The following is a 57,671-nucleotide window of genomic DNA, read 5'->3' as shown; positions in this document are numbered from 1 at the left end:
TATTAACGTTAGCTTTTGTTTCATCATTGATCTCTTCATGGAAAATTGAATCTTCTAAGACATTCAACCCTCCTTCCAATGCAATTGTATTTCCTATTAAGACTAGGTCAACATCTTGCATCACTCGTGGACCAGTGGTATCGTCAATTTCAACAAATGTTAGATTTTTAGGATTATCAATAATATCACTTGTTGTTCCCAATGCATCAAAATCATCCGGCAATGTAATCAACCCTGCTGCTTCGAGCAATAATAAGCCTCTTGAAGCATTAGATGGATTATCAGCAATCGCTACAACCGAACCCTCAGTCACATCTTCAATAGAATCAACTTTATCCGAATAAATTCCCATTGGTTCTAAATAAGTTGTTGCAAAAGCCGTTAAATCTGATCCACTCTCTTCATTAAAAGATTCTAAGTACGCCCATGATTGAAAGGCATTAACATCCACTTCACCTTCGACTGTTGCGGTGTTCAATTGAGGACCGCCAATTACTTCCTCAACTTCTAATGTGATTCCTGCTTCTTTTGCAGCATCAGATTGAGCAATGAATTCCCAAATCTGAAAGTCTGCCGCTTGGGATCCAACAACTACTGGTTGTGATTCTTTTGAACCATCCTTTTTTGAAGAAGCGTTTTCCGAAGCACCTTCAGTTGAACTACAAGCACCCAATACGAGAGTTGTTGTGATTAAAATGAATGAAAGAATACTTTGTCTTTTTTTCATACCTAACCGCCCCTTTTTTTATTTTAATGCATGGTCATGCCGCCAGTAACATTGATCGCTTGTCCTGTCATGTATGTAGCTAAAGGACTCGCTAGAAATAAAACTACATTCGCAACTTCTGCTGCTTTTGCTGTTCTGCCAAGCGGAATCTGCAAGCAATCTTCAGCATAGATTTCTTCAGGTGTCATGCTTCTGATGAGCCCGCCTTCTACTCTTTCACGATGTTTCATTTCTGTTTCGACGATTCCAGGGCAAACAGCATTGACTAAGATATTGTCCTTTGCCAGTTCTTTTGCCATCGTTTTAGTAAGTCCCAAAACTGCATGTTTAGACGCTGTGTAGGTTCCTAGTGCAGTATAGCCATTTTTCCCAGCTTGTGAAGCAATCTGAATGATACGACCGCCATTTCCAACTTTTTGCATAAGCTTTCCTACATTTTTTGAAGTCAAAAAAGTTCCTTTTGCATTTACATCCATGACTTTGTCCCAGTCTGGGACTTGACTGTCTACCACTAGATCCATCGTTGAAATACCTGCACTGTTAACTAAAATATCAATTTCTCCAAATGTCTCTAGCGTACTTTTCAACCAAACATTAACCGATTCTTCTGAAGCAACATTCAATTTTGAAACGGCAAACCGGTCTGTTTCCAATTTAAAGCCTTTTTCATAATTTAAATCTCCAGAAACTACAATTGCACCTGCTTCCAAAAAAAGGTCTACAATTGCTTTTCCTATCCCACTTTTTCCGCCTGTAACCAGAGCTACTTTGCCAGTTAAATCAATTCCAATCATTAGTACTTACCTCCTAAGAATAGACGTTAGGCAAATGTACGTTCAAACGGGTCTCTACTGAGGCCTTTTTCCAGTACATTTTTTGCATATTCTTTCGCCGAAAATAAAGAATGGTCTTTATAATTCCCACAAGAAATTTGAGATACAGCTGGAACTTCTTCTGTGTCTAAAATACGCTGTAACGTTTTTTCTAAAGCTTCTACTACAACCTCAGGTGAATCTTCCTCCCATTTAATGAGATAAAAACCGGTACGGCAACCCATAGGAGAAATATCAATAATCCCATCCAGTTCATCCCGTAAATAAGTTGCCAGCAGATGTTCTAATGTGTGCAAAGCTCCTGTAGGTAACGCATCTTGATTTGGCTGTAAAAAACGCAAGTCGTATTTTTGTACAGTACTTCCTTTATCGTTCTTTTCTACTCCTGCCACACGTACATACGGCGCTTTCACCAAGTTATGATCTAATTCAAAACTTTCTACTTTTGCCATGCTGCATTCCTCCTAAAATAGTCTTTTATTATTTTTAACTCTGTCCTTGATTTAGTTTCCCCAAACTTCTTGAGAAACTTCTAATACCAATTTCAATTTATTCCATTGTTCTTCTTCAGTTAAATGATTTCCTTCTTCCGTTGAAGCAAACCCGCATTGTGTACTTAAACAAAGTTGCTCTAAAGGAACATATTTGGAAGCTTCTTGGATCCGTGCTTTGATGTCTTCTTTCGCTTCCAAATCACCTGTTTTAGAAGTAATAAGTCCTAGCACAATTTGCCCTTTACCTTTATAAAAGCGCAAAGGTTCAAAGCCGCCAGATCGTTCAGTATCGTATTCTAAAAAGTAACCATCATAATCTGTTTGCCCAAACAATTCCTTAGCTACCGGCTCATAGGCTCCGCTCCCAGCAAAAGTAGAGGCATAATTACCCCGACAAATATGGGTTGTAATAACCAGATCAGCTGGTTTATCTTTTAAAATAGCTTGTACATTTTTTGCGGATAACTCTTTTAAATAAGTTAGTTCTTGCTCAGAAATGTCTTCTACTACTTTGTCGTAACACAACACGCCCCAAAAACAATCATCGATTTGTAAATAGCGACAACCCAAGCGATAAAATTCTTGAATCGTTTCGCGGTACGCTTGTTGGATATCTTCGCAAAAAGCTTCTACCGTTGGGTAAAGAACTTCATCGCGAATACCTTGGTGCAGTAATTGATTTGGACTAGGAATAGTAAATTTAGGCAGCGCTCTGTCTCCTATACTTTCTTTTAAATAAACGAAGTGTTCAAAAAAAGGATGGTTTGGATTGAAAGTAATTTTGCCTGTATTTCGAACATCGTATTTTTCTGTTTCTACTCCTTCAAAGAAATAACCATGCTCTGGTACATAACCTTCAACTCCAATTAATCCTTCTAGAAAATCTAAATGCCACCAGCTTCTGCGGAACTCACCATCAGTTATTGCTTTGAGTCCCGCTTCCACTTGTTTATTCACTAGCTTGTCAATTTCATTGTCTTCCACCTTACGTAATTCTTCTAAAGCAATATTTCCTTCAGCAAAAGCTTTTCGGGCTTCTTTCAACGCTTTTGGCCGTAAAAAGCTCCCTACTTGATCTCCTCTAAATGGTGCACCTGTTCTAGTTAATTTCTCTGTAATTACTGACATTTTCTTTCCCTCTTTCTATTTAGTATTTAAAAGCAAATAAAAAATCCGTCCTTACACAAAAGAAAAATCTTTTGTGCAAGGACGGAATCATTGATTTCGTGTTACCACCTTGTTTTATGAAAACCTCACAGTTTTCACCTTTTCCAGTACTAAAGCAAAATACCACTTCCCATACTGTAGCACTATAACGGGTGCACCCGTAACAATCTAAAGTTCTATAAAAATTTCAAGAACGTTCAATTGTTCCACTCAAAGACCATTTTCCATTCAGCTTTCTCTTCCCTTTTTCAGCTACCAGGGCTCTCTGTAAAGATTCCACTTAAATGTACTTTTCTTATCGCTGCGTTTCATCTAATTCAAACTGTTTTATAATCTGAATTTAACGTAACAACAATTTAACATTCTACTATTCTATTGTCAATCTTTTTTATTTTGTTTTTTTGCAATCCTTTAAAGCAACTAATACAATTGATTCTATTTTCGAGCAATAGATTCTGCCTCTTTAACTTTTACTCTTCTTTTGGAACACTAAGATACTTTTCTGGAACCTTTTCTCCCTTTTTAAACAAAGTGATTGCACCAGCTATCATTGCTGCTCCGATGAATCCAATAATACTTCCTACTACCAAACCAATAAAGCGATTTCCTACTAAATCATTAACAAAAGCGCCACTTGATAAATTTGCCAACAATAAAGCTAGAGGATTTGTAAAGAAATTAGCCAGCCCATAATTGCGTACCATAGCATACTCCACAAAAAAGTTCAAAATCGTAATAACAATAATCGTTTGAATCACGTTAAGATCTAACGAGAATAGAAACATTCCTACTAACAATCCGAAAACACCGCCAACTATCCGTTGAACGTTTCGATACATAATGACATTTAGCTTTCTTCCTTGAAGCACAGCCGCACAAGAAATCGTTATCCAATATGGATTACCCAATTCTAGTGCTAAACCCAGATAAGTAGCAAAAAAGATTATTCCTGCATGATGAATAGAAGACAATAGTAATTCTTGATCGTGCTTTATAGCATAGAGAAATTTCGTCTTAAATGATTCAGATTTATACTCTTCTTTTTCTTCAATAAGCTTTCTGTGCAACACACCAACTAAACTAGCCATTAAAATCGCAACCAAAACTCCACAAGCTACATAAATCGTAGCCCAAATAATCCCCGCAAGAGGCAATGTTAAGCCTGTTCCCATAGAACCTACCATAATTACAAAGAAGGATCCTGGATTTGGCAAATGAAGGATTCTGAAAATTAAAAGACTAATTAAACTGATTATACTAATCGTAATAGGGATCATCCAAGGTACAAAGGTTGATAAGGCTCCTGCCATAAAACTCAGCACTAAACAGATCCCAACTTTAAAGATCCGTTGCATCAATGCTTTGGTCGGAATTGGCTGGTAATACAAAAATGCGAAAGCTCCCAGTGCTCCGAACGTTCCAATTTGCATATTATTTAGCAAGTAGCCTGCCATAAGCATAATTCCAGTAGTAAATCCCGCACCAAAAACACGCAACAAAGAATCTTTTGTTTCTTTTATAGTGATGATTTCTTTAAAAAAGCTCCTTTTCTTTTCCATTATAAAAACTCCTGATTCCATAATTGATTTTTTGTTCCTTTTATTCTTTGAATAAGCAATAATACTTTTAAATTATTAGAGTTAACATCGTTCTAATAATACTAATCAACTTGAACAACATTAAAACCACTACAATGGCTCAGTTTTTAGTGATTACCCGAAGTTTATTTTTGCTCCTTAACCTTTTTATATCCTATTCTTGTGGCTCTTATTCATTACCTTTCAAGTATATCGCCTTTACAAATTAAAAAAAGGGCAATTATTATGACAAATCCCCATAATTTTTCCTTTATTGATAAATAAAATAATATGAAAAGCAAATAACAAGGAATTTTTTTGTTTAAGCAGACCTTAATGGAAAGAGCTAGAAGCAAAACAAAGCTACAGAAGCCAATCATACTAGCTGATTAGCTTCTATAGTTTTGTTTTTTTAGACTATTAAAGTTTTTCTTCATAAAGTTTAGTCCCTTTACTTATTGATATAAAAACTAACTAACATAAAAAAGACCTAGAATAATTCTAGGTCCAATACTTTATTACTGCTCCATCTTTTCCTTCAACAGGATCATTTTCTGGTTGATTAACACATGCAACCGCTTGTTTGATTGCCTCGTAATCCTCTGCTTTTCCTTTTTGCATATCTGGTTCTAATCCATCAGGATAAGCACCCACTATTTTAAAATCAGGACTAGCATCAATTCTTTTATGGGCTACACCTGCAGGAAGAAATAAAACATCCCCTTTAGAAAAAGAATAGCACTGAGCATCAGGACCTCCAAGTTGCACAGTTGCTTCACCAGCAATACAAGCCAATACTTCATAGGTATTGGAATGAAAATGATTATAAGAAAAAATACCGTTTACCCATCCATTGGTATACCCGTTTTTTTCAAATAGATCCTGCACATTCTGTGCTGGATCAAATTCGTTCAATAAACGAGCTACTGCTTTTGGATAGTAGAGAACAGGCAGTGGATTGTTAGGAAAAGGTTTATTTTCTTTGGTATAAATAGTCTCTACCATAAGATTTTTCTTCCTTTCATTTCTTTAATCAAAAAATGGTTTAATCAAACTCTTCGTATTCATTTGGATGTTGCCCTTCTACTCTGCCCTCTTCACCTTTATCTAATGCATCGATTTCTTGAATATCTTCTTTTGACAATTCAAAATCAAACACATCTAAATTAGCTTTTTGGTGACTAAAAGAAGAAGCTTTTACAATCGGCATCACACCATTTTGTAAGTTCCAACGAATGATGATTTGTGCAGGTTCTTTTCCATATTTTTCGGCTAACTTAACAATCGTTTCATTTTCTAATACATCATTGATCTCACGACCGAATGGACTCCAAGCTTCCGTTAAGATGCCTAATTTTTTGTTGGCTTCTACTAATGCGTTATTATTAAAGTACGGGTGGCGCTCAATTTGATTGGTTGCAGGAGTAACGCCCGTCTTTTCAATGATACGTTCAAGGTGTTCTGGCAAGAAATTCGATACACCAATCGTTTTTATCAATCCAAATTTTTGTGCATCAACTAATGCTTGCCATGCTTCTTCATATTTATCTTGTTTAGGCAGTGGCCAGTGAATCAAGTATTTATCAAAGTAATCAATATCAATACGATATAAAGATTCCTGAATCATCTTGATGGCCTTATCGTATTCATGCGCTTTTCCTGGTAATTTTGAGTTGATCATCAGTTCTTCACGTGGAACAGACGAACGTCGGATAGCTTCCCCTACCATTCCTTCATTCATATAGTTAGTTGAAGTATCAATAAGTCGGTAACCCGCATCAATAGCCGTGAGTACACTGTTCAAACCTTGAGCTCCTTGAACATTCACCGTTCCAAATCCAATAGCCGGCAAACTTGTTCCATCATTTAGTTCGAATTTCTCAATTTTTGTCATTTTACTTTCATCCTTTCTATGAATACTTTACAGTATCCAGTATAAAGGAATAAACAAGGAGTATCATGTAATATGCCTACAGTTATTAAAGTGAAAAAAATATTAAGTCAATGAGTATCAGTTATTTATTCCCCTATGTTATAAGTCCAAATGTAAAAAAGATCTCGCCAATGCATCATCTTCTTTTATAGCAGTACTTGATCAATTTCAAATGAAAAAAGGCTGAGATTTAGAAAACCTCGGCCTTTTCCTGCGATTTTTTTAGTTATTCTCCAATAAAATCTTTACATCAAAGGGTTTTAGCTCTATATTTCTAGTTACTTGATCGCCAGTTAATAGGTCTTTATACCCTTCAAAATCGGTCTCAACCGTCTTATTTTCTTCAGTATGGTTCATTAAAAAGTAAAATTCATTCTCTCCTTTTTTACGACTGGCAATTTCAACACCAGCTGGTAAATGTTCAAATCCTTGAATTCCTTTAGATTTAAGCAGTTTTCCAATCAGTTCATCCAACAGTTTTTGTTCAGGGACTGTTCCAACATACCAAGCTTCTCCTGCTCCAAAATTATTTTTTGTAATGACTGGCATCCCTTTATAAAAATCTGTACCATATTCAGCAATTACTTCCGCGCCTTCAGTATGCAGCAAGTCACACACCATTCGACAATCGTATTTTTCTTGATTTAAATCGACCTTTTTCACTACCACTTGGTTTCGTTGTTCAGGAGCTAAAGCGTCGATTTCCTCTACCCAAATTCCCAATACATCTCTTAATGGACCTGGATAGCCTCCCAAATGAACATTATCGCTTTGATCAACAATCCCACTCATAAATGTTGTCACAAACGTACCGCCATTTTCTACATACTGTTCAATTTTTTCTGATACACCTTCTTTAACCATATAAAGTACTGGCGCTAAAATCACATCGATTTATCATTGGCATCATTTTTTTCCTTTCTATTCTGGTATTTTCTACTGAATAATAAAAACTGACAAAGATTTTGTACTTTGCCAGTTTTTATTTATACCCTTTATTTCTGAAAGAAATCTTTAGTAGCTAGGTAAATTTCCGGATATTTTCTATAGCAGACTTCATATTTTTAAATCACAAAAAAAGCAATACTTTCTAGTAAAGTACGTGTAAAATAATCTCGTGTATAATTGGAATCTTTGTTGATAAAAGTACTACTTATCTTTTGTTTTAATTTTAATGATTGTACTTAATTCTCGATTATTTTCAACCATTCTTCTGCAATTTTACCATGTCCAGCAACAGTAGGATGCACTCCATCTTCTCCGGTCAAATATTGGTAACTACTCTTAATTCCGGTAGAGTGGAAAACTCCATCTAGAGAAACAAATTCATCTGCATACTCATTTGCAAGTTCACGAATAATTTGAATGCGTTGATCTAAATCATAACGCCATTCTCTTCTATCTGCTGGATAAGGAAGTAAAAATGGTTCAACTATTACAATTTTAGCTTTTGTTTTTTCTTTAACCTGTGTCAAAATATCTTGGTACTTTGATTTAAATTGTATCATTGATTCACTAGAGCCAGATACATCTGTCCCCATATTATGCCATGTATCATTTATTCCGATTAAAATAGAAACAACATCCGGTTGAGTACGTAAACAATCGTTCAGCCAACGTTCCTGTAAATGTGAAACACGATCTCCACTGATTCCTCGATTCACTACCTTTAAATTTAGTTCAGGGTAAATAGCTAATAGGCGTCCTGCAATCATTAGGGGATAACCATAACCTAAGTGGTGAGAATCATTTCTATCTCTCCCAGCATCTGTAATACTGTCCCCGATAAATAATATCGTATCATTTGCTTCAAGCTTCATAAAAAACCTCCTAAATATTCTCTATCTTATGTAGATTAAGTTACTCATAAAACAGGTGAAATACACTGACGATTATCCATTTTATCCGTGTATGCGCTATCAATAATTATATTCTATTAAATAACAATGTAAAGAATTATCATAAATTTAATTGTAGTTATTTTGAAAAAAAATTAAAATAGTATAAAAAATAAGTAGAGACTAGCATGTAATGCATCTTCGATTTTTCATAGAAATTACTCAACATAAAATGAAAAAGTCGTCTGTTTTTTATAAATTTCACTGGGATTTAGAATGATCATCGGTAACCCCTCGTGATGTAAAGAAGCTGGAGATGATTGTGTTTCAAAACAGACTCCTGAATATTTTTTTGAACTTCCACCATCTAATTCAAGTCCTTTTACTATATTTTGTCCTGTATATAACACCATACCTGGCTGGTCCGTTTCAATTGTAAGAACTCTGCCGCTGTTCTTATCTCTAACAATGACATTTTTTTCTTTAGTATGGTCAAATAAAAAATAATGATCATAGCCATTACCCACTATTTTATTCTGTTCTGAACCAGCAACCATGCCGTTCTTTAATTCTCTTCCTTCTCGAAAATCAAATAATGAATCCGTTGCATCTATTATTTTCCCGGTAGGAATGAGTCCACTGTTCAGCTCAAGAAATTGATGGCTGTCTACCATCAATTGATGAGTATGGACAGTATTATTTGTATCACCCGTTAAATTAAAGTAGGAATGATTAGTCAACGTTATGGGTGTGGTTTCATCGGTAGTTGCCTCATAATCTATCATTAACTGGTTCTTATTAGTCAACGTATACGTAACAGCTACTGTTGCATTTCCCGGATAGCCATTTTCCCCATCTTTTCTTACATAACTTAGCGTAACACCTGCTTTATCATCTGTTTTAATTGTTTCAGTTTCCCAAATCACACGATGAAATGCATTTGATCCGCCATGAAGATGATGATTCCCATCATTCTGTTCCAACCCGAAATTTTTATTTTTTAGAGTAAATTCTGCTTCTTTGATTCTGCCTGCAACGGGACCAATTACAGCACCTAAAAAATTTGGATCTGATTCATAATCTTTGTAATCGGCATAACCTAAAACAATATTTTTTTTATTCTGGTTTTTATCTGGAACTAAAATTTTTGTAATGATTCCTCCATAATTTAAAAATTGGACTTCCATCCCATTATCATTAGTTAGAGTAAAAAGTTTCCAACGATCATTTACCGTACGTATCGTAATATCCATAGTGTCAACTCCATTTAGTAGTTTTATACAGTAATCATTTAAAAAGAGTGGTTCCATCCTCAAATGAAATACCACTCTTACTATGAAAACTTGATAGAATAAAACATTATAATGTTGCTTTCCCTTCAATTAAATGGTCATTTGAACTGCTGATACCAATTAATATTAATGGAAGAAATCTTTGGTAGCCGGATAAATTTCTCTATACTTTTTATAGCTATTTTTATACTTTTCTACATTTTCTGGTATAGAATGAATTTCGTCTTTGTAGGAAACAACCACAGATGCACATTCTTTTAAATCAGCAAACCAACCTGCCCCAACAGCTGCTATCATGGCAGCTCCCATAGCCGGTCCTTGCTCAGTTGACATTGTGACAATCGTTGCATCGAAAATATCTGCTTGTATCTGCAGCCAATCTTTATTTTTTGCTCCCCCACCGACAGAAATAATTCTTTTGAAGGATTTCCCTGACTTTTCTTCCATTAAAACCTGTGAATCTTTTAGTGAAAAGGTAATACCTTCCAACACAGCACGTGTAAAATGATCTCGTGTATGATTGGTATTAATGCCGATAAAAGAGCCTCGAACTTTACTATCCACATGCGGTGTGCGTTCGCCTACGATATAAGGCGTAAAATACAATTCCATTGAACCTGCTGGGATTTCCGCTACACCCTGTAACAATTCATCATATATTTCGTTTTTTGCAAATGTATTTTTGTACCAAGTTAAACTATGTCCTGCTGCTAATGTAACGCCCATTGAGTAGTAAGCATCTTTTACAGCATGGTTAAAGTAATGCAAGTCGCCTTCATATTGTTTGTCACCTGTTTCTTCATAAGATAAAAACACGCCTGACGTTCCAATACTTGCTAAAGCTACGCCATCTTTCACAATACCTGCTCCTACAGCAGCACATGCGTTGTCGGCTCCTCCTGCAAAGACTTCAATTCGACCTTGAAGACCCAATCTTTCAAGTAGTTCCTCCCGCACTGTCCCAATACTGTCTGTAGAATAAACTAGTGGAGGGCAAATACGTTCTTCTATTTCAAAAGTATCTATTATCTTTTTACTCCAACACTTCTGTTCAACATCCAATAACAACGTACCAGCAGCATCTGAATATTCCATCTGTTGATTGCCTGTCAACCAATACCCTAAGTAATCTTTAGGCAATAAAAAATGCGCAACTTGTTGCCAAATCTCAGGTTCTTTCTCTTTTACCCATAATAATTTTGGTAATGTAAATCCTTCTAATGCGCGATTTTTTGTAATACTGATCAGGTCATCTTTTAGTGTTTCGGTAATTTCTCGACATTGTTCAGTTGTTCGCACGTCATTCCATAAGATAGCATTTCTCAATACGTGATTTTTATTGTCTAGAAGAACTAAACTATGCATTTGGCCTGAGAAACTGATACCATCAATTTTTGACGCTGCATCTGGAATTTCTTTAACAATACTTTGAATCACTTGTTCAGCAGCTTTTAGCCACTCTTCCGGGTCTTGTTCACTATACCCAGATTGTGGAGTTATCAACGGGTATTCAGCGGACTTGGTAGTAATAATTGTTCCGTTTTTTGTCATCAGTAATCCTTTTAGCGAACCTGTTCCTAAATCTAAACCTAATACATATGGCATCTTTTTTCTCCTCACTTTGCTTTAACAGTTTTTTTATTTTAGTAAAAGTACCAAATATTAGAATAAACAAAAGTCTTTTACAGCAGGAGTAAGATACTTAATCTTAAGCTACTATAAAAGACCAGTCGTATAACCTAACTTAATTCTAATGATTAGTTTTAAACTTTTATTACTCTTAACTTAATTGATTACTTTTCTTTGTAAGAAAAATAATCAAAGTCAGCTTCTAATTCATATCCTGAGTAATCAATATTCGCCATTCCTACAAACGCTCCTGTGAAAAAGCCTCCATAAGTTTGATTCACATAGTCATCGGATAAAATCTTAGCATCTAATTCCACTGGAATATCCATCCACTCTATTCCATCGAAGGAATAAGCATACGTATAATGATCCGTGCGCACCTTTACTTTAAAGTATACATATTCTACATTTTCCGGAACTTTGATGGCTTCTTCTTTAAGAAAACTTGTAAAGTTTCCACGATCATTTTGTGTGACCTCAATCACTCGTCCATTGATTTCATTCCATGTAACTTGGATCATTGACCAATGTTGAGTATTGTAGTAATTTACTAATCCAGCCATTTGTTGATGATTCTCCGGTTGGTAGCTGACAGCTGTTTCTGCATCAAACTCAAAAGCTTGCCAACGACGAGCCACTAGGGCTTGTTCGTGTTCATTTGTGAGAGAACCACGGCCTATCAAACGGAGGTGTCCAGGATTAGCTGTTAAAGATCCTAAATAGTCGTTAAAAGGAACTCTTAAAGTATTAAAATGGATGTTTAATTCTTTTTCATCAAAATTATCTTTTTCAAGATAGTTTAATTCAAAAGGCATTTCAATGGCGTCTTTTGGTGCTTCAACTTCTTTTGCACCTTGTTTTCCACCGACGATCATTGGCCACTTTTCTTCGTCCCATCCTACTTTTTGAATAGCTGTTTCTCTGCCTAAAGTACACCATCCTCTAGGTTCAGTTGCTGATTCTGTTGCATGATGCCAAGGGCGGCCGGTTAGATGGGCAAAATACCATTCTCCACTAGGTGTTTCAACTAAAGCCCCATGTCCGCACTTTTGAAGATAATTTTTCGGAGAGTCATAAGCCGTTAAGAAGGCTTCACCAGGTTGAGTTTCGTACATTCCATAAAGTTCTTTTGAACGAGCTACGACTTCTTGATGAGTATAAACTGTTCCGCCTTCTGCAGCAAATAGATAATAATATCCAAACATTTTATAGATATGCGGCCCCTCAACTAATTTAACATCGGTGCCTTTATAAATAATTTTTGCAGTTTTAGGAAGAAGTTTTTGTTGTTCAACTGAATACTCTGTCAGTTTGATTCCATTAAAAGCATGACGATACTCACGGTGATCCCATTCCATTTGGACAAGATACTTTTTCCCATCATCGTCATGAAATAAAGAAGCATCAAATCCCACACCATTTAATTTGATTGGATCACTCCATGGTCCATAAATATTTTCAGCAGTTGTTAAGTAATTCGTTCCATCTTTAAATGGTCCTTCTGTGATTTTTACATCCGTGTACACTAACCAAAACTTGCCATCCGCATACGAAAGGTCAGGGGCCCAGATTCCACCAGAATCTTTGTTGCCTTTCATATCTAGTAAGGTTGTTGTTGACAAGGGGTGTGTAATTAATTGCCAATTAACTAAATCCTTTGATTCATGAATCTGAACTCCAGGAAACCATTCAAATGTAGAGTTTGCAATGTAATACGTATCGTCTACTCTAACGATTGAGGGATCTGCATTAAAACCTTTTAATACAGGGTTTTTGATAATCATTTCTTACCTCCTTATTGGTAGTGTTTCTTAAATTAAGTAATCATTTAATTTTGATTTGATGTGTTCGATATGAGATGATTCATTTTTGACATCGTCATGTGCCAAAGCATAAGTTGTTAATGTTTCTAAATCTGTTTTCCCAGATAGAATATCTGAACCGATGCCAGTTTCATAACTTGCATAACGTTTTTCTTTTAATTCATCTAAGAAACGTGTTTCTTTTATTTTAGCAGCTGCTTTTAATCCTCTAGCAAAGGTATCCATTCCTGCTATATGTGCTAAGAATAAATCTTCCATTTCAAATGATGTACGGCGTACTTTTGCATCAAAGTTGATTCCGCCAGGTTCGATACCGCCGTTTTCCAAGAATTCAACCATAGCTAATGTTACAGAGTAAACATCTGTTGGAAATTCATCTGTATCCCATCCTAAAAGTATATCACCTTGATTCGCATCCAGTGATCCCAACGCATCATAGTTACGTGCTACATTCATTTCGTGTTCAAATGTATGTCCAGCTAAGGTCGCATGGTTTGCTTCTAAATTCAACTTGAAACGATCAGTTAAATCGTATTTTTGTAAGAATGACATACTCGTAGCTGCATCAAAATCATATTGATGTTTCATAGGTTCTTTTGGTTTAGGTTCTAATAAGAACATAAGCTCTTCGTGACCAATTTTGTTCGAATAGTCAATTGACATATGATAAAGACGAGCAATATTTTCTTCTTCTAATTTCATATTTGTATTGATTAGATTTTCGTAACCTTCACGTCCACCCCAGAATACAAAGTTTTTACCGCCTAGTTTTTTACTGATGTCTATCCCTTTTTTCACTTGTGCAGCAGATACAGCATAAACATCTGCATTAGAACTTGAAGCAGCACCATGAACATAGATTGGATTAGAATGTCTGTCAGCTGTATTCCAAAGTAATTTGATTCCTGTTTGATCCATTTTTTCTTTAATAAGATCTGTGATCATATCTAAATTTGTGAAAAATTCTTCTAGTGATCCCCCATAAGGAGCTACATCCATATCATGAAAACAGAAGTATTCAACTCCTAATTTTTCAAAAAATTCAAATGATGCTTCTACTCTGTTTTTTGCTGTTTCCATTGGATCATCCGTTAACCAGTCTCTTTGATTAACGCCTTTACCAAATGGATCTGATCCATCATTTGTAAATGTGTGCCAATAAGCTACTGAAAAGCGTAAATGTTCTTTCATTGTTTTTCCTAATACTACTTCTTCCGGATTGTAATGACGGAAAGCGAATGGGTTTGTTGATTCGGCACCTTCGTATTTGATTTTATTGATTGATGGAAAATATGTCATAATTGATAGTCCTCCTAATTTTTGTTCATATTATAAATCTTAAACCATAGTTTGTTTGTACGAAATACAAACTATGGTTATCATAATATCTTATTTTTATTTTGTCAACGTTCTCATTAAATTCACTCTCTTTATTACCGAAATAAATTTCTAAAACAAATAACGTTCAATATATTATTTTTCTAAAAGACTTATTATTTATTATATATAGATCCAAACAATCTTATTATTCAGTCTGAGTTGTTGATTGTTCGCTTTTTTCTAGTCCATAAGCTTCTATATCTTCTGCTTTAACATAGTTAACATCAATAGGAATTGTTGGAGCAATTTCTTCTCCTTCTATTGACTTAACTAAGTTTTCAATAACTTCAACGCCAATTGTGTAGGCATCTTGATCTACAATTCCAGTAATACGTCCGTCATCAATACCTTGGTTCCATGTCTCTGTGTAATCAAAACCATAGTGAAGGATTTTCCCAGCTTTATTTTGAGAAGCGAGCGCTTCCATAACTCCGACGTCTGGTCCTTCTGAACCTAGTGAGAATACAGTTACTAAGTCATCATTTGAAATAATTTGCCCCTCCAATTGTTCTTTAGATACCGCTGATTGGTCTTTATCTTGGATAGTTTCTAACCACGTAAAGTTATCTGTATCTTCTCCCATAACTTCTGCAAATCCTTCTTTTAATCCTTTTTCTCTGGCGATCATTGTTGGTTGAGCTCTATCAACACAAACTATTGTCACTGATCCTTTTGTAATCCCCTTTTCTTTCATTTCTTCTGCTGCTTGACGACCTAATTCTTTTCCAGCTAGTACATTATCGGTACCAACATAAGCAACACGATCTTCTTCATTTTCTACATCAGCATCAAATGTTATTACTGGGATTTCAGCATCTTTTGCTTCTATAATTGGATTCTTAAACATATTTTGTTCAATAGGAGCAATCGCGATACCAGCAGCATCACTTGCAACTGCTTCTCTTATAAAACCGATATGCTTCTCATTTTTTTGTGATTCTGCCGGTGGACTTGTTTTTACAATTAATTCATAACCTAATTTCTCAGCCGTTTCTTCTGCTCCAGCTCTCATTGGATTCCAATATGCTCCTGTATCAACAATTGGTATAAAATATAGTGTTTTATTTTCTGTATCATTACTAGCTGCTTCTTCAGAATCAGCGTTACCACAACCGCCTATTACCAATATACTTACTACTAATGATGACAATAAAATTTTACTTTTTTTTAACATAACTATTCTCCCCTTTAATTTTATGATTTTTTATAAGTTTGTATGTCAATTATTTTTTTCTGCTTTACGTCTAAAGTAATCTACTACCAATGCAAAGATGATTATGCCTCCTGTAACAGCTTGTTGCATAAAGGCATTTACTCCCATAATAGACAATCCGTTATTAAATATTTGTAAAGTAAAGATACCTACAACTGCACCTCCTATTGTACCTACACCACCACTAAATTGGATACCACCCATAATCGCAGCAGCCATAGCTAGTAAATCTAAACCTTGACCTTCATTTGGTCCTCCAACATTTAAGTTAGACATTAATAATACTCCAGCTACTGCTGCTAAAATACCTTCTATCATAAATATCTTCACTACATGTTTATCAGTATCTATACCAGAAAGTCTAGCAGCTTCTGGATTTGAACCAACTATATATGAATGTATACCTAAACGCGTATTTTTCATAATATAAGCAAAAACTATAACTAATATGATGAATATAAGAGTACTGCTATATATAACATTTCCAAATATATTTGTAGATGCAAGTTTTCCAAACCAATCCGTCACACCTGTAACATATATACCATCCGTAATAAACATAATTATCCCACGAATAATATAACTAGTTCCTAATGTTAAAATGAATGCCGGTAGATTTAATTTTTTAATTAGTAAGCCATTTATAGTTCCAAAAAATGCTCCCGTCATCATTGCGACTACTATTACTATTATTGGATTCCATCCCAGTGTAGATAAGTATGCTGCTGCAGTTCCGGAAAAAGCAGCAATGGATGCTATAGACAAATCTACATATCCATTAATTAATACCATTGCATATGCAACGGTTAAAATACCTACAGAAGGAATTTGGCGAAAGAAATTAGCCATATTTGCTTGAGTTAAAAAAACCGGGCTAGAAAACGAAAAGAATATTAATAACAAAATTAAAACGATATAAACAGAATATTTTAAAAGAATCGATTGAATTTTGTCTTTGAGTTGAACTTTGTCTTTAGGTTGAACTTTGTCTTTTGATATTACATTTTTCATAACTATATTCACTCCTAACTTTAGATACTAACATTGTATTGATTAGTTGACTCCCACCGTTGCATATTTCATGATTTTTTCTTGCGTTGCTTCTTTAGCTTTTAATTCTCCAGTAATCTTACCTTCGCTGAATACATATATTCGATCACAAATACCAAGTAATTCTGTCATATCTGATGAAACAACTAAAATTGTTTTTTTATCTTTTGCAAGATTAGTAATTATTTTATATATTTCAGATTTTGCTCCAACATCTATCCCTTTTGTAGGTTCATCGAATATATATATATCACTATTCGTATTTAACCATTTAGCTAAAACCACTTTTTGTTGATTGCCTCCAGATAAATTAAAAACTGGATTGTTTTTATCACTTATTTTAATATTCAAATTTTGGATTAAGTTATTCGCATTCTCTTCTATTTTATTACGATTAATAATAAAGTCATTGAATGCAGCCAAATTAATATTATCTTTTATAGATAAATTTAATGCTAGGCCTTGATTCTTTCTATCTTCTGTTAATAAAGACAAACCATTATTTATTGCATCCTTTGGAGAGTTTATTTCAACTGGATTTCCATTAACTTTCACTGTACCTTCTTGCAACTTATCAGCACCGAAAAGTAACCTCATTGTCTCTGTTCTTCCACTACCAATCAAACCTGAAAAGCCGACGATTTCTCCTTTCCTGGCATTAAATGTAACCGACTTAACTTTACCGTATTTGTCTTTCAAATCAATTGCCTCAATATTTATGTCTCCAACATCAGTTTCTTCTTTTCTATATAAATCATCTAAATCACGACCAACTAACTGTTTAATAATATCCTCAGTAGTTAAGTTTTCAACATAATCCGTAGAAATATATTGGCCATCTCGTAATACCGTAAGACGGTCACACAATTCATGTATTTCGTCCATTCTATGTGTAATATATATACTTGAAATTCCTTTGTCTTTCAACGCATTAATTACAATAAATAATATTTCAACGTCATGATCTGAAAGTGATGTCGTTGGCTCGTCAAAAATGATAGCTTTTGCATTTAAACTGATGGCTTTTGCGATTTCTACTAATTGTTTATTAGCCGTTGATAATTTTTCTACTATATCTGTAGGCTTGAAACTTGCACCTAATAAGTTAATTAATTCTTGAGTATCCTCGTACAATTTGTCATAGTCAATAATACCTAATTTCTTATTTTTACAAGGCAAACGTCCTATATATACATTCTCGGCTACACTAACAGATTCTGCTAGATTTAGTTCTTGTTGAACAAATCCTATACCTAATTCTTTCGCCAAATCAGGAGACATATTATCTATTTCTCTTCCTTCAAAAATAATTTCCCCACTATCTTTAGGTATTGCACCTCCAAGAATGTTCATTAAGGTAGATTTTCCAGCTCCGTTTTCTCCTACTAACGCATGTATCTCTCCTTTTTTCACTTCTAATTGAACATCTTTAAGGACTTTAACTTTTCCAAAGCTTTTATTAATGTTTTGCATTGAAAATAGACTCTCCATAATTAAAACTCCTCAACTTCAGAGAACGTATTTAATCATTCTCCATATTTAAAATAATTAAAAGCAACCTCTAATTAATAGTCAGAATAATCAATATTTGCTATTCCTACAAAAGCTCCAGTAAAGAATCCTTCGTATGTTTGATTGATGTAATCATCACTAAGAACTGTTGCATCAAGTATAATATCTAATTCATGTCATTTTCCTTTATCAAATAAACAAGTACAAGTGTAAGTGTCTGTGTCAGTTCTAACAATTGTTTTGTAGTATATATATTCGCCATTATCTGGATCTAATATTGATTTTTCTTTTAACCTACTTCTGAGAAAATAACTTATAAAGCTTCCTCCTTCGCATTGATAAAAAGTATTTTAGTTAAGTTAGTAAGGTTAACTAACTTACAAAAAAAGTATATATTAGAGCATACTTTTTGTCAAGCGCTTTCATAATAGTTTTTCTCGAAAAAAATAAGAATGTTATTACTATACAACAACTATTTAATTCATAATTTTTCTAAAGAAGATAATATATGAGATGGAGAAAAAACTGCTACCTTATATATTGAATGTTATAGTTAAAAATGAAGCTATGCTACAAAATAATATAATAGATAATAGAATGTCTCTAAGACTATCTTTCTAAGGAATTTATAAGAAAAAGGAACAACTTCACCTAATTTTTTGACAAAAATATTCCTATATAAAATTTTATAAATAATTTAAGTCATAGATATATCATAAGTTCTAAAATTATGGTATGTTTAGTTTGTTAGTCAAATAAACTACTCTTCGTTACCTATAAAAAAATTTCATTAAATTTTTTTTATAGGTAACAGCGTCTGGTAAAATATACCGACTTAAAAAATCTAAATATAAAGGATTGATTTCATGATTGCAGATAAATATACAATCAGGGAACAAAATGAAGCAATGGTATTATCTAACATTATTAATCATTCAGAAATTTCTCGTTCTGCAGTTTCTCAAAATACCGGCTTAAATAAAGCCTCTATTTCAGAAATCGTAAAAAAATTTATCAATGATAAATTAATCAATGAAATTGGAATTGGAAGTAGTTCTGTGTCTGGAGGAAGAAAACCTATCTTGTTACAACTAAACAAGAAGGCAGGAGTTTCTTTGGGTATTGATATCGGCTATGATTACGTTGCTTCTATGTTGACCTATCTAAATGGAGAAATTGTCAAAGAAAAAAGTTCAACAGGTGTTTTAGTGACCAAGGAAAATGTAATATCAATTATAAAAGATATTATCGATTCGTATACCGATTTGGCGTCTAACTTTCCTTATCAGATTATTGGTATCACGTTAGCAGTACATGGAATCGTTTTCGAAAAAAAAATTGTGTTCACTCCTTATTATGATTTAGATAAGCTCGACTTACTTGAAGAGCTATCTAAAATTACAACTATTCCAATTTATATGGAAAATGAAGCCAATTTAACTTCGCTTGCTGAAAATACTTTTTCAACAAAAAAAAGCAATCTCATTAGCGTAAGTATTCATAGCGGTATCGGAGCTGGTATTATTATGAATGGCTCATTGTATTGTGGCAGACATGGAAGAAGTGGAGAAATTGGACATATGATACTTCACCCACATGGCTTGTCATGCCCTTGTGGGAACCAAGGTTGTTTCGAACAATATTGCTCAGAAAAAGCAATACTTAACCATTTTCGTCTTATAAAAAATGATTTTTCATTGAACCTTGATGATTTAGTAAATGAATATAGAAACAATGATACTCAAACTGTTTCTCTTATTAAAGATCTTATTGATCATTTAAGTATCGGCATCAATAACCTTATTGCTACCTATGGTCCTGAAATAATCTATATCAACAGTTCCTTAACGAGAAAAATCCCAGAAATATTACTTGCAGTAAAAAATAATATGGTAAGTTCCTTTAATAAAAATACACCTTTATTCGAATCACAACTTGGAGCTAAAGCTACCCTTTTAGGAGCTTCTTCCCTAGCTATTAAAAATTTCCTGCGAGTAGAAAACTTAGATTTCCAATTGAATAGTGGAGCTATTTATAAGTTGCAATCTTCTAAATAAAAAATAATGTACCTCAAAGTTTTAATTATTCTAACTTGAGGTATATTTTTTAGAGAAAACTATTTTTAACAATTTTATAAAACTTACTGTACAAAGAGCACTTCTGATAATTTAATTTTGTTTTATATAATACATTATAAGTTTATATCTAACGCTTAATATCAGTATAACTCCTCTTTTGCTTATGATATGATTACCATAACTACATCACTAAAAGATGAAGCAGGAGGAAAATATGACAAAATTTATAATCACCACCGAAAGCGGTTCTGATATATCTCCAGAGCTTATCGAGCGTTACAATATTCATGTTATTCCAATGCATGTTACCATGGGTTCAGAGACGTTTGATGATGGAAGCTTTGACGTTGAAGACGTTTATCATTTTTATGATCAAACAGGCACCTTGCCAAAAACTGCTGGAACGACTCCACAAGATAACAGCGTTGTTTTCGAGCGCATTTTGGCGCAGCACCCTGAAGCTCACATTATTCATATTGCATATTCAGCAGTTACTACAGTATCTTATACTTCATGCACTATAGCAGCTGAAGATTTTAATAATATTCATATCGTTGACAGCAAAAATGTTTCAGGCGGCCTAACTGCTGTGATTGTCGCAACCGCAAAATTTATTGAAAATAATCCCAGCACCACTGCGGAAGATATTGTTGCTTTTGTGGAAGATGTCCGCGAGCGGACTCGTTTTATTTTCTTACCACAATCATTACTTTACCTGAAAGCTGGAGGACGAGTTTCAAATGTAGCCTATCTTGGTGCATCTCTTTTGAACCTTCATCCTACTATTATTCTTAAGGACGGTTATTTAGTGGCTTCTAAAAAATATCGCGGGTCATTCGATCGCTGTTTGAAAAATACCGTTAAAGATTTCGTTAAGAACTATGATATTGATCCAGAAACAGTGATTATTGGTGGGACAAAAAGATTGAGTGAGAACCATAAACAACTCGCTAAAACTTTGTTACAAGAAGCAGGTTACAATGACCCATCTTGGTTCTCAGCTGGTGCTGTTATTTCAAGCCATGGCGGACCTGGAGCTTTTGGTATTATTGGGATCGAAAAGAAATAAATCATTAAAATTTCTATTTAAAATTAAATTGTTTAATCAAAAAACTAATATACCAAATCTGTTCACTTAAAGATTTGGTATGTTAGTTTTTTTTATAGATTTTTTTAATGTTTCTAAATAATTCCTTTCATTTTAAACAATGATTACAACTAGTTTCTTTCCCCACCTATCAGTATTTATCATTACTAAACCCACTATTGTTTTCTTATACTAAAATAAAACTTAAATAATTTTATTGACAATAAGTGTAGAAAGATGTTAAGTTTTAAAACGTAATCATTACGATTTGAAACTTGGAGGGTGAAATAAATGACAAAAAGATTAATTCAGTACATAGGACTGTTCACAGTTAGTATATTATTAGTAGCATGTGGAGAAAATGTTGCTTCAGACCAAGAGTCACAAAGTAGTATGAGTAATCAAGCTACTGAAAGTTATGAGAATCAAACCATTGAAATTGATGGTTTAGCAGATCACTACCATACAGGTGATCCTGTTGAACTAAGTGCTCTGCCAGAAAAAGAAACTGAAACAAGTCAGTGGCATTGGTATGCAAGAGAAAGCAAAGTAAGCGAATGGAAAGTTGTTTCTGGTCAAAGAACTAAAGACTTTATTGGAGAAGCTACTGCTGATGGATTAGAAATCAAAGCTACTTTAGTAGATCATAATGACGAACCTTATGCTGAATCGGAGCCTGTTAAAATTGTTATTGATGATCATCATGGCCATGATGAAGCGAGTAAACAAATCTATGCAGGTTATTTTGAAGATGACCAAGTAGAAAATCGTGAATTATCCGATTTTGAAGGAGAATGGCAATCTGTCTTTCCTTACCTTCAGTTTGGTGATTTAGATGAAGTTTTTGAACATAAAGCAGCAGAAAGTGACGCTATGACTGCTGAAGAATATAAAGCCTATTATACTATTGGGTATGAAACTACTGTTGATCAAGTTGTTATCAAGGGAGACCAAGTTACATTTTACGAAGATGGAAAAGAATATTCAGGAACTTATGAGAACGATGGCTATGAAATTCTTAATTACGAAAAGGGAAACAGAGGCGTACGTTTTGTCTTTAAGTTGGTTGACGGTTCAGACGAAATGCCTGAATACATTCAATTCAGTGACCACAATATTTTCCCGGAAGAATCTCACCATTATCATTTATTCTGGGGAGATGACAGAGACACTGTGTTAGAAGAGATGGATAACTGGCCAACTTATTATCCTGCTGACCTAGATGCAAGTGGACTTGTTCGGGATATGTTAGCGCACTAACCTATTTTAAATCCAGTCTTTTTAAACGTACTATTCATAAACAAACTTTTAATTAAATGATATCGATCCATTTGTTGAATGCGTTTAATAGATAAATTCAGGAGGAAAATATGAAAAGAAAATGGTTTGTTTCAAGTATGCTCAGTTTAGCTGCAGGTATGGTTCTTTTTGGATGTGGATCAGAGCAATCTGACAGCGAAACAAAGAATAAATCAGAATTATCAGTTGTAACAACTTTTTATCCAGTTTATGAATTTACAAAAGAAGTAGCTGGTGATCGCGCTGATGTTTCTATGATCATAAAACCTGGAACAGATGCTCACGATTTTGAACCAAGTGCTCGAGATGTTGCTTCTATAAATGATGCAGATGTGTTTGTTTATAGTAGTGGCGAAATGGAACCTTGGGTTGGAAGCCTTATGAGCTCTCTTGACAGCAAAGACCTTATTGCAGTTCGTACAGCTGATGCTGATAACTTTATTAGTACTGAAACGCATGAACATGAACAACAAGATAGCAGTGATCACAGTGAAGAGTTACTTGAAGTGGATGGAGATCTACCTACTACCGTTGAAATTAATGGACTAGCTGGTCACTACCATACTGGAGATATTGTTCAACTTGTTTCCGATTCAACTGAGATGAGAGATTCAACTGGCCTGCAGTGGTATATTCGTGAAGCTAACGCAGACTGGAAGGCCGTCTCAGATCAAACAAAGGAAACATTTGAATATGAAACAACTGGTGAAAGTTTTGACGTCAAAGTTGTCTTTTCTGACGAAGCTGGTACTCCATACGCTGAATCAGCTCCTGTTGAAATCGTTATCGATGATCACGAAGGTTCAGATCCTCACATATGGCTAGATCCAGTATTAGCTCAAGACCAAGTAACAGTCATCAAAGAGGCCTTGATTCAAGCTGACCCTGAGGGGAAAACTTATTATGAAGAGAATGCTGAAAAATTTATTTTAGAACTTCAAAATTTAGATGAAGACTATAAGGCAGCTTTGTCTTCCGCAACTAATCGTGTGTTTGTTGTTCAACATCAAGCATTTGGATATATTGCTCAGCGTTACGACTTAGAACAAATTGCTGTAGGAGGTATTTCTACTGAAGTAGAACCTAGCCCATCACGTATTGCGGAAATCAGTGAATTAGTTAAGGAATATGATGTTCCTGTTATTTATTACCAACAAGGAGCAGACTCTTCTATTGCTCAAACAGTAGGTCAAGAAACAAATACTGATATAGAAGTATTATTTGACCTTGAAAGTGTTTCTCAAAAAATGCAAGATGACGGTATGGATTATTTAAGTTTAATGCGTAAAAATTTAGAAGCTTTACAATTAAGTATTCACTAATTGGTGATTGAATGATTTTAATAAATTATTATCTAAAAGAGAGAATCCCCTTTTTCACAAGGGAGTTCTCTCTTTTTAATACTTAAATTCTAAGAAATAACAAACATATGGTACACTAAAGCTCTAAAATACTTTCTAGCTTTACTTTCAAAGAAATGGAGAATTGATAAAACTATGCAACATTCTGATTATAAACAGTTTTCTACAATTTGGATCGTCTTTATTGCCTTGTTTTCGTTTTTATACATACATCCACAATTAGTAGCTGCATCTGAATTACCAGAAGCTCCGTCCAATTTTTATTATTATGATGAACCTGGGATTTTGACTCCAGAAACAAAAGAACTTATTTTAACGATAAATGAACACTATGAACAAACTGCTGAGAAACCTCAAATAGTCGTAGCGGTCATCGATTCATTAAATGGAGAAACCGTTGAAGACTACAGTGTTGCCTTATTCGAAAAATGGGAAATTGGCAATGTTGACTATGATAATGGTGTCCTTATTTTATTAGCATTAGAGGAACGAGAAATTCGAATTGAAGTTGGTTATGGTTTAGAAGGTACTTTAACAGATGGGAAAACCGGGAAAATATTAGATGATAATCTAACTTATTTAAGCAACAATTTATTCGATGGTGGACTCCAGGAAATATTTAGAGATACTGTAACCGAAGTAAACGCTGAATACCACTATGAAATTGAAGAGTCTAGTACTTCAGTAGTCACGGAAACACCCATCACTCCTCCACGCGATAATGGTTTTATTCCCTCCACTCTCCGTTTTTTTAAGAGTTTAAAACCATTTAACGTGCTTATTATTATTGTATGTATCGGTTTTGCTATTTTCACACCGGGTAGTCGCGGGAGTTCAAAAGGTGGAAGAAATAGAAAACGTTCTGGAAGCAGAAAGAAGTCAAATAGGCGTTCTGGTGGCGGTGGTCGTTCCGGTGGTGGCGGTTCTAGCCGTAAATTTTAAAACAACTCAAAATCTATTAGTTCTATTGACAGTTCATCTAATTTTTTGTTACTATAGCTATTAAATTGATAACGTTTGGTTTGCTGCCGAGTAAACCTAAGATATACGTATTTTCTACTCCGATAGGCCCTGCAGGAGTAGAAACTGCGTGTATCTTTTTTTATGTTTAGGAGGAGATTATTATTTTTTCACTGATTAGTTTGACCGTTGTTACTAGTTTTATAGATTCTTTCAATCCCTTTGCTATCGCTCAACAATTTACTTTACAAGGTTTATTAAAAAAGACACACCACATTTGGTATTACATTGTAACGTTGTTTTTAACAAACTATTTAGCTAGCTTCGTTTTCTATACCGGTGTATCCATTTTAAATGAACAGTTTTTAACAACCTATTGGACGATGCTTAAATTTCCAACTGCAATCTTAGCCTTTATTGCTGGTAGTATTCTTATTTGGTACAGTATTCGTTCTTTTTTAATCAATTGGAAAACTAGACAGTTTCTTATGGATAAGAGTGATAATGAGTCAAAAGAACTAGAATTGAAGTTTTCTGAAAAAAAAATCACTCCAGCTTCTTTGATAGGTATTGGTTTTACAACTACGGTCGTTGAATTTTCAACCGCTGCTCCTTTTATTGCCTATTTGACAGTTGTTCAGCAATTCCAACCGACACTTGGCCAATTATTATTGCTACTACTGATCTATAACCTTATTTTTTCTTGGCCGTTATTTGCCTTGTATTTCTTATTTGTAGGCTTTCAAACAACTTTTGAAAAGATATACACACGTATGAACTTTGTGCTACAAATGGTTTCAGCCTTTTTATTGCCTATTTTATTTTTCATTATTGCGCTTTTATTAATAGCCTATGCAGGAAATAGTTTTTTTTAACTTGTATAAATTGTAAATAGCTTGTCTAGTTGATTCAAATGATTATTCTATTTCAAAGTAATTTCTTTGTTTAACGGCTTCTAGCTAACATATTCGATTTAAAATCTTGTCAATAGATTATTAAACGGGTTTTAGTTAAACTAACATAAAGAATGACTAAAAAATAATTTAGACAAACTATTGGAGGGATTCTTATAATTAGCAATAAGTGGTGGGAAAAAGCGATCATTTATCAAATTTATCCAAGAAGTTTTAAAGATACAACGAATAATGGTATTGGAGATATACAAGGGATAATGCAACATTTACCCTATCTTCAGCAATTAGGAATTAATACACTGTGGGTTAATCCGGTCATTGAATCTGCACAAGAAGATTACGGGTATGATGTTTCTGATTACTATGCTATTGATCCGCTTTTCGGTACTATGAATGAGGCTAAAGCGTTTATTAAAGAAGTACATAAACGTGATATGAAAATTATTTTTGATTTTCCATTGAACCATACATCTGCTCAACATTATTGGTTTCAAGAAGCTCTTAAAGGACCAGATAATCCTTATCGAGATTTTTATATTTGGGCAGATGCTCCAGAAGATAGGGAATTTCCTAATAACTGGGCTTCCAATTTTAGCGGCTCTGCTTGGACAAAAGAACCAAATGGAAATCAATTTTACTTGCATTTATTTAAAGAAAGCATGCCTGATTTGAATTGGGATAATTTAGCCGTTAGAAAAGCTATGCTGAGTGTCGCGAAATTTTGGGTAGATAATGGAATAGATGGCTTTCGATTTGATGCGTTTATCTATATTGATAAGCCAGAAGATTTACCTGATGATAAATCTGTTTCATCAGGCGAATTTGGCTCAGGACAACAAGTAACGGAATATGGGACAAACTTAAAAATTTATTTGCAGGAACTTATTAGCGAGCTGAAAAAACACAAAAAGGACCTTTTTATTATCGGAGAAGCAACCACAGCAGACAGCGATACTGCTTTAACGTATCTAGGTGCTGAAAACAACTTATTAGATGCTATTATTACTTTTACCTATTTTCCAGAAGTGGATGCTGAGAAAGATGCGCGTTTGCCTGCAAAAAAATTAGCAGGTCGTTTAGATAAGCAAAAGTTCAAAACAATCATGTCAGATTGGCAAAAAAAAGTAGCTGATAAAAAAGGCGCTATTCTTTATTGGAACAGTCACGACTCAGTAAGAGGTGTTTCACGGTTTGGTGATGATGAAGCATTTCGTGACAATAGCAGCAAAATGTTAGCAACTTTAATGTACCTTCAACAAGGCATACCTCTTATTTATTATGGAGAAGAAATAGGACAAAAAAACTTAGTCTATGAGGATATTGGAAAAATAGAAACTCCTGGAGTTGAGGATTTTTATACTAAAGCAAAAAAAATCGGTTATTCAGATGAATCCATTTTGTACCATTTAAATCATGTTGCAAAAGATGTAGCACGTGGCATTATGCAATGGGACAGCTCAAAATATGCTGGATTTTCTACAGTCAAACCTTGGATTGGTTGGTATCAGGAAGAAAAATACAACGTAGCCGATCAAGAGGCCGATTCAGACAGTATTTTAAACTACTACCGAAAATTGTTGTTTCTTAAGAAAGAAAGTCTATTTATCGATGGATCTTTCGATTTAAAAGATTCTAAAGAAACCTTGTACATCTACGAAAGATTACTTGAAGACCAAAAGGCTCTAATTTACTGTAATTTTTCTGATACTTCTGAAGTCGTACAAGTTGATCAAGAATTGCAAAAAAGTTGGTCCATTGCCATCCAAAACGACGGGAACTTGTTAGATGGAACGGCCTTAACTTTAGCTCCATTTGGCGCAATTGTGTTTCGAAAATAATTACTTTAATTATAAGCGTCAGTTTATTCTGAACCTATACTAGTTGGTGTTAATGAGTAAAACCATTAACACCTATTTTTGTTCTAAAATTTACCTCTTTTTAATATTTACTAAATTTTACTTGTATTTATTTACTAAATTAATTACACTAAGAATATCAAAACATTATTAAGGAGGATATACAAAATGAATTTAAACAACTTGAAAAAAAAATTCACCGAACTTTTTAAACAAACTGATATGGAAGCGTTTTTTTCTCCTGGGAGAATTAACTTGATTGGAGAACACACTGATTACAACGGTGGGAATGTTTTTCCATGCGCAATTACTTTAGGGACATACGGTTTAGCAGCAAAACGTGAGGATAAAACGCTTAACTTCTATTCTGAAAACTTTGCTGAATTAGGTATTATTTCTATTGATTTAGATAACTTAGAATACAATGCAGCAGATAGATGGACGAATTATCCTAAAGGAATGATCAAGTTTTTAAAAGAGTCTGGATATGATATCAATCAAGGACTAGATATTCTTTATTACGGTAATATTCCAAATGGAGCAGGTCTTTCCTCCTCCGCTTCGATTGAATTATTGACAGGATTTATAGTACAAACACTGTTTGGTTTAGACATCGATCGATTAGAGTTGATTAAAACTGGTCAACGAGTGGAAAATGAATTTATTGGGGTCAATTCAGGTATTATGGATCAATTTGCAGTAGGTAAAGGCAAAAAAGATACAGCTATTTTACTAGACTGCAACACTTTAGACTATGAATTGATTCCAGTAGTGTTAGAAAACCATTCAATTGTTATTATGAATACTAAAAAAAGACGTGAATTAGCTGATTCTAAATATAATGAACGTCGCAGTGAATGTGATCAAGCATTAGCAGAATTACAAAAAGTTCTTACTATTTCTTCATTAGGAGAATTAGATGAACAAACTTTTGATCAGCATCAATCTATCCTTTCAAATGAAACCATTCTAAAAAGAGCACGTCATGCTGTAACTGAGAACCAAAGGACACTTAAGGCATCCGTAGCTTTAAAGGCTGGAAATTTGGAAGAGTTTGGGCAATTAATGAATGAATCACATATTTCCTTGAGAGATGATTATGAAGTAACTGGTCCGGAACTGGACATAATGGTTCAAGCTGCTTGGGATCAGCCTGGAATTTTAGGGGCTCGAATGACAGGCGCTGGTTTTGGTGGGTGTGCCATAGCAATCGTTGAGAACAATAAAATAGATGAATTTATTGACCAAGTTGGCAAACAATACCTAGATCAAATTGGCTACCCTGGCGAGTTTTATATCGCTCAAATCAGTGATGGTCCTAAATTGCTTAAGGAGGAATCAGTATGACAGTCTTAGTATTAGGAGGAGCCGGCTATATCGGTTCTCATGCTGTTGATCAATTAATTGATCAACAATATGACGTAGCAGTAGTGGATAATTTACAAACTGGACACCAAGGTGCGGTTCATAAAAAAGCTCGGTTTTATCAAGGGGACATTCGTGACAAAATTTTTATGGAATCTATTTTTGAAAAAGAGTCGATTGAAGGAGTTATGCACTTTGCAGCGAATTCTTTAGTAGGAGAATCCATGCAGCAACCGTTACAATACTTTAACAATAATGTCTATGGAACTCAGGTCACTTTAGAAGTTATGCAGAAATTCGCTGTTAAATCCATTGTCTTCTCTTCTTCAGCTGCTACTTACGGCGAGCCAAAAGAAGTTCCAATTAAGGAAACTGCAGACACCAATCCTGAAAGTCCGTATGGAGAAACAAAATTGATGATGGAAAAGATATTGAAATGGTGCGACAAAGCATATGATATGAAATTTGTTGCTTTACGGTATTTTAATGTAGCTGGAGCAAAATTAGATGGCAGCATCGGTGAAGATCATTCTCCTGAGTCACATTTAGTTCCTCTTATTTTACAAACGGCTTTAGGACAAAGAAATGAATTAACCATTTTCGGAGACGATTATGCTACACCAGACGGTACTTGTATTCGTGATTATGTCCATGTAGTCGATTTAGTTGAAGCACATATCTTAGCACTCGAGTATTTGAAGGCTGGAAATCAAAGCACTGTTTTTAATTTAGGCAGCAGTACTGGTTTTTCAGTCAAACAGATGCTGGATACTGCACGTGAGGTTACTGAAAGAGAGATTCCTGCGACAGTAACCGCACGTCGAGCTGGAGATCCTAGTACCTTGATTGCTTCAAGCGAGAAAGCAAAAACTATTTTAAATTGGAAACCACAATACACAGATATAAAAGATATCATAGCATCAGCTTGGAATTGGCATAAAAACTCTCCTCATGGCTATACAGATAAACAAAAATTTTAGAAAGGATGAATGTATATGATCGATCAATCAGTAACCGACTTTATTCAAATCGGTTATCAAAATCAAGAAATTCATCCGTTAGATGTTCTTCTTAAACAAAATCAATTGCTGGCCATGATTGGAAAACAGGCTTTAGATACAGATATTAAGGCTTCTACACCATTACCAAATCGTTTGGAAATATTGGATACGCTAGTAGATTATGCTATTCAAGAAAATGTGATTAAAGATTTGGAATCTGAAAGAGACATATTATCCGCAAAAATTATGAATCTCATCACTCCTTTGCCTTCTGAAGTAAACTTGAAATTTTGGGATCTTTATCAAGAAAGCCCTAAATCTGCTACCAATTACTTTTATCACCTTAGTCGGGAAAATGACTATATTAAAACAAGGGCCATTGAAAAGAATATCGAATTTACCAAATCTACTATTTATGGTGATTTAGAGATTACGATCAATTTATCTAAACCAGAAAAAGACCCTAAACAGATAGCTTTGGCTAAAACAGCTCCTACTTCTTTCGGGTATCCTACTTGTCTATTATGTATGGAAAATGAAGGTTACGAGGGACATATAAATCATCCAGCTAGGAGCAATCATCGTATTGTCCGTTTAACTTTAAATCAAGAAAATTGGGGGCTGCAATATTCACCTTATGCTTATTATGAAGAGCATTGTATTTTCCTGTCACAAGAACATAAACCAATGAAACTAGAAAAAGCAACATTTGAGAAGCTTTTAAATATAGTAGAACAATTTCCACATTACTTCGTAGGGTCCAACGCTGATTTACCGATAGTTGGAGGCTCTATTCTTTCTCACGATCATTACCAAGGTGGCCAGCACACATTTGCAATGGCAAATGCAGCTACAGAGTATTCTTTTACATTAAAAGATACTCCTTCTGTAGAAGCTGGAATCGTCAAATGGCCAATGTCAGTCATCCGCCTAAGAAGCGCTAATCAAACAGAATTAATAACTGCTGCAAATCTTATTTTAGATCAGTGGCGCTTGTATTCAGATAAGTCAGTAGATATTTTAGCTCAGACAAACGGTGAACTTCATAATACGATTACGCCTATCGCAAGATATAAAGAAAAAAAATATGAATTAGACTTAGTATTGCGCAATAATCGTACATCACAGCAATATCCTGAAGGGATTTTCCATCCTCATCCTGATGTTCAACATATCAAAAAAGAAAATATTGGGCTGATTGAAGTAATGGGCTTAGCTATCTTACCCCCAAGGCTAAAAAAAGAACTTGTTGAAGTTGAGCACTACTTATTAGATGAACCTCATCAGTTAGACACTTCTCATCAAGATTGGGCTAATGAATTAAAAAGAACAAAAAAAATTACAACAGAAACGGTCGGAACAATCATTGAAGATGCCGTTGGATCTATTTTCCTGAGAGTACTAGAAGACGCCGGAGTGTATAAACAAACAGATGAAGGAAAAGCTGCTTTTAAACGATTTATCAATAGTTTTGCTCATTCAAAAGGAGGAGAAAAGAATGGACATTTCAAGTAAAGATTTTGAAGAACTTTCAGGTCAAGTTATTCAGGAATATACTTTGACGAATCAGCACGGTATATCCCTTTCTGCAATTAACTATGGAGCTGCCGTTACTTCCATTCAAATACCAGACAAGAATGGGCTATATCAAAATATCGTTTTAGGCTATACCAACTTAAATGAGTATGTATCTTATCGTCCTTACTATGGCGCAACTGTTGGAAGAGTTGCTGGACGTATTGATAAAGGCAAATTCACATTAGAAGGTAAAAACTATCAGCTTGAAACAAATGATAAAACCAACCATTCACATGGCGGTATAAATGGCTTCGATACAAAAATCTGGACTGTTAAAACAGAATCTACAGAAAACGAAGGACATCTGGTTTTTACCTATAATAGTCCACATGGTGAAAATGGTTATCCTGGAAATTTGACTGTAAAAGTTACTTATACTTTAAGAGAGTCTAATGAGTGGAAAATCAGTTATCAAGCTACAACAGATAAAACCACCCTATTTAATCCAACAAATCATGTGTATTTTAATTTATCGGGAGATCCAACAAAATCCATCAATCAACATACATTGGCTTTAACTAGCAAGTACTTTGCTGAACTAAAAGAAGATTACATTCCAACGGGTACCTTGTTGCCTGTAAAGGGTACACCCTTTGATTTTACAACTGCAGACACTGTAAACAAAGGTTTTGAGAGCACACATCCCCAAAACAAATTAGTTTCTGGATATGATCATCCTTTTGTTCTAGAACATCTTGCTGATAAACCTGAGGCCACCTTGTATGACCAAAAGAGCGGAAGGCGCGTTCAGATGGTGACAGATCGAGATGCTGTTGTTATCTTCGCCGTCAACACATTAGATGGGCGACACACTAATGAAGGAACATCTGAAGAACATTATGCAGGAATTACGTTAGAAGCTCAAAATTTACCAAATGCAATCAACCAAAAGGACTTTGGTAAAGTGACCCTCTCACCTGATGAAATTTTTCAATCTGAAACAACTTACCGCTTTGATACAATGCTATAATAAAGAAAACAATAGCTTAAATGAAACAAGGAAAGAAAGTGGTGAGAAGATGGCAACAATTAAAGATATTGCCGAACAAGCAGGCGTTTCAAGCGCAACCGTTTCTCGTGTATTAAATTATGACAACACATTATCAGTAGGCGATGAAACAAAAAAACGTATTTTTGAAGTCGCTGAAGCGCTGGACTACACAAAATATCAAAAGAAAAAAGCAAAAAAACAAGGCAAGCTTGCCATCGTACAATGGTATACAGAAAAAGAAGAATTGGATGACCTGTATTATTTATCCATCCGTTTAGGTGTAGAAAAAAGAGCAGAAGAAATGAACTATGACATTATCCGTATTTTCCAAAATAACGATTTTGAAATGAATTCAGATATAGAAGGCATCATAGCGATTGGAAAATTTAGTGACTCTCAAGTAAATGAGCTTACTTCATGGACAGAAAATATTTGTTTTGTCGATTTTGATCAACTTCACCGCAAATTGGATTCGGTTGTCATCGATTTTGAGCAGGCAGTAACTTCTGTTTTAGATTATTTTTTTAAAAACGGGCATCAAACTATTGGTTTGATTGCTGGACAAGAAAATTTTGGTGATAAATCTAAACCTATCATCGATAAACGAACCACTATTTTCGAGAATTACATGAATCAAGTTGGAATATATCAGGAAAAATATGTATTCACCGGGGCATTTAATGTTACAGCTGGTCAAGAATTAATGAAAAAAGCGATTGAAACCTTAAAAGATGATTTACCAGATGCCTTTTTTGTTTCAAATGACTCAATGGCTATCGGTTGTTTAAGAGCATTACAAGAAGCCGGTATCTCCGTACCTGAACGAGTTAGCATCATTGGGTTCAATGATATAAGCGTAGCCAAATATATCTACCCTACATTGAGTACAGTAAAAGTGTATACCGAGTTAATGGGAGAAACGGGCTTTGATTTGTGGTTGGATAAAGTCACAAGCGAAAGAACAGTCGCAAAAAAAATCACCTTATCAACAGACTTAGTGTTGCGTGAGAGTACTCGATCTACTCACTAACCAAAAAGGTACCGTCTCAGGATACATTTATATCCTAAGACGGTACCTTTTTACTTGTTTCTTTTCTTACCCTTCCAAAATCACCCTTGACTCTTCTCTTTCTTCATCTTCTATTTCAATTATGAGTAACCTTACATATATAGAATAACAAGGTTAGGTACGTTTGTTTAATGGAAGCAAAAAGACTCTAAAGCGATTCACTTTAGAGTCCTTTCTTCTTTACTTACCTATTGTTTTAACGTTTAATTCCTAAAATATCTTCTTTCGCATGAATTAATTGCGTAATTTGTTTGCTATACGGTGCTTCAAAACCTTTAAGCTCTGATTCTTTTGCTACCACACCATTCAAAAAGTCAATTTCAGTTGGACGTTTATTCTTTAAATCTTGGTGCATTGATGGATAATGCCCGCCAACCTTTTCAGCAGTTGCCTTCAAATAATTGACAGTTTCTTCAACATCTAATGTCACCCCTTCCGTTTCTGCTACACGAGAAAATTCACTAACAATTCCTCGATTTAATTCGTCGATTTGAGCAGTTTCAAATAGTTCTTTGATATTGCAATCCAGTATAGAACAAAGTGCATTCATTGTTCCATTAACACAAGCTTTTCTCCAAGTTGTAAAATGAACATCTGGACTGTATACACCGTTTAGTCCACAATCTGCCATCATCTTAACAACTTGACGTGCGCCTTCTTCTTCATTCTCATCACTATTTTGAACTTCAACAGGGCCTTCTCCCATAAAATGTGTTTTCCCAGGAGCGTCTAGACCGCCTGTCCACACTGTTGTTCCCATAATGATATTCTTTTTAGGAATATATTCAGAAATGGTATTCGCGTGTCCTAAACCATTTAATAAGCAAACTACTTTTGTATCTTCCGTTAATATATGTTTGATTTCTTCTAACATATGTCTTAAACCCATTGATTTAGTAAAGATAAAAATAGTGTCAAATGTATCAGTGATTTCTTCCGGTTTACCGATTGGAATAATGATAGTATCTTCTTTGCCATTTACTGTAACTGACAATCCGTTTTCTTTAATGGCGTTGATATGATCTTCCCAAAAATCTAATAATGTAACATCATTTCCGCCTTTTTGCATCATATAACCAAAACCGCATCCTAAAGCTCCTGAACCAGCAATTGCTATTTTCATTTTTAAAATTCCTCCAATTTAATTTAATGTATCTTTTATTTTAGTTTGAAGCGGGGATAAATTTAAAGATTTCATCATTGTAAACATGTAAGAACTTGCTGCATACCAAGTCAATAATATATCCACCAACAAAAGGAATTACGAAATAGGCTAATAAAACATTTACTAACCCAGTTCCCATGTTGAAAGCTTGAATAGGTCCAACTAGTCCAACGATCCCAAATCCAGCTGTTTGCGGAGTTCCCTGAATCGTAAGAACATAAACCCCTATACCTGAAACAATAGCATTAAGTATGACAGGGATCATAATTTTTGGATACTTAATTAAGTTAGGAATCATCATTTTCATAGCACCAAGTAAGATAGCTAAAGTTGTTCCTGATTGATTAATTCGGATAGAGCCGATAACAAGAATAGCTGTACAAGCTGTTACTCCTACTGCTGCAGCTCCAGCTCCTAAACCAGATACTCCAATAGCAATTCCAATCGCTACTGTTGAAATCGGTGAAATAATTAATACTGAGAAAGCAACAGAGATCAAAATAGCCATCACTAAGGGTTGAAGAGAAGTAAAGCTATTGATCAAATCCCCGATTGTAGAAGTAATGATCCCAACATAAGGCAACATGATCAAACCAAGTGTTCCTACCCCAACACCAACAATAATCGGCATTAAGATTAATGTCAATGATCCTAATTTTCCTTGCAGCAAACGTGTAACAAAAACTGCAATAGCAGAAACAAGCATAACATTAATCAAGTCTCCGATTCCAACAAATTGAACGCCAGTTTCAGTAACTTTATAAGCGCCAGATCCTAAGAATGTTGCTGCTCCAATAATGACACTTTCCATTCCATTCATTTTAAACTGTAAAGCTACAAGCACACCAATAATAGCGGGTGTAATAAATTGCATAATCGTAACCACACTTGATAGCAGTACAAATATAGATCCGTAAGGTATAAGAGCTTTGAATACAGACCCTAGTATCGCATTGGCAATCAATCCAATAACAATACCTGATGCCGTTCCTCCTAGAACCTTATTTAGATAATCTTTACTCGTATATTTTACTGTATCTCCCATTAAACTCAACCTTTCTTGTTTTATTAAATGAATAATTAATCCTTTTTTTGAATTAGTTCAATTATTCACTAATATTTTCTACTAGTTAAATTTATCACAATATGTTTTTTATTTCAACCCAAATATCATTTTCTCATTTTTCACTCATCTATCCTTTAGTGTTGGTTATTAGTATCTATTCAAAAATAATAGTTCCTACTTTTATATATAGGGTATACAAACTTTAAATAAATAGGTCCTTATTTTAAAAACGACAAACGATTTCAAATTCAATTTTAATTTTCTCATGTATCACTTATTATTTTGATCAATTATTAACAAGAAGGATTGAATATTTTTGAAAAAATAAATAAAAAAGTTTCATTCCAACATTTTTGTGCATAAAATCCTTTTATCACTTTTGCAGTAATTAAAAGGATAAAAACTCACACGGCTTTTAAAAGCCGTGTGAGTTTTTATAAAGTCCATACTCTGTTGTGCGTAAGTTTATTTAGTTTAATGATAATTGCTTTATCTAGTTAAATAGTCTTCTAGTTCCTCTGAGACACCATAGTGATGCTGTAAATCCTTGAAAGTCTCGGGGGGAAAACCATAAGTTTCTTCATACATTTTTATCATTAGTTGTCCCGAAAAAATATTGGCTTCTCTTTCAAGTGTGCCTTTTCCATTTCTTTGGGTCGTATAGTAGGCACTAAGGTGTTCATGTTCAATCGCATGATACAACTCATGGGCCAATACAAAAAAACGTTCATTTTTTTCTATTAATTGTTCATTCAGTAAAATAATTGTTTCATCTTTAAAGCGTACTGTTTCCCCTTTTGGAGTCTCACCGAAAGGCACGTAAAGAACATCTATCCCTTTATTTTCCGCTAAAACAAATGGATCATACGTTTTAAATTCTTTATACAATTGTTGGATCAAGTCATACCACTTTTCAAACATTTAATCCCTTCTTTTTTTCATTCTATCCCAAAAAACAGCGGCCAAAACATCTTGTACGCGTTGTTTGTCTTCTTCTGTTAAATCTTCCCCGCCATAAGCCATGTGAACGTTATTATTCAGCATCTCTTCTAAGTCAATCAAATCTTCCGGCGTCGCCCAATTTGGAACATCACGACCTAACAAATAATCGGTTGACACTTGAAAATAATCAGCTAATTTATTAAGAGTCTTGTTATCCGGTTCTCTGGTTCCTTGCTCATAATTAGCATACGTTGTGCGAGCAATTTCCAGGACGCCAGCCATATCTTCTTGTGTTAGTTTTTTTTCTTTTCGTAATTCCCTCAATTTATAGATATCCATAGTACACCTCTATTACTATTTTCTATCTTTATATTACACGATTTGAGACAAAATTAAAACAATATTACATCGTTCGAGTATATATTATTGACTAATTTATAAACGAACTGTATCATTAATTTACACGATACGAGTATAAAACTAAATTAAAGACTATTTAAATGCATATCACTTTTTAAAAATACTCATTTAGTGTAATTAAATAAAGGAGTGAAGTTATGGATTTTTCATTTTTAATTTTTTTCTATACGATTATTCATCCTTATTTTGATTCCTATATCTATTTGTTTATTCTTACTATCTTAGTTGATTTTTTCACTGACTTTATTAACTTTTGCTTGTCTACTAAATCTGTAAAATTTACTCAAATCTTTAGTGTTAAACGATTGCTAAAAGATGGGCTCGTGATACTGCTTGTATTAATATTTTATATTTATTTTTCTATATTTGAATTTGATTCTTACGCTCAACTCCTGATTTCTTTTTATATTGCTCATTATGGACTTTCTATCCTTGAAAATCTAAATGCTATAGGAATACCAGTTCCTGAATTTATAAAAAAGAACATAAATAAATTTAAATAGTCCAATTTTTTAAAACTCTTGACCTTTACGTTGCGTGAAGGTTTACAATCAATATAAATCAAGCTGATTAGAAAGGAGGATTAGTAGTGGAATATACAATAAATGCTTTAAGTCGCATAGCTGGCGTGAGCAATCGAACACTTCGCTATTACGATGAAATTGGTTTGTTGGCACCTAAACGAAAAAATTCTAATGGCTACCGTATATACGGTAAGCAAGAAATTGAAAAACTGCAACAAATTTTATTTTACCGTAATTTGGAAATGCCTTTAGATAATATCAAGCAAATACTAAATGATGTTCATTTTGATAGTGAGAAAGCTTTAATGGACCACCGTCAACGTTTACTAGCTAAAAAAGCACAAATTGACCAATTACTAAAAACAATTGACAAAACATTAGCAAATAAGAGAGGAGACCTCCAAATGTCTGACAAAGAAAAATTTGAAGGATTTAAAGAAGAGTTGCTGAAAAAAAATGAAACTCAATATGGTACAGAAATTCGAGAAAAGTATGGCGCTGAAACCATTAAAAAAAACAATCAAAAATTTGCTGGTTTAAGCCAAGAAGATTACAATAAAATGCAAGACTTGTCCGCTAAAATACTAGAAGATTTAAAAATAGCCAGGCAAACAAACGACCCTGCTAGCAAAGAAGCTTTACAAGTAGCCCAAATCCACAAAGAATGGTTGTCTTTCACTTGGCCAAGCTACTCAAAAGAAGCACATCGAGGATTGGCACAAATGTACGTGGATGACCCAAGATTCACCAGCTATTACGACGAATCAGCAGGAAATGGAGCTGCAAAATTTTTGCGAGATGCTATCTTTAACTTTTTGAACTAAATAATCAAAAAAGAATTCTTATCTTTTCAGGAATTCTTTTTTGATTTTTCCACCCATACCAATCGATAATTGTTTCATTTTTATTTTGATTTTTAAAAAATAAAATAGGTTCTTTTATTTTTCTATTGATTTTGCTACACTAACAGAAACAATAAGTAGCTCTAAAAAAATAGACACTAAAGGGGAAATCTATTTGGACAGAAAGTATATAAAAAAACTTGCAAGAGACACCATTAAGCATCACTTTACCACTATACTATTGATCACTATCATTCCTATTTTACTCGACATTTATGGAGTAATATCAGAAGATGACGGTCTACGTATTTTACCTAGTTTTATTCTTTCACTGATTGTCAGTATACTTGCTTCATCTATTTCACCTTTTATTAATAAATTAATTTTAAAAATTAATCGACATCAACCGATTTCTTTTCAAAAAGACCTATTAGAAGCCTTCAAAACTGATGGTAATCGTTATGTGTTAACTATGTGGCTTAGAGAAATTTCAATCTTTTTTTGGTCGCTTCTCTTAATTATACCAGGTATCTATAAAGCTTATTCTTATTCTCTCGTCTCTTACTTATTAGTAGATAATGCTGATCTCAGCTATAAAGAAGCCCTTTCTAAAAGCGAAGAATTAATGGAAGGCTTCAAGATGGATTGGTTTATTATGGATCTATCGTTTTTACTTTGGGATATCTTAGCACTATTTACATTTGGTATACCTTATATATGGGTAACACCCTACAAATGGGTCACTTATGCTCGTTTTTATGAAGAACGTATAAATGCTTCAGTTAGTGTTAAGCATTTTGTAGCATAGGAATAATTTATCTGATGTTAAAATATTCTTAGAGCTTAGCCAACTAACTAAAACGAAAGCACTTTTACTATTTCTTTCTACATAAAAAATAAAAATTAATAAAGAAAGAGCTAAACTTCCAAATTGAAGGTTTAGCTCTTTCTTATTTAAATTTGTAAATACGTTTATTTTTAATTATATTTCAACTTTATTATTATTTAAATAGCTGAATTTTCTTTAGCTTGATCTTCCTCAGCTTTTTTCGCAGCTTGTAGGTCTGCTATTTTAACAAAAGGCGCATAGATAACAACAGAAATAACTAAGTTGATTGCAGCTAACACTCCACCTGCAATGCTTTGTGTGGCTAAAATTCCACCAATGATCGGAGGAGTTACCCATGGCGGCATGGTTACTGCTGCAGGGACCAAACCAAACTTCGTCGCTGTATAAGCTACAAGAACCAAAACAACTGGTGTTAAAATAAATGGAATGAACAAAATTGGATTCAATACAATTGGCAATCCAAACATCATAGGTTCATTGATGTTAAAAATTCCTGGAGCTGTGCTTAAGCCTGTTATGACTTTATAAGCTTTATTGCGACGAGCTAAAATCAAGATAGCAATAATCAGACCTAATGTTGCTCCTGTTCCACCTAAGTTAACAAAAGAATCAAAGAATGGTTTATTAACAATATAAGGTGCAACATCTCCATTTGTCACAGCTGCCATATTTGCTTCAATAGCTGGTGCATTAATCGTTTGCATCAACGGTTCAACCATATTGGCTCCATGTAGACCAAAGAACCATAAGAATGGTGTAATAAAAGCTAACAGAAGTGCTGAAGGTAATGTATTCGCTAATCCCATAAATGGTTGTTGGACTAAATCGTAAAATGAAGTTACGATATCTGTTATGCCAAATCCAATAAAGATCGTACAGATTAAACCAAATATACTGATCGTGATCATGGCTGGAAGCATAGCTGCAAATGATTTTGCTACTGCTGGAGGAACACCTTCAGGCATCTTGACAACTAATTTATCATTTCCAGATAAACGCGAGAAAATTTCAGCAGAAACCAACCCAACGATCAAGGCAATAAATAGTCCATTTGAAGACATCCCTGTTAATCCGCCTAGCGCAAAGAAAGACGCTACAGAAACAACTCCAGCAGCTACTCCATCTTTATCATAATCCTTAGCTAAGTTGTGTGCCACAAGGAATGCAATTAGAACAGATAAAATACCAAACGTTCCATTCCAGACATTTCCTCCAAAAGATTTCCATAACTCTTCTCCAAAAATATTATTCATAAAATTTTGATATACTGGGATAGGTAAATTATTGACCAAAAGTACTAATGATCCTAAAATCATTAGCGGCATTGTGACAATAAAAGAATCCCGGATAGCCACTAAGTGACGTTGTGCTCCAATTTTTGAAGCGCGTGGAATAAAGTGTTTTTCCATAAAATCGATAAAACCGTTCATTGATAATTCCTCCTTATGCATCTTTTAATGGTTACTTTAAAATAATAAGTCCTTTAACTAACTTTTTGGTATAGTTTGGAATTTAAATTTTTGCCATGGCTTAATCAAGTCCAATAATACCATTTCACTTTCTACTACTCGCCCAACGACATTTGATTTACCAGAATTTTGCATTGGCAACCGTGCTAATTGCAACTCTCCGGCATAGCGTTCATAAAGCGAACTTTCAATAATAATATCCCCCCTTTCAATAATACTTGGTGTATTAAATACCGGAAAATCGACACCACTATAGTTAACACGGCTTTGTGTTGAACGAATGACATAATCCGACACATCTCCACGGTTGAAATGAAATTCTTCCAACACAATTTTTTGTTCTGTTTCTGGAATATCTTCAACCAATTCAACATTTAAGGTCAATTGGTATGGATTAATTGTACTTAATGCTTTTAATTCCTCTTCAGAAGCAAAAGCATTACCAATGATCACATCATCGATCACATCCGTTGCCCAAAGGTGTTTGGCTTGGACGGCTATCGGCCACTCTCGATGCATTTCTAATGTGCACAATCCTTCACTGACTGGCCAAGGACCGATAGTGGCTTTTTGTGAACTAACAAAAGCCGCTGTTCGAATGCCTTTGTTTTTGTATTGCTTAGAGGTTTCTATAAAATGTTCATAACCTAGACCGGTGTAACGATGCGGATAAAAGTTATGACAACCTAATAAGTTCTCCGCATTAGCCTGATAGCTCAAAATATTTTCCAAATAACGCGTACCATTACTAATATTCAATTCGATTTTTAACCCTTGTGGATTAAATGTCATAATCGATTCTTCATTCCCTGTAAATCCTAAGTCTAGTCGAATTCCATCTGCTCCAATTTCTTTAAAAAATGTCAAATCGTCGTAACTGATGCCAAGATCGTTAAAGACAGAAGGACTGACATCAACAATTACTTCCATGCCATACTTCTTGGCAAAGCTGATCATTTCAGTGAACTCATCTACGACGGTTTGTTTATCTCCTTCAACGGATAACAAACAACTAAAAATACGTTTAAATCCATAGCTAGAAGCTAGTTTTATATATTCTTTAATATCTGCTAAATTACTGTGATTTGGGTAAACTGAAATTCCTAATTTTCTCATCATTTATTCTGCTCCTTTTTTCAACTTAAAAATAATCATAAAAGCTTGGATAACCTTTTGGCAAAGCATTACTCCATTGATTGATAGTCTTATCCGATCCACTAGCTTCTTTACGGAAAACATACCAATCTAGCGAATGGTAACCAACCATTAAGGCAGATAGTTTTCCAATATCCATTGTTAACATTGCTTCATTTTTTGGTGTTTTAACAATCGTTACTTGTCCTTCATGCTCAATTTTAAAGACTTGATTGTTCCATTCTGCTTGCTTGTCTTGAACATTCAGATACAGCGGCTCATCGATTTTTTCAAAAGGATAAGAACATAAGAAGCGTTCCACATCAATAATTCGAATCATTTTATCTTGTACAATTTGCTGTTGAAACTGCGGGTTTAAAAAATTGGTTCCAAACGACTCTTGATTTGAAGCTTCTCCAATAATTTTTTCAACTTCTGCTGTATGTGATTGAATGAATTGCCACAGATTCTGTTGGCTTTCATAATTTATGGCATTAAAATCTAACAGTTCCAATGTTAAGTTTTGAATGGTATAACGAATGTATCCCACAACCTTTCCTAATTCATCTGTATATACTGCAAAGGAAGTACCAGGTGTACGACGCAACAAGCGTTGCCACCAATCATCTTCTCGAATCATTCGCCCATTTTGAATAGCTATTTGTTCATTGTAAAATGTTTTTATCTTACTGAACCAATGATCAAAATCTGGATCTAATTCGTCAATTCGATGAATATTCCCTATTGTTTTTCCTGAGGGAACCAATTGCTGAGCTGGCAATTCATACTGCACTTTATCAAAAAATAATTCCCAGCCGAAATGACGATAAAATGAAACAGAAAAAGGACTTAATACCGATAACAGTTGCCCTCTTTCACGCATTGTCTCTAATGAGCGTAATAATACTTGCTTCATGATGCCTGCATTTCGATATTCAGGATAAGTTGACACAAAACCAATGCCTCCCATATCATAAGGAACCCCAAAAACAGTCATCTGAAGCGGCAAAATAATTAATTGTGAAACGAGCTCTTCTTGATCGAAAGCTCCTTGAATAGTACTGACGTTGACCCAATGCATAAAATCCTCTAATCGCTTGCCTTCATAAGCTGGACGAAAACAATAATTTTTCAATTTGAGGACTTTTTTATAATCGTTTGATTGAACGATTTGATAAGTAATCATCTTACACCTCCACGATATATGACCTACCTTAAATAATTTATTCTTATATTATTAAATCCTTAATTTGGTTTAGAATAACTTCGTCAGCAATAGTGCTGCTGCTCCTAAAACGGTTGCATCATCTCCTACTCTAGACAATGTGATCAATGTATTCTTCCTTGCTTTTTCTGTTAAGGCTCGTTGTTGAATAGTAGCTAAGATACTCGGCATCAAAAAATCATGACTTTTCATCACACCTCCACCAAGAACAATCTTCTCTGGATTTACAGAATGAATCAGATTAACAATCCCAATCCCAATCAAGACACCAATTTCTTCTAATACTTTTTGATAGGCTGTATGACCTGTTAAAGCGAATGCATAAACTTTCTCTCCGGTCAAATCGTCTGGTGCATCTGATATTTGTTTTTTTGCTCTGCGAACAATAGCGTCTCCAGTTACAAATGTTTCAAAACAACCCAGATTGCCGCAACTGCATTTTTCTCCATCTAACGAAATCGTCATATGACCAATTTCACCTGCAATTTCTTGTGCCCCATACCGTAATTTTCCTTCCTCTATGATTCCTGAACCAACTCCGCGACCAATATTTACAACTGCAAAAGATTTTAATAAACCATAATCGCCAAACCAATATTCTCCCAGTGCCATTGCTCGAGAATTATTTTCAACAATTACTTGAAGATCAAAAGTATTTTCCAATACCTCTTTTATATGAACATTTCTTAATCCCGAATTGGCTGAATATAAAGAAATACCTGCAGCAACATCCACCACACCATGCATGGCAATACCTATACCAAATATTTTACTTCCCTCAACACCCATCTCCTTTATAACAAGTTTAATAGCTTGAATCAGTACAGCAAGGAAACTATCTATGGCCGTATGTACTTGAAGCGGCAATTCTGATCGCACCAGAATCGTCCCAACTAAATCACTCACACATGCTTTTATTGAATCTGATCCAGCATCTACGCCAATCACGTAATGATCGTTTCTATTCAATAAAAGCATAGTCGGTTTTCTTCCACCTTGAGATTCTCCTAAAATACTTTCTACCACTAACTTTTCATCCATCAATTCTTTCACGATACTACTGACAGTAGGTGGTGTTATACCTGTGACTTTTGCAATCTCAGCTCTGGATATAGGGCCCGACTGCCTAATTTTATTTAAGACCGTTGATTTGTTCACGGATTTCATCAGCTGAAAGGTTCCTCGAACCATTCCTACATCTCCTTTATATAACAATATTCATTAAATCTCTTTACTTAATTAATTTAATTAACTAAGTAAAGAAAAAAATATTCAATTTACGCTAACCAATTTTTCAAAAGCTTATACTAGTGCTTTTATCTTTTTCTATCTTCTTGTACTTTATTTACTCCTACATTATATATTAAGCAAATTCTGTGCCAATACACTTGCCTCTGAAAACGCTGTTATAAGCAAGTTTTAGTAAGTACACAGTAAAAAAATAAAAATACACACTGTTGTTAGTGTGTATTTTTATCCTATTTAGTACTGTCTGCTATTTTTATTTTGTGATCCAAATCAGTAATTTTTTTGTACGATTACTCCAGAATAATGATCCAGTAATTTTGCATACAACCATTTTCATTAGCTATGTGATGCAAATGTACCGATTGGCAATTGGTCATTCAATAATTCGTCTGATGGATCCAAATTTCTTTTTTGTTTTTTACCGGTTTCCCAATAAATGACCAATATACCAAGTGTTAAAATTGAGCTTAAGATATACGTTAATGTGCTCAATCCCATACCCAAACCAATTGGTTCACTAAATATATAAACCACACAAGCATAGAGCATGAATATTCCGGGAAGAAGAGTCACGAAGTAATTTTTATTTTTCAAATACAAATAACGTGTAGAGACTAGTAAAGAGATTACTGCCGTAACTTGATTTGCCCAGTTGAAATATCTCCATAAAATATTAAAATCAACTTGCGTTAGAATCAAAGAAATAATATATAAAGGAATGGTTACCATCAATACTTTTTTCAGTGTATCTTGTTTAATATGCAAGTAATCTGCCGTTATCGTCCGTAAACTTCTAAATGCAGAAAGTCCTGAAGAAATCGGCAACACAATTACCCCTATAATCGCAACTGTCCCAAACACACTGCCTAGTAGCATGTAAGATACTTGGTTGACTACAAGTGAAGGCGTTCCATTATTAATCATTTGGCTGAGTGTCTGTCCATCAAATAAAGACATAGAAGCTGCTGCCCAAATCATTGCAATCACACCTTCAGCGATCATCATGCCATAAAAAGTAAAGCGTCCTTCTTTTTCATTTTTAGATGTTCTAGAAACCATTGGCGCTTGTGTAGCGTGGAAACCAGATAAAGCTCCACAAGAAATAGTAAAGAATAAAGCAGGAAAAATTGGTGTACCTTCTGGATTGAAATTTTGCATCGCACCTGGTGTTAAGTTCGGAATAGTGTGTCCGCCAAAAATCAAACTCAATCCAATAGCTAGTGTGCTGATAATTAAAATAGCACCAAAATAAGGGTAAACAGCACCCATTGCTTTATCGATTGGTAAAATGGTTGAAATTAGATAATAGACAAAAATCAATCCAATAATTACCCCTAATGTTAACCAATCAGGAGTAATGCTTTCAATCAAGTTAGCTGGTGAAGTAACGAAAACAGTACCAACTAACATCAAAAGCAGCATAGAAAAAATATTCACGACATGTTTTACTGGTTTTCCTAAGTATTTGCTGGCTAATTCTGGCAAATGGGCGCCATCATTTCGTAAAGAAATCATACCCAGCATATAGTCATGTACTGCCCCTCCTAGAATACAACCCACGATAATCCAAATATAAGCCACTGGTCCATAAAGCGCTCCCATTATCGGACCAAAAATAGGTCCTGTTCCTGCAATATTTAATAATTGAATAATAGCATTTTTCGATTTAGACATCGGAATAAAATCATATCCGTCCCTTAACGCTTCTGCAGGTGTTGTACGATCCGGATCAATCCCAAAATTCTTTTCAATATACTTTCCATAAACAAAATAACCTAAAATTAATAACGCGATACCACCCAACAATGTAATCATGCTTTCCTGCCTCCCTTATAGTATTAAGCAAAAAATTGTCATTGCCAATTTTTTTATAGCCCTACTGTACTATAAAAAATGAGGTTTAGGATCCAAATCAAGCTGACATAGCAAAACTGCAGGCTAAAGTGCTCGCCTGCAGTTCTCAAATTCATTTGATTGATGAGCCATTACAACCCTACTTCTTCTTTAAATTGTTTCATATAATGTCTGCTTACCGGGATTTTTACTTGATTACTCATCGTAACAAGAAACGTGTGGTTAAACCAAGGTTGTATTTCTAGGATTTCTTTTACGTTAAGCAGATAAGAACGATGCACACGCAAAAAGGCATGTCCTTTTACTTTTTCTTCATAGGCATTTAACGGTTCATTTGTAGTATACTCTCTCTCGATAGTATAAATAGTTGTGATGCCATTATCCACAGCAATCGCAATAATGTCTTCGATTTTAACAATATAAATGCGTTCGTCCATTTGAATAGGAATCGTCTTCAAAAATTCTGGTTTATTCTCCTGCAAATGAACTTGTTCTTTTTGATAACTAGCCCACGCTTTTTGTACAGCATCTTGAATTCGAAACAATTCAAATGGTTTTAAGACATAGTCCGTTGCATTTAATTCAAATGCCTTGATCGCATATTCATCATAAGCTGTCGCAAAGATTACCATTGGTGGATTTTTTAATTGATTAATTTTATTCGCTAACGTCAGTCCACTTTCACTGGTCAAATGAATATCTAAGAAGATCAAGTCAATTTCATATTGCAGCATTTTTTCTAAAGCTTCTTCAATCGATTCCGCTTCAACAACAGATGCAATCCCTTCGCAACGTTCCAATAAATACGCCAACTCATTTCTTGCTAAGGGTTCATCATCCACTATTAGGGTATGCATGCTTATTCATCCTTTCCTTGATAAGGTATCTTACAAAAAACAACGGTTCCTTGTTTTGAAGACTCGAAGTTCAATTGAGCGTTTTCTCCAAATAAACTGATCAGGCGCTTATTTAAATTCTCTAAAGCTGAGCCGGTTCCTTTTTCAGATGGAACATTTTCTTTGCCTAATTTTCCCATCCTATCCTCTTCTATCCCATATCCATTATCTTTTACACTTACGAGAATGTCCTGATTCATCTTATTGACCGTTACTTGGACTAGATTATCCACTTTTCGGTTTTTAAATGCATGTTTAAAGGCATTTTCTACCAAAATCTGAATCACAAACGGAGGCAACAAGATATCCTTTAATCCATCTTCTATGTCCAATTCGACTTGATAACGGTCTGGAAAACGCGCTTGTTCCAAGTTCATATAAGCTTCCACTTGAAGGAGTTCTTTTTCTAAAGGGATCACATTCGTTCTGGCTCCTTGTAAATTTGATCGAAAAAAAGTACTCAGTTGCAACAACATTTCACGAGCTTTTTCGCTATCTACACGGATCAGCGCAGAAATTGTATTAATAGTATTAAAGAAAAAATGCGGATTTACTTGAGCTTGCAACGATTTGATTTCTGCATCTTGTAAGAGCTGACTTTGTAATTCCATTTCGCCAAGTTCAATTTGGCTGGAAAATATAGTGGCCAAACCTTCAGCCAATTGTCTTTCAACAAAGGTCAGTTTTGAGGCGTCCGTGAAATACAACTTTAACGTTCCAATCGTTTTTTCCTTTGACTTTAACGGAATAACGATTGCTGCTTCTAATGGGCAGCCAGGATGATTGCACCCGATTTCTTCATGGGAATGTGCTTCTTTGATTTCTCCCGTTCGCAAAACTTCTTTAGATAAGTTGGTCACTATTTTTTTTGACGGAAAATGATGGTCACTAGCTGCGCCAACATGTGCCAAAATACTATCTTGATTGGTTATGCTGACAGCCGAAACTTTAATCAGCTTTTGAATGATTTTTGCTGCTTGTGTGCAAGATTCCTCATTCATGCCAGAACGAAAATAAGGCATCGTTTCATTGGCTAATTGGAAAACATCATGTGTTTGGATGGCTCTTGTCTGTTCTTCCTGTCGTAGCGTTGAATCAATAATGGATAAGAAAATCCCTGTTCCAATACTATTCGTCAATATCATTGGCAAAATAATAAACTGCACTAGAGCTAATGATTCTTGAAAATGAGTACTCAATAAAATAATACAGACCATTTGAACGGCTTCCATCGCTGCTCCAATGGCGAGACCTTCTCCAATTTTTGGATAAGTGTTTTTCCGAATAGATTTCAAGCCATATAACCCGGAAAATAATCCAACTAAAATAGAAGAAATCACATAAATATAAGCGTCCATTCCGCCTTGAAAATAGCGAATCGCTCCTGAAATAATGCCCACACTCACACCGATAATCGGTCCTCCTATCAATCCTGAAACACCAATCGTCAATACACGTGTATTAGCCAGCGAAGAATGGGTGGCTAAATCAGTAAATGGTTGATCGATCATAATTTGATTTCCGTCAATTTCTATACCGGTAAAATTAGAAATAATAGCAAATATTCCGAATACTACAATCAGCTGAACCATCGTACTTGCTCTTCTTCGATTTCCTAAAAGATTTTTAAAATAAGGAATATTCATTAAAATATATGCCAAAATAATAATCAATCCGCCACGTTCAAGCATTAAAATAAATAAGTTGAACATCTTTTCACTTCCTAAAGTTTGATGTCTTTAGTTTACCTTACAAAAACCCGTTATGCACACAAATAAATAGAGCTCCACCATCAATTGACGCAGAGCTCTATTTGTTCATTTTTCTATCTATTTTATTGAGCATTATTATTTTTGTATTCTAAAATGTCTCCAGGTTGACAGTCTAATGCTTTGCAAATCGCCTCTAAAGTTGAAAAACGGATCGCTTTTGCCTTTCCATTTTTCAATATCGAAAGATTAGCCATTGTAATTCCAACCTTTTGGGAAAGTTCGGTTACGCTCATTTTTCTTTTAGCCAACATTACATCAATATTGATTATAATTGCCATATTATTCACCTCAGATTAGACTATTAAATCATTTTCCTTTTTTATCTCAATAGCATCTTGCAAAAGTCTTTGAAGAACAGCAGCAAAGACTGCGATAACCAATGATGCAAAAATAGGAACCATTCCGACTAAGACAAGCCCTGGGGCATCATCTATTTGTGCTAAACCAAAAACAAATGGTAGAATTACCACATATAAACCACTGATTATCAAAGCACAAAATTTAATCTTTTTTAGCGCTTTAACAGATAGATCAGAGAACGCTTGGTTCTTGTCAATATAGCTTAACAATTTAAATGCCTGATACAGAGCAATGAAAAAAGGGATAGTAGATATATACGTACCAATTATGATGGGATAGAGTACTTGGTCATAATCTGGATTTGCCGGATTACTTATTAACCAAATCAATCCGAATATACACAATGCAATAATCGGAAGACCAATAAAAAGAACGGCTAACTTCAAAAATAATGTTGTTCCTCGTTTCATAAAAATAACCTCCTCACTTATTATATATAAATATTAGCTTGTTTTTTATCGAATATCAATAAATACATATCATTTTAAGATAAACTTATATTATTATCAAAAAATCAGGCACATTAACAATTTGTTCCATAAAGTTATTTGACTAACAAGGTTGTAAAATATATAGTTGAAACAAGAATTACTCAAAAAGTTTATTTACTAATAGGATCGATCACTTTCTCAGAGCGACTACCTTAATTTCAGGAGGGATTACATGGACATCTTTTCAGACTATTTAGCAAACATTGATAATATACAACAGCGGGAACGAACAGAAGAAGTACTAACTTGGGTAGCAAAGACCTTTCCAAAATTGAAACCAAGAGTTGCATGGAATCAGCCCATGTTTACCGATCACGATACATTTATTATTGGCTTTAGCGTATCCAAAAATCATATGTCTGTTGCGCCTGAAAAAGCAGGAATCCGTCAATTTTCTAATGAAATTGTACAAGCTGGCTATAATCCCACTAAGGAAATTTTCCGTATCCAGTGGAACAGCCCGATAGATTTCTCATTACTTGAAAAAATAATCGAATTTAATATTTTAGATAAAGCAGATTGTTCAACTTTTTGGCGAAAATAAGGAGTTTTCAATGAAAAAAATAATCGATTACAAGTAATTGGTACTGTTCTTTTAGATAGTGGTTTTCTGTTATATTTTATTGTTTTTTCACACAATTTAACCCTATCTATATCTGATATTAAAGAATGGATCACGATAATACTGGTACTGATTTTTTCAGTCTATACAACGTTTGACACATTCAAAAAAATTATTCTAAAGTAATGCTAAGGAGAAGGAGAAGGAATATGAGAACTAGAAAACAACTTATAGTTACGCTATTACTAGTTTTTCTGGCAGTTATTCTAAGTACTAACTTTAGATTTTCACCTGCAATAGATAATCTATTCTTACTATTTTTTGTTTTATTAGGATGCTGGTTTTCTTATGTTAATTACAAAAAAAAGAACAACTGATGTATACTAAACAGCATCACACTGCTTTTAACTATTTTTGATTTTTTTACAGCAATTTTATTTAGTAAAGGAGAATTTCTATGAAACATTATTTTCATTTGCCAATAGATTCAAAATTATCACTTGTACAACCTACTGTAGACATGGCATCCACGCTTTTTGATTTGGTGGATAGTGATAGAGAACACATCAGACAATTCCTTGACTTTGTCGACGTAACCAAGGAACCAACTGATGAGATCAAGTACATAAACATGAAATTATCAGGTCAAGTAAAAGGAACGGATAGACTATTTTTAATTTCCTATGAAGATAAATTAGTTGGTTCTATTGATTTACATTTTATTGATTCTCGCAATAAAAAGGCAGAAATAGGCTATTGGATTCATTCTTCTCAAGCAAAAAAAGGAATAACAACTAAATCTGTAAAAAAAGTATGCCAAATAGCTTTCGAAGAAATGGGATTAAATAAACTAACTATTGTTGCTGATACTGAAAATATAGGCAGTAACGCAGTGGCGATAAAAAGCGGATTTTCTTTAGTTGGAACAGATAAAGAAGATATCATTATGTATGGTGATTTACGCGATATGAACAAATATTCCCTTTTGAAATCTGAATTTAAGCTCTAAAAATCCAAGTAGTTCAAGAGGGTATTAGTAGTTTATTTATTTATTATTTTTGTCGGTATCTGTTTAATTGTTTCAATGATTTAAATCTACTAACCTTTGAAAGAGCGGAGTATTCAAATGAATAAACTAAAAGAAATACTATTCATTATATTAATATTCTTTATTTTTTATTCCATGTTATGTACATTAATAGCTTTAATAGTTGCAACATATAAAACAGTTAGATATAAACTATCGTTCAAAGAGTCGTACAGAGACACTTTTTTGTACTTTTTCTTTGAAATGTTTGATCCGTTCAATTATTTTTAAAAGTATTAGTTAAGTTATAACGGTCTTTGCTATGACCTATACTACTTAACATGAAAAAACACTTAATTTCTTTTGACATTAAGTGTTTTTCTTCCATTCTATATGTAACATCTTAGTCAATTATTTCTAATTAGGATGTTTATTCATTTTGTTTTTTTAGCTCTTCACTAATCTCACTTAAATACTTATTTTGCTCTTTAGTTAATTTCATGAATTTCAATACTGCATAAACAACGAATATCAAAACTACCGGCCAAAATGCAATAATTAATACACTATAAAGTTGAAAAAGAACATCTGAAAAAACCATAAAATTCCTCCCTAATGTTATATTTATTAGTTTATTTATAACATACGGTATCTATATAATCATATAATTTGTTGAAATTACCCGTTGGATTTGTCGTATTTATAAGTCTATTTAGTTTACCTCAAAAAAAGAAAGCGTTATCCTTAATATAACCTATTAAGGAGGCCTTTTTATGAAAAAAAAGAAAATTCCCCAATTTTTAATAATGGGGCTATGTGGTACAGTATTGGTAGGATGTTCAAATAATGGAGATACAGGCGACACGTCATCATCTGACAATGATGAGTCAGAAGAAACGCAAAGCATGGACACAACTAGCAATGAAAGCAGTTCAGCTGCTTCTGAAGCAAGTAGTAGTTCAAGTAGCGAAGAAGCAACCAGCTCTTCTTCTGTTAATGAAGAAAGCCAAGAAACGCCTTCACACCAAACCGTTGGAGTATCTTCTGAATTGAAAATGAATCCTGATCATGTCTTATTGCCAACAGCTTTTCCAACCACTGAATCCTCTTCAGTTACAGCCGATATAATAACAAATGAAGTAGATAACTATACCGTTAGTTATACGGATGACCAAGGAGAATTAGCTGAAGTTACTGGAACAATTTATGAAAATTCCGATTTAGCAAGTGAAGAAATGGATACCTTCTCAAATGGAAAATCCATAAGCCCCTATGAGGAAGGCGGTTCAGATTTGGGCTATGGTATTACCGGCTATGGCGAGGGCGCTGCTGGGACACAATACTTTAGCTGGGAAGAAGGAAACTGGCTGTTTTCTATCAGTTCTGTTAGTGAAGATCAAATGGATAATCCTGGAATTGCAAAAAAAATAGTAGATTATTTAGAAGATCATTATCTTCCAGCTCCTGATGGTCAAGGTGTCGTTTATATACAATACCCACAAGGCGGAGAAGAAGTTAATGTAGATATTCGTTGGCAAGACAGCAACATAGTTTACCAACTGAGAACTACTAGAGTTCCATTAGAAGCCTTAGAAATGACCGTTTCAATGAATCTATCATAAAGTTTAAACCTTTATCTTTATCAAAAACAAACTCGTCTAAATTTGGAAAAATAAAAAAAGAATTGCCTCACAGAGACAATTCTTTTTTTTTTCTTATAGTTTATCTTTTATTTTATTCACGATGCCTTTTGTAGGAGTTGTAGCTGGTTCAATATCAATCGATTTTTGAACCATTTCATGTCTTTCTCCAAGATTTTCATCGGTCTTTTTATCCCACAGTTCTTTTTGTCTCTTTTTAATCATTGATTCCATTGCTTTAGGAATAACATTACGATAGTCGTTCGTTGCGCCAGTCATTACTTCAATAGCCTCTTTGATGAGCTCTTCAGGATCAAATTGTTCATAAGGGAATGCCAACTGTGTATAGTCGAAAATGCGTTCTTCTGGATTATCTCTCCAAGTTCTCCAAGCTTCAAACTCGCGGTCATTGAAGCCCGTCAAGTAAGGTCCGGGATTAATGGTTGACACTTGTACATTGAATTCCTGAAGTTCTTTACTTAAAGACTCGGCAAATGCTTCCAATGTAAATTTTGATCCGCCATAAGGTCCTGATAAAGGATCTGCCATCAGACCAGAAACAGAAGACATAAACACGATTTTCCCTCTTTGTTTCTTAATCATTGCTTTGGCTATCTTCTGAGTCAATAAGATTGGTCCGAATACATTTACTTCAAATTGATTACGCAATCGTTCTTCTGGTATATCTACTAAAGATCCACCTTCTGAAATTCCGGCGTTATTCAATAATACATCAACATCCCATGTCCATGCTCTTTCTCTATCTGCTGGATCAGTTACGTCCAATTTCTCAACTTGTATCTCAATTTCTTTTTCTTTTGCTTCTTTTACAAGAGCAGACACTTCTGACATTGTTTCGACCCCTGCGATAACTTTTTTTCCTTGTTCCGCCAAGCCTAAAGCAATACCTTTTCCAAATCCTGTTCCTGCACCTGTAATCAAATACGTTTCTTGTACCATATACTATTCCTCCTAAAAGATTTAATAGATTGGTTAACTTATAAGAAGTATAACGGTTCACAGAAATCATTTTCCACTAATATGCGTTGATTCTCACAATTCTACTTTCCAAAAAGTTTAAATTAAAGATAATAAAACTCATTTTTGACTATTGAGGTTCTTCGTTTTTTAAGACATAATAGATTTAATGAATACCTGATTAGTTCAAAGAAATTATACATAGAGAGTGGGTTCAATAATGGGAGAATACGAAGATTTACAAGCAAAATTAAAGACTCTGTTAAAAAAAGAAACCTCTGCCAAAATAAGATACGAAGAAAATAATGAACGCTACGAACTAGCAAAGGAAACTTTTGATAAAGAAAGTGAAGATGTCGAAAAGTTACAAGCGGAATCCTTGTCCACTTTTTTAAAACGTATGGTTGGAAATTATGATAAAAAATTAGACAAAGAAATGCAGGAACAGCTTACTGCTAAAATGGAATTAGATTTATCTTTAGCTTTATTGCTTGAAGCTAGAGAAGATTTAGCCGCTATTCAATCAGCTGTTGAGCAAAATACCGCTCAAATCAAACAATTAAAAGACATTTTATACCGTCAAGATACTCATTTCCGTGAAAAAATTACTGACGAAGAAATAAAACGGGCTCAGTTAAAACAAGAATTAATTGAATTAGATGAAGCATCTGCTGCTGGAGAAAAAGTATTGGAAGGAATTGATGATGCTCTAGAGGATTTAGATTCCGCTGATTCTTTTTCAACCTGGGATATGTTTACAGACAGCAGCCTTATGTTTGATATGATGAAATACGATAAAATTAATAAAGCTGAAGCAAAAATGAGCCGATTAGAACAACTATTAGAAAATTATACCAAAGAACTAAAAGACCTTTCTTTAGATACTTATCTTAGCTACGAAAAATTTAGCGGCATGGGTAAGACTTTCGATATTTTCTTTGATAATCTCTTTTCAGATTGGGATACAAAAGCAAAAATTGGCCGCAATATTGATATGCTTGAAACGCTCGGCAAATCAATCGTCGACTTACAAGGCAAACTTGAACTAAACAGACAAGAGCTCGAAAAACAAATCAAAGAATCAGAAACTTTGTTTTAAAATAAAGCAACAGGCTAACTAAAAAACGTATTTACTTTTAGATTATTTTCTAACAAGTAAATACGTTTTTTAATTTTATCCATCTAGTAAAATATTGTGTTCTTACCTACTATATAAATAATATTTTTCATCCTTATCGTTCTCAAAAAGAGTTTGCGTGCCATATGGTTAGTTTTTATCAAACGGATACGCTTTACAAAATAGCATACAATTGTTTAAAGTTATCAATTATATAATCAGAATTATCATTTTCTTCACTATTTTCGTTAAAGTAACAAGCACTGATTCCTGCATTTTTTGCAGCTAATAGATCTAACTCTCGATCCCCAATCATAATTGCTTCATCACGATGGATGGAGTGCTTATCTATCAGGTAATTAAGTGCATCTGGGATTGGTTTTCTTTCAAAACCATGCTCTAATGTAATGAAGTCAGAGAAATAATCATACAAACCATGGCTCCTCAACAATGTTACCGATGATTCTCCTCTATGAGTATACAAATAATTTTTTCTATTAGTTGAATGGATATAGTTGCAAATATCTTCAATTTCAGCGAACGGTTTGGCTAATGTAAGTTCTTTAATTTTTCGTTGGATTTGGTATTCATTTATAAAATCACTACTTATATTATATTTCTTTTTATAGTAATTTAAAGTAAAAGCCATAGATACTTGCATTTTTTTTACTATTTCATCTATTGGTTCTTCTATACTTTCTTTTTCCAGTAAGTCTTTAAAAATTTTTGCCATTACTGGGTAAGTATCAAAAAGTGTTCCATCAAAATCCCAAATCACATGTTTAAACATACTTAAATTCACTCCAAATCAATAGTTGTTTTTTTATAAAGTTATCTTTAAAAAAATATATTTAGAATACTCATAGTGATTACACTATGATAAAATGCAGTTAATTATTATTTATGAAAAGAGGATGCTTATGATTCGAGACATGAAGATGACGGATGCTGAAGCCATCAGATTAATAAATGCAACACCTCTAGGATATGATATCTCTATAGAAATTACTAAAAAACAAATGGTAAAATTATTAGCTGATGTTAATCACCACTTCTTTTTCGTTGCTGAAGAGAACGGTCTAGTTGCAGGATATGTTCATGCAGAATTATATGAATCACTGTATTCTGAACCCATGTTGAATGTATTGGCTCTAGCAGTTGATCAAAAGCATCAAAAAAAAGGCCTTGGAAAACAATTAATGCAGAAAATTGAATTCGTAGCCAGTGAACTTGGTCTAATTGGTGTACGATTAAATTCTGGAGAAACTAGGTTAGGAGCTCATAAATTTTATGAGTCTATTGGCTATACTAGTGATAAGTTTCAAAAGAGATTTCTAAAAATCATTTCTTGATTACAACCCAAAATCGTGTCCGTGAACTACCGATAAAATCCTATCTCCCCTGAAAAATAATCTCTTATTGCATCTTCATGCTGTTGATTAGCAATTTCTGGCAAGTTATCTCTAGAAAAGAATCGTAAATCTAACGTTTCAGCATTGTGGATAGATATGCTGCCTTCAATAGTTTCAAAAATAAACATGGTTGTAATTGTTTGGGCTTTATCTCCATTTGGATAAGTATCAAAGTAATTAGAATAAATACCTAATAGCGCTGTAATTTTGACTTGTACTCCCGTTTCTTCTAAAACTTCTCTAATTGCAGCGCGTTCAACAGACTCCCCTTTCTCAATAGCTCCTCCCGGTAAACCCCACAATTTTTTGTCACTTCGTAACTGCAATAAAATTTCATTATTTTGATTGGTCAAGATTCCACCTGAAAAATTCAAGATAATTTCTTGATTGCCAACATAACTTCTGATCCAACGTATATAGTCCATCTAGCACTTCCTTATATTATCTATTTATTAACCAGTTCCGATTTCTCCAAATTAATAGGTGTGATTTCATTATTTTTAAATACATCAATGGACTCCATTTTTATAAAATTCTGATGTTCAAACGTAATTTTCACGATCCAAGGCATCAATGCTTTTATTTTTGAAAAGCCTTCGAATCCAAAATGAGGATTAAAATGATTAATAATGGAGTCAAGTCCATAAAAT

53 protein-coding genes and 1 other annotated feature (1 of these 54 running past the window's edge) are annotated in these 57,671 nt (G+C 34.1%); of the genes, 20 read left to right on the top strand and 33 right to left on the bottom strand.

Going from position 1 to position 57,671, the window contains the following annotated elements:
* The 16 genes from NST49_RS04550 to NST49_RS04475 all read right to left on the bottom strand — a co-directional run.
* On the bottom strand, positions 1–727 hold the 5' portion of the coding sequence (locus NST49_RS04550) for a MetQ/NlpA family ABC transporter substrate-binding protein (RefSeq protein WP_341047303.1). It extends 152 nt beyond the left edge of the window; only the first 727 of its 879 coding nucleotides appear in the window; it begins with the start codon at positions 725–727; the stop codon falls past the left edge of the window.
* A gap of 23 nt (positions 728–750) precedes the next feature.
* Positions 751–1,521, bottom strand: a complete 771-nt coding sequence (locus tag NST49_RS04545; RefSeq protein ID WP_301426437.1) for an SDR family NAD(P)-dependent oxidoreductase — start codon at positions 1,519–1,521, stop codon at positions 751–753.
* 26 nt (positions 1,522–1,547) lie between these two features.
* Positions 1,548–2,012 carry an S-ribosylhomocysteine lyase gene (locus NST49_RS04540; RefSeq protein WP_251165739.1) on the bottom strand — a complete coding sequence of 155 codons (465 nt, stop codon included), beginning with the start codon at positions 2,010–2,012 and terminating at the stop codon, positions 1,548–1,550.
* A 51-nt stretch (positions 2,013–2,063) separates the two neighbouring features.
* Positions 2,064–3,182: a 5-methyltetrahydropteroyltriglutamate--homocysteine S-methyltransferase gene (locus NST49_RS04535; RefSeq protein WP_341047301.1), complete on the bottom strand. Its 1,119-nt coding sequence runs from the start codon at positions 3,180–3,182 to the stop codon at positions 2,064–2,066.
* A 74-nt stretch (positions 3,183–3,256) separates the two neighbouring features.
* Positions 3,257–3,532, bottom strand: a binding site (T-box leader).
* A 159-nt stretch (positions 3,533–3,691) separates the two neighbouring features.
* Complete coding sequence (locus tag NST49_RS04530) at positions 3,692–4,780, bottom strand: FUSC family protein (RefSeq protein WP_341047299.1); 1,089 nt, start codon at positions 4,778–4,780, stop codon at positions 3,692–3,694.
* A gap of 519 nt (positions 4,781–5,299) precedes the next feature.
* Positions 5,300–5,803 (bottom strand): hypothetical protein, encoded by a 504-nt coding sequence (locus NST49_RS04525; RefSeq protein WP_341047296.1) that lies wholly within the window; start codon positions 5,801–5,803, stop codon positions 5,300–5,302.
* Positions 5,804–5,843: 40 nt separating this feature from the next.
* The gene (locus NST49_RS04520) at positions 5,844–6,692 is read right to left on the bottom strand and encodes an aldo/keto reductase (RefSeq protein ID WP_341047295.1); all 849 of its coding nucleotides are present in this window, start codon (positions 6,690–6,692) and stop codon (positions 5,844–5,846) included.
* A gap of 261 nt (positions 6,693–6,953) precedes the next feature.
* On the bottom strand, positions 6,954–7,619 hold the full coding sequence (locus NST49_RS04515; RefSeq protein WP_341047293.1) for a beta-galactosidase trimerization domain-containing protein: 666 nt from the start codon (positions 7,617–7,619) through the stop codon (positions 6,954–6,956).
* Between the two features lie 296 nt (positions 7,620–7,915).
* Complete coding sequence (locus NST49_RS04510; RefSeq protein ID WP_341047292.1) at positions 7,916–8,551, bottom strand: SGNH/GDSL hydrolase family protein; 636 nt, start codon at positions 8,549–8,551, stop codon at positions 7,916–7,918.
* A 236-nt stretch (positions 8,552–8,787) separates the two neighbouring features.
* The gene (locus NST49_RS04505; RefSeq protein WP_341047290.1) at positions 8,788–9,822 is read right to left on the bottom strand and encodes an aldose epimerase family protein; all 1,035 of its coding nucleotides are present in this window, start codon (positions 9,820–9,822) and stop codon (positions 8,788–8,790) included.
* A gap of 165 nt (positions 9,823–9,987) precedes the next feature.
* A complete protein-coding gene (xylB, locus tag NST49_RS04500; RefSeq protein ID WP_341047288.1) occupies positions 9,988–11,466 on the bottom strand; it encodes a xylulokinase in 1,479 nt (492 codons plus the stop codon).
* 188 nt (positions 11,467–11,654) lie between these two features.
* A complete protein-coding gene (locus NST49_RS04495) occupies positions 11,655–13,274 on the bottom strand; it encodes a glycoside hydrolase family 43 protein (protein ID WP_341047287.1) in 1,620 nt (539 codons plus the stop codon).
* A 27-nt stretch (positions 13,275–13,301) separates the two neighbouring features.
* Positions 13,302–14,612, bottom strand: coding sequence for a xylose isomerase (gene xylA, locus NST49_RS04490; RefSeq protein ID WP_251165746.1), 1,311 nt, complete (start codon positions 14,610–14,612; stop codon positions 13,302–13,304).
* A 226-nt stretch (positions 14,613–14,838) separates the two neighbouring features.
* Positions 14,839–15,867: a sugar ABC transporter substrate-binding protein gene (locus NST49_RS04485; RefSeq protein ID WP_251165747.1), complete on the bottom strand. Its 1,029-nt coding sequence runs from the start codon at positions 15,865–15,867 to the stop codon at positions 14,839–14,841.
* Between the two features lie 45 nt (positions 15,868–15,912).
* Positions 15,913–16,917, bottom strand: a complete 1,005-nt coding sequence (locus NST49_RS04480) for an ABC transporter permease (protein WP_341047284.1) — start codon at positions 16,915–16,917, stop codon at positions 15,913–15,915.
* A 42-nt stretch (positions 16,918–16,959) separates the two neighbouring features.
* A complete protein-coding gene (locus NST49_RS04475; protein ID WP_251165749.1) occupies positions 16,960–18,447 on the bottom strand; it encodes a sugar ABC transporter ATP-binding protein in 1,488 nt (495 codons plus the stop codon).
* A gap of 887 nt (positions 18,448–19,334) precedes the next feature.
* Between NST49_RS04475 and NST49_RS04470 the strand changes: the two genes are divergently transcribed.
* The 12 genes from NST49_RS04470 (at position 19,335) to NST49_RS04415 (ending at position 33,988) form a co-directional block, all read left to right on the top strand.
* Positions 19,335–20,525 carry an ROK family transcriptional regulator gene (locus NST49_RS04470; protein WP_251165750.1) on the top strand — a complete coding sequence of 397 codons (1,191 nt, stop codon included), beginning with the start codon at positions 19,335–19,337 and terminating at the stop codon, positions 20,523–20,525.
* A 235-nt stretch (positions 20,526–20,760) separates the two neighbouring features.
* Positions 20,761–21,615 (top strand): DegV family protein, encoded by an 855-nt coding sequence (locus tag NST49_RS04465; RefSeq protein ID WP_341047281.1) that lies wholly within the window; start codon positions 20,761–20,763, stop codon positions 21,613–21,615.
* Positions 21,616–21,924: 309 nt separating this feature from the next.
* Positions 21,925–22,893 (top strand): metal-binding protein ZinT, encoded by a 969-nt coding sequence (locus NST49_RS04460; RefSeq protein ID WP_341047279.1) that lies wholly within the window; start codon positions 21,925–21,927, stop codon positions 22,891–22,893.
* 110 nt (positions 22,894–23,003) lie between these two features.
* Entirely contained in the window at positions 23,004–24,254 is a 1,251-nt protein-coding gene (locus tag NST49_RS04455; protein WP_341047276.1) for a metal ABC transporter solute-binding protein, Zn/Mn family, read from the top strand.
* 174 nt (positions 24,255–24,428) lie between these two features.
* On the top strand, positions 24,429–25,235 hold the full coding sequence (locus NST49_RS04450) for a TPM domain-containing protein (protein ID WP_341047275.1): 807 nt from the start codon (positions 24,429–24,431) through the stop codon (positions 25,233–25,235).
* 200 nt (positions 25,236–25,435) lie between these two features.
* Complete coding sequence (locus tag NST49_RS04445; RefSeq protein WP_251165755.1) at positions 25,436–26,128, top strand: hypothetical protein; 693 nt, start codon at positions 25,436–25,438, stop codon at positions 26,126–26,128.
* A 179-nt stretch (positions 26,129–26,307) separates the two neighbouring features.
* Positions 26,308–28,005 (top strand): alpha-glucosidase, encoded by a 1,698-nt coding sequence (locus NST49_RS04440; protein WP_341048665.1) that lies wholly within the window; start codon positions 26,308–26,310, stop codon positions 28,003–28,005.
* A gap of 186 nt (positions 28,006–28,191) precedes the next feature.
* On the top strand, positions 28,192–29,370 hold the full coding sequence (locus NST49_RS04435) for a galactokinase (RefSeq protein ID WP_251165757.1): 1,179 nt from the start codon (positions 28,192–28,194) through the stop codon (positions 29,368–29,370).
* Entirely contained in the window at positions 29,367–30,368 is a 1,002-nt protein-coding gene (gene galE, locus NST49_RS04430) for a UDP-glucose 4-epimerase GalE (RefSeq protein WP_301426424.1), read from the top strand. The genes NST49_RS04435 and galE overlap by 4 nt, the downstream gene beginning before the upstream one ends.
* Before the next feature lie 15 nt (positions 30,369–30,383).
* A complete protein-coding gene (gene galT, locus NST49_RS04425; protein ID WP_251165759.1) occupies positions 30,384–31,904 on the top strand; it encodes a UDP-glucose--hexose-1-phosphate uridylyltransferase in 1,521 nt (506 codons plus the stop codon).
* Positions 31,888–32,937 (top strand): aldose epimerase family protein, encoded by a 1,050-nt coding sequence (locus tag NST49_RS04420; protein ID WP_341047271.1) that lies wholly within the window; start codon positions 31,888–31,890, stop codon positions 32,935–32,937. The genes galT and NST49_RS04420 overlap by 17 nt, the downstream gene beginning before the upstream one ends.
* A gap of 49 nt (positions 32,938–32,986) precedes the next feature.
* A complete protein-coding gene (locus tag NST49_RS04415) occupies positions 32,987–33,988 on the top strand; it encodes a LacI family DNA-binding transcriptional regulator (RefSeq protein ID WP_023179254.1) in 1,002 nt (333 codons plus the stop codon).
* Between the two features lie 235 nt (positions 33,989–34,223).
* Here the strand turns inward: NST49_RS04415 and NST49_RS04410 are convergent, their stop codons facing one another.
* The 4 genes from NST49_RS04410 to NST49_RS04395 form a co-directional block, all read right to left on the bottom strand.
* Positions 34,224–35,150: a 2-dehydropantoate 2-reductase gene (locus NST49_RS04410; protein WP_341047268.1), complete on the bottom strand. Its 927-nt coding sequence runs from the start codon at positions 35,148–35,150 to the stop codon at positions 34,224–34,226.
* A 40-nt stretch (positions 35,151–35,190) separates the two neighbouring features.
* Positions 35,191–36,237 carry a PTS transporter subunit IIC gene (locus tag NST49_RS04405; RefSeq protein WP_341047266.1) on the bottom strand — a complete coding sequence of 349 codons (1,047 nt, stop codon included), beginning with the start codon at positions 36,235–36,237 and terminating at the stop codon, positions 35,191–35,193.
* A gap of 510 nt (positions 36,238–36,747) precedes the next feature.
* A complete protein-coding gene (locus tag NST49_RS04400; RefSeq protein ID WP_034537648.1) occupies positions 36,748–37,179 on the bottom strand; it encodes an ImmA/IrrE family metallo-endopeptidase in 432 nt (143 codons plus the stop codon).
* The gene (locus NST49_RS04395) at positions 37,180–37,539 is read right to left on the bottom strand and encodes a helix-turn-helix domain-containing protein (RefSeq protein ID WP_034537651.1); all 360 of its coding nucleotides are present in this window, start codon (positions 37,537–37,539) and stop codon (positions 37,180–37,182) included.
* Between the two features lie 218 nt (positions 37,540–37,757).
* Here NST49_RS04395 and NST49_RS12680 point away from each other — a divergent pair, with 218 nt between their 5' ends.
* From NST49_RS12680 to NST49_RS04385, 3 genes are all read left to right on the top strand, one after another.
* Entirely contained in the window at positions 37,758–38,123 is a 366-nt protein-coding gene (locus tag NST49_RS12680; protein WP_445662719.1) for a phage holin family protein, read from the top strand.
* An 86-nt stretch (positions 38,124–38,209) separates the two neighbouring features.
* Positions 38,210–38,968 carry a MerR family transcriptional regulator gene (locus tag NST49_RS04390; RefSeq protein WP_341047262.1) on the top strand — a complete coding sequence of 253 codons (759 nt, stop codon included), beginning with the start codon at positions 38,210–38,212 and terminating at the stop codon, positions 38,966–38,968.
* Positions 38,969–39,161: 193 nt separating this feature from the next.
* The gene (locus NST49_RS04385; RefSeq protein WP_251165763.1) at positions 39,162–39,794 is read left to right on the top strand and encodes a DUF975 family protein; all 633 of its coding nucleotides are present in this window, start codon (positions 39,162–39,164) and stop codon (positions 39,792–39,794) included.
* Between the two features lie 197 nt (positions 39,795–39,991).
* Here the strand turns inward: NST49_RS04385 and NST49_RS04380 are convergent, their stop codons facing one another.
* The 9 genes from NST49_RS04380 to NST49_RS04340 all read right to left on the bottom strand — a co-directional run bounded on the left by NST49_RS04380 (position 39,992) and on the right by NST49_RS04340 (position 50,204).
* Positions 39,992–41,266 carry a PTS sugar transporter subunit IIC gene (locus NST49_RS04380; RefSeq protein WP_034537654.1) on the bottom strand — a complete coding sequence of 425 codons (1,275 nt, stop codon included), beginning with the start codon at positions 41,264–41,266 and terminating at the stop codon, positions 39,992–39,994.
* A 57-nt stretch (positions 41,267–41,323) separates the two neighbouring features.
* Positions 41,324–42,421 carry a DUF871 domain-containing protein gene (locus NST49_RS04375; RefSeq protein ID WP_034538697.1) on the bottom strand — a complete coding sequence of 366 codons (1,098 nt, stop codon included), beginning with the start codon at positions 42,419–42,421 and terminating at the stop codon, positions 41,324–41,326.
* 25 nt (positions 42,422–42,446) lie between these two features.
* The gene (locus tag NST49_RS04370) at positions 42,447–43,625 is read right to left on the bottom strand and encodes a GNAT family N-acetyltransferase (protein WP_341047260.1); all 1,179 of its coding nucleotides are present in this window, start codon (positions 43,623–43,625) and stop codon (positions 42,447–42,449) included.
* Between the two features lie 69 nt (positions 43,626–43,694).
* Positions 43,695–44,855 (bottom strand): ROK family transcriptional regulator, encoded by a 1,161-nt coding sequence (locus NST49_RS04365; RefSeq protein WP_341047257.1) that lies wholly within the window; start codon positions 44,853–44,855, stop codon positions 43,695–43,697.
* A gap of 393 nt (positions 44,856–45,248) precedes the next feature.
* Positions 45,249–46,727 (bottom strand): carbon starvation CstA family protein, encoded by a 1,479-nt coding sequence (locus NST49_RS04360; protein WP_341047254.1) that lies wholly within the window; start codon positions 46,725–46,727, stop codon positions 45,249–45,251.
* A 170-nt stretch (positions 46,728–46,897) separates the two neighbouring features.
* Entirely contained in the window at positions 46,898–47,623 is a 726-nt protein-coding gene (locus NST49_RS04355) for a LytTR family transcriptional regulator DNA-binding domain-containing protein (RefSeq protein ID WP_251165766.1), read from the bottom strand.
* Positions 47,624–47,625: 2 nt separating this feature from the next.
* Complete coding sequence (locus NST49_RS04350) at positions 47,626–49,374, bottom strand: sensor histidine kinase (RefSeq protein ID WP_341047252.1); 1,749 nt, start codon at positions 49,372–49,374, stop codon at positions 47,626–47,628.
* A 122-nt stretch (positions 49,375–49,496) separates the two neighbouring features.
* On the bottom strand, positions 49,497–49,712 hold the full coding sequence (locus NST49_RS04345) for a helix-turn-helix domain-containing protein (protein WP_251165768.1): 216 nt from the start codon (positions 49,710–49,712) through the stop codon (positions 49,497–49,499).
* Positions 49,713–49,727: 15 nt separating this feature from the next.
* Positions 49,728–50,204: a DUF2975 domain-containing protein gene (locus NST49_RS04340; RefSeq protein ID WP_251165769.1), complete on the bottom strand. Its 477-nt coding sequence runs from the start codon at positions 50,202–50,204 to the stop codon at positions 49,728–49,730.
* 253 nt (positions 50,205–50,457) lie between these two features.
* Here NST49_RS04340 and NST49_RS04335 point away from each other — a divergent pair, with 253 nt between their 5' ends.
* Complete coding sequence (locus NST49_RS04335) at positions 50,458–50,829, top strand: iron chaperone (protein WP_251165770.1); 372 nt, start codon at positions 50,458–50,460, stop codon at positions 50,827–50,829.
* A 475-nt stretch (positions 50,830–51,304) separates the two neighbouring features.
* Complete coding sequence (locus NST49_RS04330) at positions 51,305–51,856, top strand: GNAT family N-acetyltransferase (RefSeq protein ID WP_341047250.1); 552 nt, start codon at positions 51,305–51,307, stop codon at positions 51,854–51,856.
* 448 nt (positions 51,857–52,304) lie between these two features.
* Here the strand turns inward: NST49_RS04330 and NST49_RS04325 are convergent, their stop codons facing one another.
* Entirely contained in the window at positions 52,305–52,475 is a 171-nt protein-coding gene (locus NST49_RS04325) for a hypothetical protein (RefSeq protein ID WP_251165772.1), read from the bottom strand.
* Between the two features lie 172 nt (positions 52,476–52,647).
* Here NST49_RS04325 and NST49_RS04320 point away from each other — a divergent pair, with 172 nt between their 5' ends.
* Positions 52,648–53,496 carry a hypothetical protein gene (locus NST49_RS04320; protein ID WP_251165773.1) on the top strand — a complete coding sequence of 283 codons (849 nt, stop codon included), beginning with the start codon at positions 52,648–52,650 and terminating at the stop codon, positions 53,494–53,496.
* 93 nt (positions 53,497–53,589) lie between these two features.
* On the opposite strand, the gene NST49_RS04315 is transcribed toward NST49_RS04320, so the two are convergent.
* Complete coding sequence (locus NST49_RS04315) at positions 53,590–54,474, bottom strand: SDR family oxidoreductase (protein ID WP_251165774.1); 885 nt, start codon at positions 54,472–54,474, stop codon at positions 53,590–53,592.
* A 238-nt stretch (positions 54,475–54,712) separates the two neighbouring features.
* Between NST49_RS04315 and NST49_RS04310 the strand changes: the two genes are divergently transcribed.
* Positions 54,713–55,591: a coiled-coil domain-containing protein gene (locus NST49_RS04310; RefSeq protein ID WP_251165775.1), complete on the top strand. Its 879-nt coding sequence runs from the start codon at positions 54,713–54,715 to the stop codon at positions 55,589–55,591.
* Between the two features lie 193 nt (positions 55,592–55,784).
* Here the strand turns inward: NST49_RS04310 and NST49_RS04305 are convergent, their stop codons facing one another.
* Positions 55,785–56,399, bottom strand: coding sequence for an HAD-IA family hydrolase (locus NST49_RS04305; RefSeq protein ID WP_251165776.1), 615 nt, complete (start codon positions 56,397–56,399; stop codon positions 55,785–55,787).
* A gap of 130 nt (positions 56,400–56,529) precedes the next feature.
* Here NST49_RS04305 and NST49_RS04300 point away from each other — a divergent pair, with 130 nt between their 5' ends.
* The gene (locus NST49_RS04300) at positions 56,530–56,961 is read left to right on the top strand and encodes a GNAT family N-acetyltransferase (RefSeq protein WP_341047248.1); all 432 of its coding nucleotides are present in this window, start codon (positions 56,530–56,532) and stop codon (positions 56,959–56,961) included.
* Positions 56,962–56,987: 26 nt separating this feature from the next.
* On the opposite strand, the gene NST49_RS04295 is transcribed toward NST49_RS04300, so the two are convergent.
* Positions 56,988–57,446, bottom strand: coding sequence for an NUDIX hydrolase (locus NST49_RS04295; protein WP_251165777.1), 459 nt, complete (start codon positions 57,444–57,446; stop codon positions 56,988–56,990).
* Between the last annotated feature and the right edge of the window lie 225 nt (positions 57,447–57,671).

This window comes from Carnobacterium sp. FSL W8-0810, assembly GCF_038007125.1.
GTDB lineage: Bacteria > Bacillota > Bacilli > Lactobacillales > Carnobacteriaceae > Carnobacterium_B > Carnobacterium_B inhibens.
The sequence above is the reverse complement of the archived record's forward strand: the minus strand, read 5'-3'. Positions and strand labels throughout refer to the sequence as shown.

What these genes read in the sequence shown, in the direction of transcription:
- NST49_RS04545 (WP_301426437.1), bottom strand. Translation starts at nt 1,521, where the DNA reads ATGATTGGAATTGATTTAACTGGCAAAGTAGCTCTGGTTACAGGCGGA.
- NST49_RS04540 (WP_251165739.1), bottom strand. Translation starts at nt 2,012, where the DNA reads ATGGCAAAAGTAGAAAGTTTTGAATTAGATCATAACTTGGTGAAAGCG.
- NST49_RS04535 (WP_341047301.1), bottom strand. Translation starts at nt 3,182, where the DNA reads ATGTCAGTAATTACAGAGAAATTAACTAGAACAGGTGCACCATTTAGA.
- NST49_RS04530 (WP_341047299.1), bottom strand. Translation starts at nt 4,780, where the DNA reads ATGGAAAAGAAAAGGAGCTTTTTTAAAGAAATCATCACTATAAAAGAA.
- NST49_RS04525 (WP_341047296.1), bottom strand. Translation starts at nt 5,803, where the DNA reads ATGGTAGAGACTATTTATACCAAAGAAAATAAACCTTTTCCTAACAAT.
- NST49_RS04520 (WP_341047295.1), bottom strand. Translation starts at nt 6,692, where the DNA reads ATGACAAAAATTGAGAAATTCGAACTAAATGATGGAACAAGTTTGCCG.
- NST49_RS04510 (WP_341047292.1), bottom strand. Translation starts at nt 8,551, where the DNA reads ATGAAGCTTGAAGCAAATGATACGATATTATTTATCGGGGACAGTATT.
- NST49_RS04505 (WP_341047290.1), bottom strand. Translation starts at nt 9,822, where the DNA reads ATGGATATTACGATACGTACGGTAAATGATCGTTGGAAACTTTTTACT.
- xylB (WP_341047288.1), bottom strand. Translation starts at nt 11,466, where the DNA reads ATGCCATATGTATTAGGTTTAGATTTAGGAACAGGTTCGCTAAAAGGA.
- NST49_RS04495 (WP_341047287.1), bottom strand. Translation starts at nt 13,274, where the DNA reads ATGATTATCAAAAACCCTGTATTAAAAGGTTTTAATGCAGATCCCTCA.
- xylA (WP_251165746.1), bottom strand. Translation starts at nt 14,612, where the DNA reads ATGACATATTTTCCATCAATCAATAAAATCAAATACGAAGGTGCCGAA.
- NST49_RS04485 (WP_251165747.1), bottom strand. Translation starts at nt 15,867, where the DNA reads ATGTTAAAAAAAAGTAAAATTTTATTGTCATCATTAGTAGTAAGTATA.
- NST49_RS04480 (WP_341047284.1), bottom strand. Translation starts at nt 16,917, where the DNA reads ATGAAAAATGTAATATCAAAAGACAAAGTTCAACCTAAAGACAAAGTT.
- NST49_RS04475 (WP_251165749.1), bottom strand. Translation starts at nt 18,447, where the DNA reads ATGGAGAGTCTATTTTCAATGCAAAACATTAATAAAAGCTTTGGAAAA.
- NST49_RS04470 (WP_251165750.1), top strand. Translation starts at nt 19,335, where the DNA reads ATGATTGCAGATAAATATACAATCAGGGAACAAAATGAAGCAATGGTA.
- NST49_RS04465 (WP_341047281.1), top strand. Translation starts at nt 20,761, where the DNA reads ATGACAAAATTTATAATCACCACCGAAAGCGGTTCTGATATATCTCCA.
- NST49_RS04460 (WP_341047279.1), top strand. Translation starts at nt 21,925, where the DNA reads ATGACAAAAAGATTAATTCAGTACATAGGACTGTTCACAGTTAGTATA.
- NST49_RS04455 (WP_341047276.1), top strand. Translation starts at nt 23,004, where the DNA reads ATGAAAAGAAAATGGTTTGTTTCAAGTATGCTCAGTTTAGCTGCAGGT.
- NST49_RS04450 (WP_341047275.1), top strand. Translation starts at nt 24,429, where the DNA reads ATGCAACATTCTGATTATAAACAGTTTTCTACAATTTGGATCGTCTTT.
- NST49_RS04435 (WP_251165757.1), top strand. Translation starts at nt 28,192, where the DNA reads ATGAATTTAAACAACTTGAAAAAAAAATTCACCGAACTTTTTAAACAA.
- galE (WP_301426424.1), top strand. Translation starts at nt 29,367, where the DNA reads ATGACAGTCTTAGTATTAGGAGGAGCCGGCTATATCGGTTCTCATGCT.
- galT (WP_251165759.1), top strand. Translation starts at nt 30,384, where the DNA reads ATGATCGATCAATCAGTAACCGACTTTATTCAAATCGGTTATCAAAAT.
- NST49_RS04420 (WP_341047271.1), top strand. Translation starts at nt 31,888, where the DNA reads ATGGACATTTCAAGTAAAGATTTTGAAGAACTTTCAGGTCAAGTTATT.
- NST49_RS04415 (WP_023179254.1), top strand. Translation starts at nt 32,987, where the DNA reads ATGGCAACAATTAAAGATATTGCCGAACAAGCAGGCGTTTCAAGCGCA.
- NST49_RS04410 (WP_341047268.1), bottom strand. Translation starts at nt 35,150, where the DNA reads ATGAAAATAGCAATTGCTGGTTCAGGAGCTTTAGGATGCGGTTTTGGT.
- NST49_RS04405 (WP_341047266.1), bottom strand. Translation starts at nt 36,237, where the DNA reads ATGGGAGATACAGTAAAATATACGAGTAAAGATTATCTAAATAAGGTT.
- NST49_RS04400 (WP_034537648.1), bottom strand. Translation starts at nt 37,179, where the DNA reads ATGTTTGAAAAGTGGTATGACTTGATCCAACAATTGTATAAAGAATTT.
- NST49_RS04395 (WP_034537651.1), bottom strand. Translation starts at nt 37,539, where the DNA reads ATGGATATCTATAAATTGAGGGAATTACGAAAAGAAAAAAAACTAACA.
- NST49_RS12680 (WP_445662719.1), top strand. Translation starts at nt 37,758, where the DNA reads ATGGATTTTTCATTTTTAATTTTTTTCTATACGATTATTCATCCTTAT.
- NST49_RS04380 (WP_034537654.1), bottom strand. Translation starts at nt 41,266, where the DNA reads ATGAACGGTTTTATCGATTTTATGGAAAAACACTTTATTCCACGCGCT.
- NST49_RS04375 (WP_034538697.1), bottom strand. Translation starts at nt 42,421, where the DNA reads ATGAGAAAATTAGGAATTTCAGTTTACCCAAATCACAGTAATTTAGCA.
- NST49_RS04370 (WP_341047260.1), bottom strand. Translation starts at nt 43,625, where the DNA reads ATGATTACTTATCAAATCGTTCAATCAAACGATTATAAAAAAGTCCTC.
- NST49_RS04365 (WP_341047257.1), bottom strand. Translation starts at nt 44,855, where the DNA reads ATGGTTCGAGGAACCTTTCAGCTGATGAAATCCGTGAACAAATCAACG.
- NST49_RS04360 (WP_341047254.1), bottom strand. Translation starts at nt 46,727, where the DNA reads ATGATTACATTGTTGGGTGGTATCGCGTTATTAATTTTAGGTTATTTT.
- NST49_RS04355 (WP_251165766.1), bottom strand. Translation starts at nt 47,623, where the DNA reads ATGCATACCCTAATAGTGGATGATGAACCCTTAGCAAGAAATGAGTTG.
- NST49_RS04350 (WP_341047252.1), bottom strand. Translation starts at nt 49,374, where the DNA reads ATGTTCAACTTATTTATTTTAATGCTTGAACGTGGCGGATTGATTATT.
- NST49_RS04345 (WP_251165768.1), bottom strand. Translation starts at nt 49,712, where the DNA reads ATGGCAATTATAATCAATATTGATGTAATGTTGGCTAAAAGAAAAATG.
- NST49_RS04340 (WP_251165769.1), bottom strand. Translation starts at nt 50,204, where the DNA reads ATGAAACGAGGAACAACATTATTTTTGAAGTTAGCCGTTCTTTTTATT.
- NST49_RS04335 (WP_251165770.1), top strand. Translation starts at nt 50,458, where the DNA reads ATGGACATCTTTTCAGACTATTTAGCAAACATTGATAATATACAACAG.
- NST49_RS04330 (WP_341047250.1), top strand. Translation starts at nt 51,305, where the DNA reads ATGAAACATTATTTTCATTTGCCAATAGATTCAAAATTATCACTTGTA.
- NST49_RS04325 (WP_251165772.1), bottom strand. Translation starts at nt 52,475, where the DNA reads ATGGTTTTTTCAGATGTTCTTTTTCAACTTTATAGTGTATTAATTATT.
- NST49_RS04320 (WP_251165773.1), top strand. Translation starts at nt 52,648, where the DNA reads ATGAAAAAAAAGAAAATTCCCCAATTTTTAATAATGGGGCTATGTGGT.
- NST49_RS04315 (WP_251165774.1), bottom strand. Translation starts at nt 54,474, where the DNA reads ATGGTACAAGAAACGTATTTGATTACAGGTGCAGGAACAGGATTTGGA.
- NST49_RS04310 (WP_251165775.1), top strand. Translation starts at nt 54,713, where the DNA reads ATGGGAGAATACGAAGATTTACAAGCAAAATTAAAGACTCTGTTAAAA.
- NST49_RS04305 (WP_251165776.1), bottom strand. Translation starts at nt 56,399, where the DNA reads ATGTTTAAACATGTGATTTGGGATTTTGATGGAACACTTTTTGATACT.
- NST49_RS04300 (WP_341047248.1), top strand. Translation starts at nt 56,530, where the DNA reads ATGATTCGAGACATGAAGATGACGGATGCTGAAGCCATCAGATTAATA.
- NST49_RS04295 (WP_251165777.1), bottom strand. Translation starts at nt 57,446, where the DNA reads ATGGACTATATACGTTGGATCAGAAGTTATGTTGGCAATCAAGAAATT.